The following is a 57,671-nucleotide window of genomic DNA, read 5'->3' as shown; positions in this document are numbered from 1 at the left end:
CCGACGACTACAAACCGGGCCTGCCGGTGGTGAAGGCAAACAAGTTCGCGAGCGAGAGCGTCTACCAGGGGGCACACCTCTACGCCCCCGGAGTCCTGCAGGCGGACAGGAACATAAAGCCCGGCGACGAGGTCGAGATACGCGACCCAAGGGGCCTGCTCGTCGGGATTGGAATAGCCAGAATGAGCGCAAAGGAGATGGTCGTCTCGACGAGGGGCCTGGCAGTCGAGGTCACCCTGCCCAAGTTCAAGCTCCCGAGCCTGAACGAGCTGGAGTCCTTCAAGGAGGGCCTCTTCTACGCCCAGAGCCTTCCCTCTATGGTGGTGGCCCACGTCCTTGAGCCGAGCGAGGAGGAGCTGATAATAGACATGGCCGCCGCCCCCGGCGGAAAGACGAGCCACATCGCCCAGCTCCTCCAGAACAGGGGGGAGATAATCGCCATAGACAAGTCGAGGAACCGGCTGAAGAAAATGGAGGAGGAGCTCAACAGGCTCGGTGTGAAGAACGTCAAGCTTATCCGAATGGACGCGAGGAAGTTACCGGAGCTCGGTCTCCAGGCAGATAAGATACTCCTCGACGCCCCGTGCACCGCCCTCGGCATAAGGCCAAAGCTCTGGGAGAGCAGGACGCCGAAGGACATCGAGGCGACGGCCCGTTACCAGAGGGCATTTATCTGGGCCGCCATAAAGTCTCTCCGCAGAGGGGGAGTCCTCGTATACTCCACCTGCACGCTGAGCTACGAGGAGAACGAGGCCAACGTGAAGTTCATGCTGGAGAAGGGACTCAAGCTTGAGGAGCAGGCGGTCTTCATAGGCTCTGAGGGAATTGAAATGGAGGAAGTCCAGCGCTTTTACCCAAACAGACACCTGACGCAGGGCTTCTTCATTGCAAGGCTCAGGAAGGTGTGACGGATGGACTGGAAGAAAGCCGGACTCATGGGCTTTGGAGTCCTCATCATTGGCCTCCTGCTGTGGTGGGCAGGAATACGGGACGTCATTGAGCTCCTGGGCCGGGTTAAGCCGGACTACTTCCTCCTGGCAGTTCTTATGTACATCATCGGGCTCCTCACGTGGGGCCTGCGCTGGAAGGTTCTCCTCGACGCCATCGGTGTGAGGACGGGCTTCAGGAAAGTGCTCCTCGCCCTGCTTTCCGGTATATTCGTCAACAACGTCACCCCTGGGGCGAGGGGCGGTGGCGAGCCCGTCAGGACTTATTTCCTCGCGAAAGAAATCCAGAAGCCCTACGGCCAGGTCTTCGCGACTGTTATGATGGACAGAATCCTCGACATTATTCCCGTTGTGGTGATGCTGGCCCTTTCAACCGCCTACGTCTACAGGCTCGGCTCCATCTCGCTCACCATTATACTCGTCCTCCTCGACATTGCCTTTGCGGGCCTTATACTCTTCACCCTTGGAATCCTGCTGAGCGAAAAGAAGACAAAGGGTGCCCTCTACTGGTTTTTCAGGCTCTTTGAGAGGCTCGCCCCCCAGAAGGCGGAAGACTACCGGGACAGGTTTAAGAAGACCGTTGAAGAAGACGTCCCGAGGTTTCAGAGCGACTTCCGCTTTTTGATGAGGCACAAGGGGGCCTTCCTGCTTGCCCTGGCTTACTCAACCGCCTCCTGGCTCACGGTCGTCCTCAGGACGTACTACGTTTTCAGGGCAATCAACTACCCTGTCTCACTGGTTGACGTCATGGTAGTCCAGATGGTGGGAATGGTCATAGGCATGGTGAGCGTGATTCCGGGGGGAGCCGGAATCATAGAGAGCGTAAACTCCGCGGTCTATATTCTTCTAGGGATAAGCAAGGAAGTCGCCGTCACGGCGACGCTTCTGGACAGGCTGATTTACTACTGGGTTCCAACCGCAGTGGGGGCTCTGGCGACTGCCCACCTCGGGACAAAGATAAAGAGAAAAGTTTAATTAAAACGGGCATAAACAAGAGGGATTGACATGAAGTTCGGAGTTGTTGCCCGCCGGGATAAGGCAGAGGCTTTGAAGCTGGCTTATAGAGTCTACGACTTCCTCAAGGTCAGCGGCTACGATGTGGTGGTTGATGAGGACACATACAGATACCTGAGGGAGTTCGACGAGTCGGACATTCTCCCCCTGGAGGACTTCGACGTGGACTTCATAATAGCCATAGGCGGCGACGGGACCATCTTGAGGGTGGAGCACAAGACCAAGAAGGAAATCCCAATCCTCGGGATTAACATGGGGACACTCGGGTTTCTCACGGAAGTCGAGCCCCACGAGACGTTCTTCGCCCTCAGCAAGCTCCTAGAGGGGGACTACTTCATAGACGAGCGCATAAAGCTGAGGACTTATATTGACGGGGAGGCCAGCGTGCCGGACGCCCTCAACGAGGCGGCTATTCTAACCGGAATCCCCGGAAAGATAATCCACCTCAAGTACTACATCGACGGCGGGCTTGCGGACGAAATCCGCGCGGACGGGCTCATAGTCTCGACGCCAACCGGGTCCACGGGCTACGCCATGAGCGCCGGCGGGCCGTTTATTGACCCCAGGCTCAGCGTCACGGTCATAGCCCCTCTCGCACCCCTGGCGCTCAGCTCAAGGCCGATGGTAATCCCGGCGGAGAGCAGGATAGACATCAGAAACATGACGATAACGAGGGAAATCCTGCTCGCCATAGACGGCCAGTTCTACACCTACCTGCCCCCCGAGACCGAGATAACGATAAAGCTCTCCCCCAGGAGGGCCAGGTTCGTGCGCTTCACTGAAGAGATATATCCCAAATACACGATGAGGCTCAAAAAGAGGTTTTAAAGGGGCTCAAACTCCTTGAGAAAGAGAGCCTTTTCCTGTTCACTCAGCACAGAGTCATCAACAAAGATTATTAGACCAGCCCCATGCTGAAAGACCACGTAGTCCTTGAGGTTTGTCAGGAACTTAAAGACCGCCTTGAAGTCGTTGTAGAGGAGTAGATACTCTACACAGTCAATCAAAACAACGGAACTGGGATTGTCCCTGACAAAGCGGATGATAACGTCCTGAAGTACGTGGAGTGCCGTCGGGTTGATGCCCTCCGAGATCTGAGTCACCCACACCGTCGAAACGTTCTCAAAGCCTTTGTACATGTTAGGCGACCGTGTAACGGCCAAGACTGGGAAGTCGGCACCCTTTAGGAGCTCCATAACGTCAAGAAAGCGGGTCTTGGAAAAGACCACGTGGGCCCCAAAGGAGGATTTTTTGTAGAGGGAAGGTGGACGGGGGATATAGCTGCTCTCCACGAGTTTGATGTAATGGACTATCGCGTAGATTACCCCAACTATCGAAATTGAGTACGCAAACAGCTCAAAATACCAAGCAGGCTCCACACAGCAGAAGTCATCAATCAAATCAGCAACGCGGCCGAGCTCAGCTATCCCGAGGAAAATAACCGAGTACCTCACAAGTGTGTCAATCTCAGACCTATATTTACCCAAACGCTTCACCATGAAGGCAAGCACGTATCCGATAGCCAGGAACAGAATTATATCAATTACCAGAACGTAGAAGGGAACTATCAGCTCCATATAACTTCCACCTCATCGGTTCTAAACTTCTGCTTCACGACGGTCTCTCCAAGGGAGAACCTGATTCCAGCCTTAAACATCCTCAGCCCGGTGTACGCTATCATCGCGCCGTTGTCCCTGCACAGGTCGTAGGGCGGGACGAAGAACTTAACCCCCCTGTCCTGGGCCATGATTTTGAGCATCTCCCTCAGCCTGTTGTTCGCCGCGACGCCGCCAACGAGGACGACTTCATCTTTTCCGGTGTGCGCAACGGCCCTCTCGGTGACCTCAACGAGCGCCGCAAAGGCAGTCTCCTGGAAGGAGTAGGCCAAATCCTCGACGCGGTACTTCCCGGTGCGGTACTTCCTAACTGCCTCGGTCAGAATCCCCGAAAAGCTCAAATCCATTCCCTTTACAGCATAGGGGAGCTCTACGTAGCGCCTGCCCTTGAGAGCAAGCTTCTCAATCTTAGGGCCACCGGGGAAGCCGATGCCGAGTTCACGCGCGAAGGTGTCTATCGCGTTGCCTATCCCAATGTCGAGGGTCTCGCCGAAGACGCGGTAGCGGCCGCCTTCTAAGGCTAAAACCTGCGTGTTTCCGCCGCTCACGTAGAGGCCAACGGGGTCTTTAACGCCGAACATCTTGGTTATCTCGACGTGGGCTATGCAGTGGTTCACACCAACAATCGGCTTGTTGTACTTTATCGCCAGGGCCCTGGCGGCTGTTGCAACAACGCGGAGAGCAGGCCCGAGGCCGGGCCCCTGGGAGAAGGCGATAACGTCAACGTCCTCCATCGTTATTCCAGCAGTCTTGAGGGCCTTCATGAGGAGGGGCTTCAAAAGCCTGGCGTGGTGCTCAGCGGCCTCCTTCGGGTGGATTCCGCCCTTCTCGGTCGTGAGGGTATCAAATACGTTGGCCAGAACTTCCTTCTCAGTGACAATGCCTATGCCGAGCGTGTGGGCGGTGCCCTCTATGCCGAGTGCAATCATGGTGCAGAATAGAGGAAAGCGGTATAAAAAAGTTATTGGGAGGCACAACCGCTACGGCTTGGAGTCTCTTCCAGGACGGTAAATCCTCTTCTCAAACGTTACAAAATCAGTCCAGGCGGCGTGGGCAAGGAAGCCTGCCTCAAGATCAGGCTTGCCGTCCTTAAACGCGTGCTCCTGGTAGGAGCTCCCGACAACCTCGCCAACGAACCACGTGTGGTCGCCGTAGTCCCTCTCGTCAACAACCCTGCACTCCAGGTTCGCGAGGGCCTCCTTTATGCTCGGCGTTTCAATGGCCTTGGACGGAACAAGGGTCACGTTCATCTCCTTAAGCTTCTCCGGGCCGTGCTTCGTGCCCGCTATCCAGACGTCATCGAGCATGTCAAGGCTGGGGACGCTTATCACGAACTCCCGGTACTTCTTGACGAGCTTCCAGGTGTACCTCCGGGGCGCTATGGCAACGCCGACCATCAACGGCTTGGCGGAGAGTATCGTGACCCAGTCAGCCGCCATAACGTTCGCTTCCTCACCCCTCCCAACCACGACGAGATAAGTCCTCATCGGGTAGAGGAGCCTGTACGGATTCATGATAACCACCACATATGAACCCGACGCCAAATTTAAAAAGTTAAAAGCCTCAGCGGAGAGAGAGCCACTTTAAGGCCCTCGCCGCGCGCTCCGGCGTGGGGAAGTTCTTGATTCCATGCTCTTCGAGCAGTTTTACCCCCCCGCGGACGAGCTCACCGGCCATGAAGTTGACGATGACCGGCTTGTCGCAGTCGGCCTCGATAACTGCCTTAGCTATCTCCTCGCTCGGAATGAAAATCGGAGGAACGCAGATTACGAGGATTGAGTCAACGTTCTCGTCCCTGCAAACTACCTCAATCGTCCTCTTGTAGCGTTCGTAGTCGGCATCGGCGATGAGGTCAATCGGGTTCCTGACCGAGCACTGGGGCGGGAGGAAGGAGCGGAGCTCCTCCACAGTCTTATCGCCCAGCTTTGCAATCTCAAGGCCCAGCCTTTCGAGCTTGTCAGTCGCGAGGACGCCCGGACCGCCGGAATTGGTGATGACCGCCACGCGCTTTCCGGCCCTGGGATACATCTCGAAGGCCTTCGCCGCGTCGAAGAGCTCCTCCATCTCCTCGACCTCTATCGCTCCGGCCTGCTTGAAGGCCGCGCGGTAGATTTCGTAGGAGCCTGCGAGCGAGCCGGTATGAGAGGCGGCAGCTTTAGCACCGCTGGCGCTCTTGCCGGCCTTGAGGACTATCACGGGCTTCCTCTCGCTCGCATAGCGAAGGGCTTTCAAAAAGCGTCTGCCGTCCCTAACGCCCTCTATGTAAAGCGCTATCGCCTTAGTGTTACCGTCATCGGCAAAGTACTTCAAAAAGTCGCTCTCGTTCAGGTCAGAGGCGTTTCCATAGGAAACGAAGGCCGAGAAGCCTATGCCCTCGTCGTTGCCCATCGCAAGGGCCGCGCCGCCGAAGGCACCGCTCTGGCTGATGAGGGCGAGCCCGCCGGGTTTAACACGAACCTCAAAGGAGCCGAAGAACCTCCCGTGGACGCCGAAGATGCCGGCGCAGTTGGGGCCGATGAGCCTAACGCCGTGCTTTTTTGCCCTCTCGACCAGCTCGCGCTCAAGCTCTTCTTCCCCCACCTCTGAGAAGCCGGCACTTATCACAACGGCTCCCTTGATTAGCGGGCCGATTTCATCGATGAGGGCTGGAACGAACTTCGCCGGTATGGCGATTATGGCGGTATCGACCGGCTCATCAAGTTTTTCCCGGACTTCAAAGGTCTTCCCCGCGACCTCAACGGTGCCGCCTTTGGGGTTGACCGGGATTATTTTGCCTTCAAAGCCTCCCTCGACAATGTTCCTGAGGATTTCGTAGGCTATGGCACCTTTCTTGAACGAACCGAACACAGAAACGCTTGAAGGGTAGAAGAAGTAGTCCACACCATCACCTCCAAAAGAATCTCCACAGGCCATAAAAAAGCTTATTGGTTCTCGTCCCAACTTTAACCTATGAAGAAAAAGTACCGCAAGGTTGTAGTCGGCGGAACCTTTGACAGGCTACACCTCGGCCACAAGGCACTGCTCAGGAAGGCCTTCGAGGTCGGAAGGGTGGTTTACGTCGGCTTAACTTCAGATGAGATGATAAGAAACAAGCCATACGCCGAGAAAATACTCCCCTACGAGCTCCGCTTAAGGGATTTGCTCAAGTTCTTCAACGTCAACGGCTACACGAACTACCGCGTCATTAAAATCCACACGGCAATAGGCTTTGCAGGAGAAATGAAAAGTCTTGAGGCAATAGTGGTCAGCGAGGAGACCTACAAGGGGGCACTGCTAGTAAACCAGGCGAGGGCCGAGCGCGGGCTCAGACCGCTTGAGATAGTTGTGATTCCGGTAATAAAGAGCTCCCTCGGGCCGAAGATAAGCTCCTCACTGATAAGGGCCGGGCTGATAGACCCGTTTGGGAGGCCGGTTTCCAGTGGAAACGGAACTCCCCGAAAGACGTTTAAGGGGAAAGGACTTAACACCAACGGTGATACCCATGGCGAAGCTGAAGGAGCCGATTATAGCGATCAACTTCAAGACATACATCGAGGCGACCGGAAAGAGGGCGCTTGAGATAGCGAAGGCCGCCGAGAAGGTCTGGAAGGAGACCGGAATAACCATAGTCGTCGCGCCCCAGCTGGCAGACCTCAGAATGATAGCCGAGAGCGTTGAAATCCCGGTCTTCGCCCAGCACATCGACCCGATAAAGCCTGGAAGCCACACCGGCCACGTCCTTCCAGAGGCCGTGAAGGAAGCTGGCGCGGTAGGAACGCTCCTCAACCACTCCGAGAACAGGATGATTCTGGCAGACCTTGAAGCGGCGATAAGAAGAGCAGAGGAAGTCGGGCTCATGACGATGGTCTGCTCCAACAACCCGGCCGTTTCCGCGGCGGTTGCAGCTCTCGGCCCGGACTACGTTGCCGTCGAGCCACCTGAACTAATAGGCACGGGAATCCCCGTGAGCAAGGCCAAGCCGGAAGTCATCACTAACACCGTTGAGCTGGTCAAGAAGGTCAATCCGGACGTCAAGGTTCTCACAGGCGCAGGAATCAGCACGGGCGAGGACGTCAAGAAGGCCCTTGAGCTGGGAAGCGTCGGGGTTCTCCTCGCGAGCGGGGTTACCAAGGCGAAAGACCCGGAGAAGGCGATAAGAGATTTGGTGTCGCTTATCGTCTGAGCCCCTTTTTCCCACTTTTAAACACTGGTTTGTAGGCTTAAGATTTATAAGCCTGGACTCTGCTTTTCTATCGGGCAGCCCCGTGGTGTAGCGGCCAAGCATGCGGGACTTTGGATCCCGCGACCCGGGTTCGAATCCCGGCGGGGCTACCAGACATCCCTGCAATCTCCCTAAACACAGCTCCCATTGCCCTGCTGAACAATTCCATGAACAATTCCATGTTTTCGGGCGAATAAGACCCTTCTGTCTCTTCTTCATAGGGGGTCGCGGGACCACCATATTGTCCCATGACCCAGTCGTTCTGTTCGAAATTCAAACCATTCCTACGCCTTCTCATGGCCGCCACCACAGGACGTTTTCAACCTGTAATTATGCACTGGGGCCCTAATAAGGCTTTTTGTGGTTTCTGTCTAGACATGAAGAAGTTCTGTAAAAAGTTCGAATTTCTGGTGGGTCACGAGACCTGCAGTCCAACCACCAAGTGACTTGAAAAAGATAGACAAATCCCCCCACGATTTTAAGAATAACTTTGTTGGTGTCAAGTCTTGGCCTCGTGAGAAGGGGTTTGTACTTCGAGTTGTACTAATTTTGAATTCACTTAGTTACTTTTTGGCAATCTTTTTAAGTAGTTCCTGTCTTAGATAACAACTACTAAAGTATGGAGGGGTCATTGTGCACGTGGCTGTTCGATTTGCATGGCATGACAACAAATGGAATGGGAAAATATGTGATAAACCTGAAGAAAACGTTTACTGTATTGATAGTTACTCTCTTTTGTCCTCTAGGATCCAGAGACGTAGGAATTTAGAACTAGAGCAAAAGGTTGCAGGGAAAGACATTTGTGAAGTTTGGAAGGATACTGGCTATGCCCCCCCGTGTTATTGGTGCATAAACTTAAATGGAAACGCTGACTGTAGTGTTAAAGATCCCCATCCGTTTTCTGACAATAATCCAAAATTTGGAGAAAAAGTCCCTCCGATAGATGCAATACTAAGACCCAACTCCATCTACACATGGAACTTTAAGCTATCTCTCGATGGAAAAGAAGGTCAATACAGGTATCCTCCCGACTTAGAAGACAGGGTAAGAGAGTACATCGGAAAAATCAAACCCGGAAGTTCTATTGTGTTCTTCTATGCCAACTATGGGAATCCAGTTAACGGTGACGAAAGAAGGTACTTACTGCTAGGCGCGGCACTGGTAAGAAATGTTGGATATCCTTCCGAGTATGAGATGCCTCCCGAACTCATCGAGGAGAAAAACAAAAATTGGCGAACTAGGTACTTCCCAAAAATTGCTTGGCAGTTTAGGATTGATGTCGATCCAGAGACAATAGTTTTGTTGCCTTATCATGAGTACTTGGCCCTTGAGATTCCAGAAGAAGAAAAAGAAAAGATTTTACAGGAGATTACTGTGAGCATTAGAGATCCCACATTAATTCCCCATTTTAAATATGTCTCTATGCATGTTCCCTCCGACAAGGCCATCTATCTTCTCTACAAGCTTAGACGTAAACTTGACATCGTTGAGCAACACGGTATTATTGACGCCAAGGAGGTACAACTGCTAAAAGAGAGAATAACACATCTCCTTAGAATCGCTTGGGGCACTCGCGGAAAATATCCAGGTTTTCGCAATCTAATGGAGGTTCTTGTTAGTGATGAGATAACTAAAAGCTCTGAGGTAGTTGGCGAGTTCTACTCTTTGATACTTCAGAAATTTGGTAACGTGGAGGAGTTCCTAAAAAGCCCTGACAACATAAGCTCTTTAGAGTCAGAGGATTTGGACCTGAAACTTGAAATAATAGTCAGGCATCTAAAGGACGAATACTCAACAATTGAATTTCTGTCTCAATTTGACTTTTCAAAACCCCAATTCACCAAGATCCTCGGGAGAGTCAACAAATATCGCGAAAATCCTTACAGGGTACTTGGGGAATATCTTTATGAGCCCCAAAACGACAACTGGCGCATTGAAGATAACGATTATGGCATTTCTCTTTATCAGATAGACATACCTATGTTTCCCGATCCAGAATTTGTTAGCTGGAAGCCACCTATGGTGATTCGTGCTACTTCAATAGAAAGAGTTTCAGCATTGATAACGATGATATTAAAGGAAAGCGCCTCAGTTGAAGGCAACTCTGCCCTTTCAAGAGAGGTAGTTATGGAGCGAATCAAGGCCTACCCTCTCTACTACATAGACAGAGAACTCAAAATCAACGAGGATCTCCTTGATGAATATGAGAACGAGTCTGAATTCAGGATGAGATTCTTGGTCTACACAATAAACGGTAAAAAATTGTACCAGTTGAGATCCTTAAGAAAAATTGAGGACCATATCGAGAAATTCGTGAACACGCTACTCTCAAAGGTGTATTCTATTCCTGACACTATTGTGGAAGAGTTACTTGGGTGGGACATTGAAAGGTTTGGGAATCAGCTAGATCCGCACTCTCAGATGATATTCACTCAAGAAAGACGGAAACTTTACAGCTCAGCTCTTGGGAATGGGTTTTCGGTGATTCTCGGTAGTGCAGGGAGTGGAAAAACCGCAGCTATCATCAACTTGGTAAAGCACTTCAATTATGAACGAAAACCAATACTCATAGTAACTCCTACTGGAAAAGCCAGCTTGGTAATTAGGGACAGGCTCAAGAAAGAGGGGATAAATCCCGAAAATTCCCGTATTCTAGTTTCAACGATACATAGATATCTTTATCAGTTCCCTCGTGACCTTTCGAACTACATCTCTAAGATTCTTGATGGAAACTACAATCTTTTCCAAGAATTCGTTAGAACTGCACAAGTTGTACGCTCTAAGACCATAACCCCCAAAGTTGTAATAGTCGATGAAGCATCAATGGTCGATGAAGTGCTTCTTGCACTGTTGTTTGCGACCATAGATCCAAGAGCAGTGGAACGTGTTATCCTTGTTGGAGATGATAGGCAGTTGCCCCCAATTGGAGTTGGCCGACCGTTAGTGGATATTGTAAACAACCTGAAAGCAAACAATCGGGAAGAAAATTACGTGGAACTTCAAACTAACCTGAGATTTTCAAGTGCCAACGCTGGTTCTTCGGGGATTGAAAAGTTAGCTGCACTGTTTAGAGAGGGCGAGATGATACCTCTCGAGGACTTAGACGATGTCTTTCAGACTCAAGACGGGACATTAGAGGTCGTCTACTTTGAGTCCTATGAAGATTTAACAGAAAAGCTGAAAGAAATATTGGCTAAGTTAACCTCAGCAAATGTTGAGGAAAACACACGGATCAGTGAACTGTTTATTGAACTATTTGAGCCAAATGGAACTTTTGACTATTCTCACTTGGACAGACTCCAGATACTAGCTCCCCGGCGAGTAGGCAGATTTGGAACATTGGGCATCAATTATCAAATTGTCGGAGATACCTTAAGGGCAGGGGCATTTAAACCCGGGACAAAAATAATATGTGAAGAGAACCAATACTGGAATATTGGAGATTTAAGAATCCTTGCACTAGCTAATGGTTCAATTGGGTACATTATTTCAAAGGATGGAACCAACAACTTCAAGTTCTATGACATAGATGAACTCCAAAAGCTTGTTGAAACAATTGCAGGCAAATCCTCCCCCAAAAAACGATCATGGTACTGGAAGAGTTACTGGCACCATGTAAAGTCTCTTAAGCGAACTCTAACAATCCCGGGAACAGAGACAAATGCAGAAGGCTTCTCACCTGCATATGCAATAACCGTACATAAAGCTCAGGGAAGCGATTTTGAAAACGTTATTTTGGTACTCTCAGAACGTTCAAAGTACATCACAAGGGAACTAATCTACACGGGAATTACAAGGGCAAAGAAAAAGCTCTACCTATTTATTCACGAGAACCTCCGGAACAGTTTCTATGAGTTTCTGGTATCAGTTCATGGAAATTCTGCCATAGATGGCATAACAACTCTCCTCTTTGAGTACAGACCCTCAGCATCAAAGCCTTACAAAGTGACACTCAGGAATGGCAAAACACTGTATGTTAGATCCAAGATTGAAATGATAATAGCAAAGACGCTAGATGACCTTGGTGTAGAATTTGAATATGAGCCCAAAGATTTCAGCAGGGAATACCTGCTACCTGACTTCAAGATAATTTACAACGGCTATGAATATTACTGGGAACACCTTGGAATGATGGACAACATGGAGTATCGGAGCAGATGGCTTAGAAAATTCAAAAAATACAAAGAGCTAGGTGTAGCTGATTACTTGATAACAACAGAGGAAGCAGAGCACGATATTGAGAACAACGTAAAAAAGATCATCAAAGACATAAAAACAGGCAAGCTTAGAGGTTATGAAAGATACTACTCTCGTCACCATTATTTCCTTTGATTTTTCCTTTATGAATAAGTATGGACTTCACAAGCTCACACGACAGAGGAGAAGTGGTCTCAAAATGGTGTAGTTTTATCAGTTTTATCCTTGATGTGTCTAAAAAAGCAAAAAGAAAGATAGAGCTTCACTCAATCCTTAGTAAGCAATCTGTAGTAACATATGTCTCAACCGCAACCATTACACTGGAGGTGTTGTAGTAGGCATTGGCAATTCTTGGTGTGTACTCCCCAGCAGTTGCACTCAGGAGACTGGCATCACCAACCCTTCCTCTCCGGAGCAATTCATTCTCCATGAATCGAATAATTGCATCCTTTGTGTAGTCATCGGAAACCACAATAAACCTCCTGCGCTTAACTAGCTTGGCCAGTTCCTTGTTGGTACAGATTCTTGTGCACAGCTGGCCCCTCCTAACGTTGTATTCAACACAGTTGAAGTACCGAACACAATTGTGGCCCATTTGTATCTCCCCCTATCTCTCTAGGACAACACCAATATTGAATTTAGCTGAAAAGAAAACTCCGAGGATAAGACGGAATTTGGACGTTACACCCAGTTCATTGCTAAATTGCCTCATAAGACTTTGATATTCTCCCCACAGTCTAGAAACCGGATTTGTGTCAGTTTTTTGAATTCGTGTTTCCCTGAATGACAGGTGAAATAGATCAAAATTTCTCTTTTGAACCGATTATTTATTTATGTAAATATTATTTCTTCAGCGAGTAAATAGCCACTAAGTGAGAATCCAAGCAGGCAAGAATCCATTGAAACTCAAAAAGTGAGGGCAACTATCAAAAGAAGTAAAAAATAAATAAAGAAATAACGAACTCAAGCATCTTCGAGTTTTTTGACAATCCATCCTGCCATACCTGTCGATGTTTTGATTATCACAAGCCCTAGATCCTTACTAGTCAGGGATTTGTTATCAGTTTCGATAAAATACTCGCTTAAGAACTCTTCAATTTTGTTGTGAAGTCTCTCACCTCGTGGAATTCCAAAGAGTTTCATAACAAGCTCAAATACTTTCATCTCCCCATATTCTCCCAGAATGCTTTGTGCTCTTTCGCGCAACTCTCTCACTTTTCTCGCATACAAACTCTCTGCACCACATCTCCCTTTTAACTTCTTAATTTCTGATTCCAACTCTGTTAAACGTTCTTTAAGCCTCTCATTCTCCTCCTTAATCTCTAATGGGTATGTGTTTCCCGTAGCTGAAAGCACAAGTGTCTCAATGACATGATTGATAGGCATCCTGTATTTTACTGACATTTCTCTAAGGAGAGCCATAACTTTTCTGTCTAAGTTTAATGTTGTAGTCTCCGTATCGCGGATTTTCGGCCGTCCCGGACCTCGTCTTGAGATTTTAACGGTTTGGGAGGCCACTGAAAATCCCCCCGTCATGCTATAATTCAATGTCAAAATTAAACATAGCTATGTCTCTGGTTCCATTCAATGTTAAGAAATATCCCAGAAAACAACAAAATCTACATGTACGACCTCTCTAGAAGCTCTAGGGCCCGCTCAAACTTTCCTCTCAGGACTCTTCCAAGCCTCCATTTGTTCCTCTCAAGGTAATCAGCAATCTGTTCACGTGATAAAGCTTCAACAAGTATGAACTCGTCAATTTCAGTCCTCACGTACTCCCAGAGCTTTGTGTACCCAACTCTTTTAGTTAAACCAGGAAAAATTTCATCAAGCTTCTCCAATCGCTCTTCTCTGTTCTGAGAAGCAAACCAAACCCTAGCAAAGGATGTTTTAAATTCATGTTCAATTTCAAGTCTTTTTAAATAAGAAACTGAATTTTGATTAGTTACCTCGAGATAGGCCCCGAAAACATCTATTCCTCTTGCCCGCTTTTTCTTTGAAACTTTTCTGGACTTTTTATGAAGGGGTCTCTCCGGTTTAAGTATCTCCTCTATTGCTTCTTTAACGGCAGGGATTAGTTTCCGTTCCCGTCTCCTGTAAGCGTCCAGAATCTCCTCTTTTGACAAGAGGTTGAGCTCAATGACTCTTTGAATATCATTCGGTTTTGTTCTCTTCAGGAGTGCCCAGAAAGCATACCTCGTTTTCGGAACTGGATTTCTACACCATCTTAACATTTCTTTGATGGAATACTGGCCGCGAACCAGTCTTAGAACATCCTCCACAGTGCCAACATCCAGATGCTTTTTTCGTTTACAAAAGTAGAAGTAAAACTCACGCAGGTCTCTCAAGAGATTCTCCACTATTTCCTCCCATGTTAGCCTCGTATCGAGGTAGTATTTGAGTACTAAAGGGATCAGCTCTCTTTCTGCATTTTCGATATCATTCCCAGTCAACTCTCTCAGTTTCTTACCCGTGCGGTACATCGCGTAGTACTCCGATAATGAGGGCTTTTTAGTCCTTATTTCCTTCAAATATCTCTTGGTGCGATATTTTGAAATCAAATCTGAGAGGCGAAACACCGCAAACCCCCACACAAATTCTGAGAAGCAGAACATTAATCCCAGCTATGAATGAGTATGGTGGATTGAAATGCCAAAATAGAGAAAAACAAAGATCCACAAATTTCTCAGTCATCTTTATTATCTAATACCAAAATACTAACTTTAAAGCCTTCCGGATCAATGACGCGAATTAGTCGCTCTTTTAACGCTTCAACTCCGTCTTCAAAGCCGTCTTTAGCTTTGAAATTGTTTATCTCTCCTTTTAATCGTTTCAAGTTATGTAGCTGTAGCACCTCAGTTGCGGTTCTCTCTATCAGGTTTTTGAGTTCGCTTATTCCGGTAGTACCATCCGTTAGAAGGTTGATGATTTCGGCATATGCCTCTGCCTTTCCAGTATGGTAAGCCATCTCTACCTCGTTCCTGTGCTTTTCTCGCAAATTTGTAGAGGTAGCAATGTTTGCGGCGTATTTATGGGCTTTTCTCCTTGCACTATCAAATCTAAGCTCCAAGATGGCCAAGATATCTTTATTATTACACATCTAAATCACCCATTTGTGTGAAAGGTAGATGAAACATTGAACTTGTCGAATTAACGCGAGATTTAATTGAAAAATTGGATTTAATTTCAGCGCATTCAATCTGAGACCGTGAAAGGATACTTGTGGCCTGTTTTGTCGTAGTGACTCGTGATATTGTGAATCAAAGGAACAAAAAGAAAAGTTAAGAAAAAGCTAAGTACCACGAGACTGAAGCTGGAAAACTCTGAGAATGCCTGTGTCCGTAAGATGTCCCTATTCTTACATGGACGTTTTTTGATTGATTCCATCTTTTTGCCCTTGCCAACTTCTTATCTTTTAATACTACCATCCTCTTCTGTTCCTCCGTAAGCACGCTGATATCATAGTAAAGCTTTTCATAATACTCCCAGAGCTCATGCATTGTTATTTTAGCGTAGTTTATCCTGTGAACATCAGTTAGCGGTCTGTGACCTGTGAGTTTTCGCACGGCTGCCAGCACCTTTTCATTCATTAAACGCAGTTCTGAAGCCCTCCTCTCCCAAAGCTGGATGAAGAGCTTTCTAAAATACTTTGGCTTAAACTCATGAAAGCCGTCACTTATGATGAAATCCAGATTTAACCCGATGTCTTCGAATTCTCCGCTCATCTTGATTATTTTATGGAGAAACGTGTCTTTTAAACTCTTTTTGCCGGGAGTCATAAATAGATAGCCGTTCTGGCGTTTTACATCCTCACCATATTTTTCAAGGTAGTATCTAAGTGCTGCCTCTGCCTCCCGGGTCATGAAGACTATCTTCTCTCCTGAGGTTACTTTCTGGAGCTTTCCCTCCTTTGTATGAGATGCAGGTATTCTGATTGTGTGTTTCTTAAAATCAATGTCCTGGACTCTCACTTGGATTATCTCACTAACTCTCCTTCCCGTCGCAAATAGCAGTAATGCGAATGTTAACGCTTTAATGTACCTTTTTTCAGGCAGCATTCCCATTTTAAATAGAAGCTCAAGCCTCTTGAAGAATTCCCTTGCATCATCAACCTCCAGTGAAGGGGTGTTTTCCTCCTGTTCTATCCTTCTTGCAACGTTGGCCTCCTTCATTGGATGCTTGAGCACGTCTATCACAGACTCAGGTATCCCCATTCTTCTCAACACCATAACAATAACCTGCAGTCTCTTTACGATAGAGGAGCTTGAATATTCCAGCTGAGCCAGCTTCACTACGTACTTCTCCAATATCTCTCTCGAAACTACATACTCCTCTCTCCGGGAGGGGGGTGATATTTTACTCCCTCTTTTTAGGTGACCTGTCTTTGTAAACTCAAAAAACTGCCAGACATACCTTTCAATTTCCTTCTGAAACTCTCTTGAGATTCTATGGGTGGATAAATAATCTGCGAGCAGTTCCTCAATGTCATCACTCCGGATTACATATCGAGCGCTGCTGGCCCGGTACCTGAGTACGACAACATTTTCATCACCCATCCATGGCTCCCACCGTCCTTCAATTTGAAAAATGACGTATTTAAACATGGTGGAGCCAAAATAGGGGTCTGTGGAGGTATGTTTAAATAGTAGAAAAGCAAACACTCTATTTTAAAGGGCAGGAGTATTTAAACGAACCCACATCAGCCAACACTTAAGATTTCCACATATGGCCACTGATTAAGCAAATGTTTGGATACAAAAACCCATTAGGTAAATAAAATCAAACTTGTTGAGGATTACCTTAATATTTTACTCTGGCTCTTGATGTTTTTCGGGAGGTTAATAACATACCGTGGTTTCCATTCAATCTCAATGAAATCCTTCAGATTGTTTACTGGGTCTGGAATTATTATCGGCTCCTCAGGTTCAAGTCCTTGGAGGATACGTTGGTAGTTCTCAGTTGCGTGGGGAACAATGTAGAGGAGGTACTTATCCTTGTAATATGATGCCGCATAATACTCGTTTTCCGTGAGTTCGACCTTGACAGGCTCTCCCTTAAACCCCTTGACCTCGACGTAAAAAGTCTCATGGTCCTCCCCCACACTTTCAATGTCATAACCCCTTCCATCTGCGGAGACATCTTTTGGGTTTCTTCCAAGCTTGTGCTCCTCCCACCATTCAACAACTGCCATAGCCGCAAGTTCAACCTCCTTTTTCCTCCTCCAGAGTTCGGGGTCAAACGGTTTAGACTCCCCACCGGGTTTTTTGATGGTGAACTTATTCGCGTCATTGACCCCAATTAGGAGAACTTTCCCAATGGGCTTCTCTGAGAAGGATACTTCCACTGCTCTTTTCCGGTTCATTTCCTGTTTAACCTTCTCTCTCAGTTCTTTGAGCTTCCTCTCCCTTATGTACTTGTCAAGCTTAGTATCGGAGCTAACCTTACGTATCTTGGAGTGGTACTTCCCTATCAGCAGGGTAGCGCGGTTTTTGACTGACTCATGAACTTCTCTGCGGAAGTACTTTATGAGCTCTGAATTAATGGCAACCCTTGTATCCAATTGTTTTTGGAGCAGTTCTTTGACTTTATCATGGTCGATTTCGTCGAAAACCTCGAGCTCTTTGAGCCAAGTTACAGGTTTCACATCCCCGTTCTCCAAAACAACTACCGGAATTTCCTCCACAACAGTTCCAAGGCTGTCAGTAAACGTGACTGTCCTAACTTCCCCGTAAAGGGTCTCTCCCTCCCACAGGAATGCCGCAACCCCCTCGCTCTCTAATCCTAAGAGTATGGCCTTCATAGCACCGGGGTCGTCCAGATTTGGCCTCACGATTTCAGATGCCCCCTGAACCCGCTTCCAAATGGCTTTGACCTGCTTCTTGTTTAGTTTTATGTTGTCGAAATTGGGTTCTTTATCATTAATCCACATGTGCCCAAACTGGCCCCCAATGGAACCATAAACGAGGCCTGTCTCCCTCAGGTATTGGAGGTAACGAATAACATGTTGCTCTGTTACCAATTCAAGCACGTTTTTGTCCTTCAGAAGGCGTTCAAGACGAACGTGTTTCTGGACTGCCTTCGCCTTGCTTAGAGCCTCCTTAATTTTATTGAGTAACCTCCTCTTTTCCTCAAAGTCCCTGCTAATCTTTTCTCTTGCCTCCTCCGTGTCCAAGAGGTTTGCGTAGGTCTCCATTATCACTTTCTCAATCTCCTTCTGCGAGATTATCTCACCTACAATCTCTGCACTTCCCAAGTCAAAGTCTGCCTTGATTTTGTTAATCTTATCAAGTACAACCTCCAAAACGCGCCTTTCCACTTTAAAGACAGGGAGAATTCCGTAAATAAAAATTACAGGCTTTTTCTGTCCATATCTGTAAACTCTACCAATTCTCTGGATGTACACGACTGGGTTCCAAGGTATTTCGTAGTTTATGACAACGTTAGCGGCCTGAAGGTTAAGGGATTCTCCAGCTGCATCGGTTGCAATCAAGATTGACGCCCCGTCCTCAGCCCAGAGCTTCCTAACGCTCTCGTCTTTTTCCTCAGGTTTCATGCTACCGTGGATTAGGGTTACCTTCTCTGGCCCATATCTCTCTCCAAGGATTTCATTGAGGTAAAACAGCGTGTCGAGGTACTCCGTGAATATGATAACCTTCTCTCCCTTTTCCACGTGCTCCTCAACAATTTTTAAGAGCTCTTTGGCCTTGGTGTCTATCCGCTCCCGCTGAATTATCGATTCACCCATCTCAATGAGCCTCTTTAGGCGTTCCTCCTCTACTTTGAGCTCATCACGTAGTTGGGGAGGGATAAAGTTGATTATCTCCTTCCTGAGCTTTTCAACCGTCTTATCATCAGCCTCTTCCATTGCCTCCTGGAGTTCCCTGAGAATTTTATCGGGGTCAATTTGTGACGTTTCAGTTGCAATGTCCGCCGCTTCCATTGTCAGCCTGTTAAGCCTCCTCTTTAAGGCAGCAACACCTGCACGGATGCTCGAGGACACAGTGCGACCGATTACAGTAGCTACAAGCCCTATGGCCCGGTTGTTCTCCTGACTGGCGAGCCTGTAGTAGTGCCTTATGTACTCCTCAACCGCTCGATAAAACTCGCGTTCTTCGGGTGTGGGTTCAATCTCCACCGTCCTTGTTATTGGGAGTTGTGGAAAGAGCCTTCTCCCGTTCAAGTCGGTTACTTCACGCTTTATCCTTCTTATCACGTACTGTCGAACGAAATCCTTGTAGTTGCTTTCGTCAACGCTGGGGTTAATGAGGCTCAGTCGGAATATGAAGTTCTCCTCCTTCCCATCATGGGGAGTCGCAGTCAGGGCAATGAAATGCTTTGTCCGCGCGCTTATCAGCTGGATTAACTGGGCGCGCTGATTGCCTTCCTTGGCCCTGTGGAGCTCGTCTACAATCACAATATCCCAGCGGTATTTGTATTCCTCAATCAATCTCTTCCAATGTTCGAGTTTTAGGGTGTCCATGGACGCTATCAGCCATCTCTCATCAAGCAGATTCAAGCTCTTATCAAGCTCAAAATCGACTTTGAATTCGAGGTTAAACTTCTCCTTTAACTCGCGCTTCCACTGCCGTCTAACATTAGGGGGCACAAGGATTAGAACGCGCTGGTTCTCGTCCCTTAGTAGCATTTCCTTTAAGAAGAGACCAGTGACTATCGTCTTACCGAGTCCCGTCTCATACGCGAGCAGGACCCTGACTTCTCCCGTTTCAGCCATGTCAAGGAGGGTGAGGAAGTCCTCAATCTGATAGGGCAAGAGGTCAATCTTTGACGTCGCGAGGACCGTAACGGGGTCGTAAAGATAGCGGGTAAAAATGAAGTTGGAATCCACGCCCACCCTAAAGCGGACGTAGTCAATCACTTCACCCACCTCTCGATACCCCGCTTCTCAGCGATTACTGAGTTACCAGTACACATGCCAAGGTTTTTCATGTGCTCCACAATCGTCTGTGCCAGCTTGACTTCTTCATTAACCTGCTTCTTGGAGCTGGATTTTACGGAGGACAACGCCTCAAGTACCTTACATATCGAACTCTGGGGATATGGTGCTTCACTGAGAACGTCTTTGAGTCCCTTGATGCCGTTTCTCACGAAAGCCCTTATGGCCTTGTGGACATAGTCTATTAACGTGGTCGCCTCAAGGGGGTCCTCTCCCTTAAATTCAAGGTCCGAGTCCCCACGGTAGAAGTTCTCAAGGACAACCTTTTTGCCCCCCTTCTCACCGCTCGAATAGCGTATCAGCTTCTTCTTTTCCAAGAGCTTCTCGTCAATGCCGAGGCTCTTCATGAGCTGGTTGGCTGTGCTGTAATCGACTTCATCCATACCGTTCAGGCGAAGGTAGAGGTAAAACGTCGTGATTTCGTCAACGTTGTCGAGGCCTGTAACCTTCTTGGCTATGTACCTGGCGAGGAACTTCATGGCGAGTTCAACCGCGTCGGCCGTTGAGGCCTTTCCTGAATAACTTTTCAGGTTGGAATACTGGGTCAGTACTTCAAGGACGGCACCAGTTGAAGCCACGAGAAGGTCAGAGCCTTTAAGGCCGTAACCTTCGAGTTTCCTGGCCTTCTCTTCAACCTTCCTTTCAATCTCGTCCATTAGCTCTTCGATGAACCCGGTTTTGTCTTCCTTTCTCTTCCTTGTAACTATGATGAGGGAGTGGTAGATGGAGCGCTTACCCCTTGCAACGGAACTCTCAGTGCTCTCCGTGTGTATCGGGTATGTGGCCGTAATTACAAAACCGGCCTTTCTGAGGGCCTCAAGAACGAAGTGCCAAGCCTTGGAGCTCTTGTGAGCAAAGAATAGGACAAGAACCCCGTCGTCATCGAGGAGCTCGTGGAGCTTTTTCAACGCCTCAGTAAAGAGCTTATTGAAATGTTCTTTGTCCCTGTTGCCACCGACGTCGATTTCCTCTTTGGTCTCCACCTTGCGGTTTTTGAAGAGTCTGCTCTCCTTCTCGAAGAGCCACCCAACTATCCGCCGGTGCCAGACATAGAAGACCTCGCTGACCTCTCCGTACGGGACGTCATCATAGTAGGGCGGGTCGGTTATTATGACCTTGAATTTCTTCCCCGGATTAAAGCGCAGGATTGACTCGTTGTGGATTTCGACTTTCCCTTCTGTTCCAGAGAGCTTCTCAATCGCGTACTTTAACCCGTTGAGCACGTTTCTAATCATTCCTTGAAGGGCACCCGATGATTTTACGAACGGGTTAACCTCAAGGTGGTTCCACATCATCGAAGGTCTACGTTGGGCGAACATGTGTGAAATTTTTTCATAACTCGAATTCCAACTGGTGGCTCTATTGTTGTAGTCAACATGCTTGGTAAGGATGAACGAAAGGTAAACGCCCACTGCCTTTGCGTACTCCTCGTCCTCCTTCGCTATCTCCTCCACTATTTTCTTGGCCTTCTCGGCGTACTTCAGCATGAGGAAGAGCTGGCGCGGATTGAAGAGCTGATAGTATTTGGGGGTGTACCTAGCCACACGGTAATCCTTAGGCATTTCCTCATCGGGAATGAGCCCTTCTCTGTAAAACCTCAGCCAGTTCCTCTTGAGCTCCTTCTTGGCCTCTTCAAAGGCTTTTAGGTCTTCTTCATTTGGGACGTCGTAGGACTTTCCCCGCTTTTCGAGTAGGACAACCGCCATCATGACCTCTTCCTCGTGCTTCCTGATGTATTCCGCAACGTACTCGTCGGAAATCTGGGCACCACACTTCAGGCAAGTGAAAACACCGTTCGAGACGTTTCCACTGTGAGGAGCTTTCCCTTTTTTGATTTCAAACTTAATCTCGTTCCCTTGGATTTTGTAGTCGATGTAGTGGGCCTCCCGCGTGACCTTACCTTCATCATTTTTTCTCTCAGTGGAGAGTTGCCAGCTTCCCACAAGCGGTGTTTTGAACCCGCAGTATGGACACTTGACGACCCAGGAGTAAACGTATGCCGCGACGTTCTTTCCGTCGTGCTTCGGGTAGAGGTGACCAAGTTCTTCTTTCAGCTCGTTGAGGATTTGATTGGCGTATTTTTTCACGTCCTCGTACAGCTTCCAGCCGTATTTCTTCGGGTACTCCAGAGTGGCCTTGAGGATTAAGTAAGCGACGGGGTTGTAATCGTTGGCAACGACACTTGCCCCAACCCTTAAGACCTCGAAGGGTATCGAACCTGCTCCAGCGAAGGGGTCGAGGACTTTTGGAACTTCTCCCCAAGTCTTCTCTATCGCCTTTAGGAGGAACTCCCTGTCCGGGTCATAGTTGTGGGCTCTTTTACTTTTGTTGAGCTTGAGGAGCTCCAAAAAGTTGGCGTGGCAGGCCTCATCAAGCTTATCATAAGCTTTAGGGTTAACTTTCCAGGGCATCTCATTAAGGCCGATTAAGGAACCTATGATAACCGCTCTCGCCGTTATCAGAGGTTTCCTTGTCCAGTAATAGTGCATCTCGAAGATCGCTGGCCTCCCAAGTTTTTCTTTTTTCGCCTCTTTGTTTATCTCCTCAACTGGGAGGAACTCCTCGATTATGAGCTTCTTCATGACCTTCACCTCATTGAATCTCGTACAGCACCTTGAAGGCGGTAACCCCTCTCCTGCTCGAGGAGACCTTCCATGCCCAGAAAAGGGCCTCCTCATCAGGTAAAGAGGAAACGGCATCGAGGACGGCATACTTCAACTCCGGCCTTTTGAGGGTGGCGAGGACCCTCATCGCGAGGTAAAGTCTCATCGCGAGCACTACGTCGTAAATCTCGGCATTCCCCTTGAATTCAATGCCAAATTTTTTCAGGAGTTCCTCGAGGATGTGGCCCTTGCCGAGGCCTATCCTTGCAAGCCTGTTGGTGTAGCTCTCCTGCTCACTCCTAAAGTGCTCGTAGAGCTCGTAATAGTGGCCCTTTCTCCGGAGTTCGTACCACGTGTTCTTTATCGCGACCATCAAGCTTCCCTCTCAACGGTGAACTCCTTCTTGGACTTCGTGTCCTTTAATGGTTCAATGTAATCAAGTATCTCATCATTTATCTCGATTCCACCTGAGAACTCAAGAATTATGGTGTAATCAATGTCCTCCTCAATCTCTGAAACGGCCCTTGCCGCCTCTTCCAGCTTCTGGGCGTCATCAGTCTTCACATCGCGTACCTTGAGGTCAACCCGCTCTCCTCTGGCCGTGAGGCTTACTTTGGCATCAACGTTAAGCAACGCAAGAATGCCGAGGACATTGCCCATGTCGTCCGTGAGCTCACCTTTGCCAGCAATCTTCAGTCCTTTCCAGAGGTCTCCTTTCTCAGGCCATTCAACGGTTAGTTCTCTAGGACCTTTGGGCTCATCGGGTCCTGTGGGTCCAGTAGGCACCACCGGACCCACATCTATTATTCTCATGTATCTTCGTTTAATGTCCTCTGCAAGCTCTGAGGTAAGGATGATTGTTGAGTCTTCTATCGGGCCTCCAAAGCCATTAAGCAATACCCTTCTTTCAAGCTCCTCAAGCTCTTCTCCATTAACTGCCCTTATGAACAGTCCTTCCTCCCCATTCCAGACCTCCAACTTGGGGGACGTTCTGATTGCCTCTTTCAAATCTTCGTCCCCATAGTTCGGAAGGCTCCGTGCGAGGTTCTGGAACTTGCGGTAGCCGTCTGATAGGTGCTTTAATATCTCCTCTGCTATCACGTCTGCCTTCTTCTGCTTGGCCTTTTCAATCAGCTCTTCGGCATACTCCTTCCTGAGGACGAAATCGCCCTCCCTGACCTCAGATATCTCCGTTCCCAGTTTCAAGTTTTCGAGAAGCTTTGCGGCGTTCGCTGCACTGATTTCCCCGACCTCAAGTGGAACTCCATCGGACCACTTTAGATAGGCGAGTTCTCCCTCTTTTACGAGGTTCTTTATCCCCTCCTTCAAAAACGTGGCCGGAACGTATGGGAATTTAGGTAGTCTAGCAGGCCTGTCAAGCAGTTCTTTGACTTTGATGTACACATTGCTCCCCATAAGATCCTCAATGTTGAGGTAATCAGCTCCTACGGTCTTCAGAACCTTGCCCTTGCTTACTAAGACCTCAAAGATTCTCTCAGAATACGGTTTTTTCTCGGCCTCTTCTGACACAATGGAGCTTATTGGAATTATGACGATTTCATTTCCTTTGTAGTACGCGGCGGAGGTGTACGTGGCAACCAACATCTGAAGGGTCTTGGCTTCGTACTCTTTGGCAATCTCAGATAGCTCGTCCTTTATGTCCTTGCGCTCTTTTTTCAGGTTCTCAGCTGCGATTCTTTCTTTGACGACCTCCGTGAGCTTTGGAACCATCTCAGGGTCGGGAAGCACTATCACAACGGCATTCCTGTTGGAGGTTGTTATCTCCATCATCCTGCTGATTATCCTGCTGAACGTCTCTTGGACTATGGTACTTTTCTCCTTGCCCGCGAATTCCTCTCTCTGGGAGACCCGCTTGTACTCCTCAAGGACTTTCTCGTAATCAGCGAGGAATAGATGGAGGCTCCTTGGTTCAACGTTCTCCACTTTGTCCTCGAATATGTGTATTTTCAGGTAGTTCGTGCTCTTGAAGACCTTGGGTATGGTCTTCAACAGGCTCTTACGAACCTCTGTGTCCTTTATGTCCTTTGCATGCCTGCGAACGAGTGCCCTCGGGTTAACCTCAGGTTTAAAGTAGTACTTCCCGGTCCCAGAGTGGCGCCAGAGGTGAACCAAAACCTCATTGTAGAGCTTTGTGAGGTACTCCTCCACAGTTCCGGGTTTATGGGAAGCGTCTGCGAGGACTCTAACGATGTCCTTGGGGGTTCCACCGGCCTTCTGGACTTCCGGGTAGAGGGAATACAGGTAAACGGCAGTCGCTATTCTCGTGTGGGTTCCAAAGCGAGTCCGACCCTCTTTCTTGCGGTCCTCTTCCTGTGCGTGTGCATCTCCCTTATCGTTGGCAATGTCAACCTCAACGATTTCCTTGAAGTTGTTTCCAAAGGGCCGTGTAAGCTCATCCCGTATTGCGGCCTCAGAGAGGTCTATCTCACCTGCGGATATCATCAGGCTGGTATCAGATAACTCGTCCAAGTGGGCGAGTATGTTGACTATCGTTTTTGCCATTATTCTCATTATCGCCCTGGTCTTCTGAAAGTTCTCAAAGAGGGCTGCCCTCCCGAAGAACACTTCCTCGACGAGTTCTGGGTTGAATGGATATGATTCTGCAAGTTTATCTATTTTAGTAGTGTCACTGTACGAACCATAGAGAACCGCCACTTCTTTGGCAACCCTATTTGCAAAGTTCCTATCCACGTGTTCGACGAGACGCTTTTTGAGAATCTTAATAATGTCGCCTTTTGATACCGGGGAGAGGCTCTTAGCACTCCTCTCAAGGATTTGAACGAGGCTGCTCAAGAGTTCGGATGCCCTCTTGTACGCCTGAGATTGGGGAATCGTTATGACGACCAGGGGCGTTTTAAGGCCCGCAACGGCCACCATAAGTGAATGAAGAAACGCTTTGTTTCTATCAGCCCTCTCACTGGAAGCGCCAATCTTCTCAAAGTACACAACCAACTCGTCCAAGAGGAAGAGAACCGGCTGTCCTACGCTCTTAATGACTTCCTTTATTGTCGGAACATCCTTGGGGCCTTCTTTTAGTTCTTCGCTACCCAAGGCCTCACCAAGTATTTCCCACAAATCCTTGGATGGGTCAATACTATGCCCGTCTACTGGAATTATCTTAGTTGTCGGAATCTCTGAAATCCCAACCTCTTGAAGGAGCTCTCTAATTTCCGGAACAGTCACAGCAACGTTCCTCTCATTAAAGAGGTGATAGAGTGCTATTAGCGTGTGTGTTTTACCGCCGCCAAACGTTGTGTCCAGAGCTAATATTGCAGGGGAGCCTTCTAGGCCACTAACGCGGGAGACCGCAAACTTGATGATGTCCTTCAGTTCTTGGGTGAAGTACGTCGCTCTAAAGAACTTTCTTGGGTCTGTGTACACGTCTGGAGCGTCTCCACTCAGGAAGTTTGAGAACTCGACTGCGAACAGGGATTCGTCAACAGCGCTTGGTCCCTTTTCTTTTAGCCTTTCGAGGTCGGGAGAGAAGCGGAGCTTTTCATTCTTTATTGCATATTTTAGTGAAAGTGAACTGACTCTCGTCATGGTCTAACCTCCATGTGAAATAAAACTATTAGCAAAATAAAGTTTTTGACTTGGTTTTTGTTATCTCCAAGACCATACTAGCTTAAAAACTAGCGTTAGGTCGTTCAAAGGGTGTTATTAAGCCTAAGCCCAACTCCAGTTATCCGTTGATAGCTTGGCCACTAAAAATGGTGTCTGCGAAAGATGTCGGTATTACAGAGTTTGGTTTACACCCATTCTGTAAGCGGTGGTCTTATTGTTATGAACCCATTTTCTTCAAGGGTTCTTAATAGTTCACTGAAGAGTGAGTCGAGGGACTTTTCAGTTGCATCCATAGGGAGCAAGAATGCCGGTAGAAATGACTTAGGTAATGTCCACACAGCTCCAATCAGTTTGAATTCAGGTTTTATTTGCACAAAGTATGCCCACCCTATTTTTGGCAAATCCTCGAGCGTAATTATCTGGTCCTTGAGATAGGCTGTTATGTATTCTTCTAAGTTTATTTCTCCTGTTTTCTTATTTTTTGGTTTTGCGAGTGCCCCCAATTCCCTCGGGAATAGAGACTTCAGTAAGAGGTATTTGTTTTCGATTTCCAAGATTTCAGATCCGTCGAGTGGTCTCGAATTCTCTATGAGGAAGGAAATAAGGATTGTAATTATCTTTTCCTCAAGCTCTTTTACTTCATCATCTTTACTCTTTTCAATCTTATCCAGATTGACAATTATCTGTAATTCTTTACCTATTTCTCGTCCTTCCTTGTTTGTAATTGGGATTTTAACGTTCCTACCTTCCCTTTCCTCCGATAAATGGGCACATATTGCAATATGTTTCTCATCGAGTATTCTTATGAAAGGTCCTGTTAAGTGAACACCTTTTTCTTTTCCTTCTTTTATCATAAAACCTGAAGAGGTCAATGCTATTAGAAGGTCTCCAAACCATATTTTTCTGAAGCCTTTGAAGTGTTCCTTCTTGATTTCTTCGAATTCTTGCCTGATTTCCTCATTAAGATCTTGTCGTGCCATTAGTAAACTCCCCCATTTGTTCTTGCTTTCTCTTAACGAATTATTGTGACCGAGTTTAGAACCTGTTTCCTTATCAAAGTATTTTTTCAACACACATCATACTAGTTTTTACCTTTCCTTTTAATCCCATCTGATAGGGTCTAGATTTACACCAAATTCTTCGGTGTTAATTAAAGTCAGTTCACACCCCACTATCTATGACACAATGTTTATTGCACTTAAGGACGCGATTATCTTTGGTGGTTTGCATGGATTGTGAAATTGACGAGAAGGAGGTTGAGTTATTAATTTCCACCGCTGTTGACAAATACGTTGAGTATTACAAGAAGTCCAATATTGTTGTGGCACCTGATTTAAAAGATATCCATATTGAAACCATGGTAACTCCCCTCGACGTTGAAGATTCAATTGTTGCAACTCTCAAAAGAGAGTTCTCATGTTCGGTTTACCACTTACCATTAAGGATCCAGAGACGGTTGCCCATCTACCTAACCAAAGAACTCGAGATTCAGATAGGCATTGATCATTATGAGTATTGGGCTTGGAGCGCCGAAGTGTTCATCCATTTTGGGAGAGAACTAAGCATCCCTCACTCGGTTGCTGGCAACTTTTTCACGCCGTTTCATGGGGCATTAATGAGGCTGATACACACCCCAACGACTCGTGAGAAAGCTTTGCTTAATAGGATTATTCAAACCGTCGTTGATCACCATGTGCAGGAGTTTTTGATGGATAAACCATTCATAGTTGCTTCCGTGTCGTTTCTGGTTCTTGAGGCCATTCTCCGCGAGCTCTGCGTTAAATATGGGGCTTCAAGAGACTGGGCAGAAGACCAAAATCTGATAGCATTAGTTCAAAAGCTGAATAAATTCCTAAGGGAGAACTCAAACATCCCTGGCGAGTTTAAACGAGATTTACAAAACTTTATGAATCTTGTTGATGAGATCTGGGGTCCTAAAGTCAAGGAAGAGCTTGCGACTTACCCAAAGGCATTAGGACGGTTTGAGAGGAAGGAAAAGGATGGTTTATTAGGTTGGAGGGTTCTCGCGTATTGGAGAAACAATCTGTACCATGGAAAAGAAACATGGCTTCCAAAAGTGTATGGGGTTGTCTTGAACCTTATTTGTCTCCTTATGTGGCATCAGGTTCCATATGAACAGTACGAAGAGTTAGTTAAAGATTTAACTGAGAGAATACAGCATAATGAGTGGCTTAGAAGTATTGGCGATGAAACTGTGATGTTTGGTCATTTTTATCCTCCTGCTCATTTTCTGTGATGACTGTTTTTGTATTTTTGTTACATTGGTAAACTCTTAGCTACTGAATTCCCACTTCTCCTATTTCCGCTTAACAAAGCCATTCTTCCACAATAAACACCGACACGCAACATAAAATGAGTAGATCAGAGTTGATGAAGGTTCCGGTTTCCGTTAAACAGGGGTAGTTTCCGGTGAAGAGTTCGTCAGCTTTCAGCTTCATGATCAGAAAGAGGACATATTCTCATGTGTTTGGCTTTAGTTTCTGGTTCTCAGGAGCTTTCTTTAGGCCTACTACGTTTGATACCAAAAACTTAAATTCAAAATTTCTCAGATAATACCAAGAATACTTAACATAAGGCGAGAAGAAATGAACAAGATGGAAGTGCTTAGGAAGCTCACGGAATTGGGAGAGGCATTTACCGTCAAGGAAGCAAGGAACAAGCTAAAGATAGATGATAGGCTCCTGAACTACTATCTGCGAGAACTTACCAAGGAGGGGTTTCTGAGAAGACTCGCGAGGGGCATCTATGCAGTAACCCCTAACCCCAACCAGCCACCTGCCGTGGACGACTTCCTACTGGCATCGTTAATCGTGAAGCCATCTGCGATAGCTTACTGGAGCGCCCTCAACTACTACGGACTCACCGAGCAGATTCCAAGAACAACGTTCATCCAGACTCCTAAGAAGAGTGGGCGCTCCGGAGAGATAAGCATCGGCGGACGAAGATTCAGGGTCATAACGGTTAGGCCTCACAAGTTTTTTGGGCTGAACACCGTCAGAATAGGCGGGAGAGACGTCAGCATTACTAGCCCTGAAAAGACGTTAATTGACTGCCTTGACAAGCCCCAGCACTGCGGAGGCATCATAGAGGTCATGAAGGCACTGAGAAATGGCACTTTTGATAGAGAAACTCTTTTGGCGTATGCGGGGCAAATGAGAAATGCGGCAGTTCTGAAGAGGCTCGGTTTCCTCAGCGAGAAGCTTGGGCTTGGTCTTGAGAGGGGGATAAGAATACCCAAGAAGAGTCTCAGGAGCTTTCCCCTACTGGACCCGACAATGCCTCCAGAAGGCCGTTTTGACCGCAGATGGGGCCTTAGAGTGAACGTTCCTGAGGACTACTGGGGTGAGCTGGAGTAGTAGGAATTAAACAATGAAGGCCCCTTCACTAGTGATGGGGCTTCACATAGTAAATGGAGTATCCAAGGACATATGTTGTCTCAAAAATTCAAAGGTTTTTATTAAGTTGTTTGTGGTTTTGAAACATAATATGTATGAACAAATCAGCGACTAAGGAGCCCATGTTACATCCTCCTTCCCTGTTGTCAATTAACCATTAACTTTTTTAAGGGTTAGTTGATAACTCTGAACATGAAGCTCATAACTCAGTTCATTCTTTCGAGATATGAGGGGAGGGTAATCACAAGGGAAGAGCTGAGAGAAGTTTGCGAAAGATTTGGGGAGGACTTTGAATACATTGTGAACTACTACATAAGCAGAGGTTACCTCGTTAGGATCCTGCGCGGGGTTTATTACGTGAAAACCCTTGAAGAATACAAGTTCGGGAAGACTCCAGATCCAATGACTTTAATCGCAAAGGCCATGAATAAGTTAAAGCTGAAGTGGTACTTCGGCCTGTACACGGCTCTGAGGTTGAACGGGGCAACTTACGAGTACTACTCCCGGATTTTTCTGGTAACGCCGGTGATAACAAGGCCAAGACCTGTTACAATTCTCGGCGAGAGGATCCAGTTCGTCAAGCTGAAGGAATCTCTCCTGGGCTTTGGGATGGTCAAACGCGGAGAAATTCAGTATTCAGACCCGGAAAAAACCCTGCTGGACTTCATTTATTTAAAACGATACAACAAACGCCTTAATGCAGATGCCGTCGTAAGGGAATACATTGCAAAGGTCAGAAAAGAAAAGCTGATAGAATACTCTAAAGCATATCCAAAGTCGGTTCAAAAGGAGGTTGAAGCCATTGTTTCCAAGCGATGAGTTCACGGGCTTCATAATCCGGAAGACCGGTATCGAAAAACCGCTACTCGTGAAAAGAGATGTCCTCCTGCACGCAATCCTGCGAGAACTCTATGGGGAAGAGAGGTTCTACGGACGGTATCTCTTCAAGGGCGGAACTTGCTTGGTTAAGTGTTACCTGGGCTATTACCGCTTCAGCGTTGACCTCGACTTCACGTTTCCGCTGAGGAGCAGGCTCTCCCGCTCGGGGAGGAGGAAGCTGATAAGCTCCGAGGTGAGGTGGCTCTCGGAAAAGCTCGCTTACACCGCCGAAGAGCTTGGCCTGAACTTCAGGCCTTTTGAAGGAAACTCTTACAACAGGAACTTCGTTCACTTTGAGGGAAACGAGAACAGGAAGATAGTCTTTTTTCACCTGTTCATGCCAACGGGTGAAGTCGTGAAGATTGAGGTTAACTTTTTCGAGCCAGTGCTGTTTGAGGAAAGGGAGGTAAGTGCCAAGACGCTTCTTGAGGGGGTTAAACTTGAAAATGAAGAGAGGGCATACTTCTTCGAGGAGCTTGAACGGTACTCAACGCTTCCCGTCACTGCTTATTCTCCTGAGGAAATTCTGGCCGAAAAGATTAGGGCCATTTTAACCCGGAGAATTCAAAAGCTGAGGGATTTCTACGACGTTTTCATGCTCTACAGAGCGGGTCATGATTACTCGGACGTTATTGATGAGGCCCTCGAGAAGATACGGTTTAGTATGAGGTTCAGTCCGGAAAGGACCGCTGAAAACCTCCGGATGAATTTGAAGTCAATTCAGGAGGGCAGGTTCAACGTTGTCCCTGAGCTCATGGAAAATGAGCTTGAGCTGGTTCTCACAAGGCCACCTGAATCCGAGTTTCGGGCGTTCATGAAGGACTTTCTCGAGGTTCTAGGTGATATGGATCTTGATAAAATGCTGAGAAAATAAAAAGAGCTAAATAGACTCATTTCAGAAATCTGAGATTACCGAAAACTTGCTCATACGCATCCTGTAGCTCATCTACGGTATGGTGGGAGTAATGCAGTGCATTGATGTCGTATCTGATGGAATGTCCCATTAGAAGCTTTTTAATGGTTGCATTGCCGTTTCGTCTGTCCCATTCCTGAGCAAAGAACTTTCTCATGTGCTTTGGTCGGAGTTTCTGACCCCTTAATGGACTTTTTCTCCTGAAGGGTCTTTGCATTTGCGGGACTGTCGCCAGAGGCTCTTGTAAAGTTGGTTTGTAGGTTTGAATGTATTCCTGCAGGAGTTCTTGGATTTCTTCTGTGAAAAATACTACTCGGCTTTGCTTTGTTTTTGTTTGAGAAGTGTTGAGATAAATTCTCCGGTTTTCTAAATCTATGTCTTTCAGGGGCACTCTTGCCAGTTCGCTGACCCTCATGCCCGTAACAGCCATTAAGAGCATTGCAGTAATGAACTGATCTTTCTTCCAGTCTTCAAAGCGCCAGCTGAGGTGGAGGGAGTCAACCAGCTGTATTAAGTTTTTGATGTCGTCAACGGTTACGATGGTCAGGTCTATGTCTATCTCCTGCGGCGCTTTTAAGGATTCTGCAAGGTCAATTCCCGCAATTCTGAAGAGCTTTTTAAGGTATGTGACGTTTTTGCGATAGTAGGATACTGAGTACTCCCGCCTAATGGTCGCAAGGTACTCCTTCAGATCTCTCATCGTAAAGATGTATTTTCCCTGCTGTTCTTTTGCCGCTTCCTTAAGGAACATGTTGATTAGATACTCAATGCTCCTTTTGTGTGCGTGGCTAACGCCCTTGGCTTCGAACTCAAGGAACAGCCTGTCAATGTCCTCCTCGGTGATTACGTAGTACTGGTTTGGATTCTGAACCTGGAGGAGCCTTCTGTAGTATTCTTGCTTACCACTACTGTGGAAAACGTGTCCAATTGCTGGAAATGCTGATTGGGGCATTTCTATGTCTTCTTCCAAAATAGGCTCTGTAAGGGCTTCATTTGGCAAATAAAGGTTTTTCCGCCTAGCTTTGGATCCCGCGACCCGGGTTCGAATCCCGGCGGGGCTACCACACAAACTTCGCCTGCGCGAAGTTTGACCAAGGTTTATGATTCTTTTTTGGAATGCTGTTCTTTGGATGGATTTCTTCTTGAGTTACTCCTTTTGAAGGGGTGAATTCCCTTGAAAGCGCCTTTTATAAGAGGTTCAAGCCTTTTAGCGCTCCGATGGAGCGCGGTTTAAGTAGAACCTCTCCAAGAAGAAGCATTGGTAGTGAATTCTTCCTCGAAGGGCTAAAATGAAGAGGCAAATCCCTTCTTAAGAAGAGTCTTGTACAATGAATCACAAACTTTTGGTCAAGCTTTGCTAAAGCTTGCTCTGTACTCTCAAACCCCCGAGTGGGGCTTCGCCCCACAACCCCGTTCTTTTTAAAACTCTGGGGGGCTAACGCCCCCACACCCCCAGAATTTTGCCTGCGCGAAGTTTAGTGAAGCTTTTTGTAGAACAGCCGTTGAAAGCGACCACAAACTGTGGCCATTACTCCTCAAGTGATGCCCCGTCACCAGTGATCGGGTGTTCATTTTACCAATTTGAGAAGTTTAACTAACAACCCCGAACTTTTTACGGGTTGTTACTCGAAAATAAAAATCAGAGAAGGCTTTCAATGAGCTTGTAGTCTTCTTCTGGGATTTCTCTCATCGCCTTGCCCATCAGGTGACCGCTCCAGCGCTTCTTGTTGGTGATGAACTTCAGCTTTGGAACCAGCGGCTTGAACTCAACCTCGCCAAGCTTTACGGGCCTAATCTTCACCCTCAGCGGGTAAGTCTCGTTGAGGTGCGGCGGGCTCTTGAAGATTCTGCTTGAGTCCGTGTAGGGCTCGCTAACGACCTCGAAGATGCCAACGATCTTGGGTTCGAGAATCTCTTTGTTTTTCCTCTCCTGCTTGACGTAGAAGACGAGCTTATCACCGGGATTGACTTTGGCAATGGTGTTCCTGTGCCTTCTCGGCACGCCCCAGACGTTCTTCTCCTTGACAACCTCCCAGTTCTCGCGGTTCGTAATGCAGAGCCAGTAAGTCATTGTACTCACCGGATATTCAATAAGAAGAGGATGATAAATACTTTGCCTTAGTTCACTTCATTACTTTTGAGATTCTAGCCAGATTCAAGTCCTAGCCCTGTCTAAGAGCAACGCTCATGAGTTCGGAGACTAGACCATAAGTAATATTTTAGGCCTGTTAAATAAAGAAGTTTAAAAAGATACATGTTCTCGATTCTTTTCTGGAACATATTTTAGAACAAACTCTGGAGGCTCTTGGTTACGGTTAGGAATTAACACTCCCATCTGGCCCACGCCAGAGTTCCCTTTCTTTGAGAGAACAAAAATGAAATCCAACATTTTTACTTTATCTTCAATATCCTTGTCTCCCCTGAGTTTCTCTGCTACCCATTTGAGTGTTTCTGAGACGCTATGCGTGGGATCAAAGAGAGCCATCCCAAATCTTATCTCATAATCACAGTAAGTTCCAGCAGTTTTTAGTTTGGGCTCTATAAACTTCTCCTGAGTCTTATCTGAGAATAGCTGCTTAATACCATTTATCAAGTTGTTTTTACCACTGTTGGCGCTAGACTTTCCTTCTATTAACCACAAAATCCTCCTGTCATGGTTAGCAACTATTAAATCAGGAATTCCTTTCTTTTTGTCTACTGGCACGCGTCTGCCATCTGACCCAATTAGATATCCCAACTCACTTCCACCATGATTATGAAAGATTACCTGAAAACCCGGTGTAAGGTCAGCAAGAACATGGAGCAGTATGGTAGCGTTCTTTTCAGATGTCTCATTGTATCTCCAATATGTGGCATTGGAGAGAATATTTTTGGCGTTTTCTTTTTGTTGTTCGAACTTTTCCATCACTACTCCTTTTAGGCATGCTCCCCAGTTAATCTCACCGTTATTACAGGAGTTGCAGGCTTGTGTGATATCCTCCGCAAGAACTTCAACCACGGCCTCCCTAGCAGCCCCAATGAGTAGCTTCCAGTTGGTCTTATCAAAACGAGTAGTATTTAATTTATGTTTCATTTTTTCGATAACCCTATCCCTAATGTTTTCATCTAGATTTTCCCTGAGAACAGCAATGAGGGCATTAGCTGGGTCCTTATTGTTGCTTGTGATTAACTCTTTAATTTTCTCTTTTTGTACAAAGCTGTACTTTGTGTCTGTTAAGTATATGTTATACCTAGAAGCCAATAAAACGAGTTTGTTCGATTGTATTATACTCTCGTCGAGTTCATGGAATACAACTATCACAGGGACTTTTCCCTGTGATAGATCGTGAACTACTTTGCCAATAAGTGAAACAAGTCCTATATTAGGGTCATGGGCAAACTTGCCTTGTTTTTCAAGCTTTGCAGAGAGAATAACTAGCTCCCCACAGCGAGTCTTTATAAACTTTATTGCGACAGGAACATCGGTAGCATTTCTAATTTTTGAGATGACAGTGGAAAAGCTTTTTGCATTTTCTAACTCCTCCAAAGAGTGAAATCTCTCAATGTTCAGACACTGAATGAACTTCCTGATATTTTCTGGTTCAATCTCAACACCGATTGTTTTATAAAGCCTCATCCCGAACTTATATGTTTCAGGAATCTTTCCTTTTAAGTTTTGGTCATGGTAATACATTATTTTCAGAGGTCTTGAATGCTTGTAAATTATGTCGAGGAATGCGAATTTTGTCCCACGTTGATAAACTGAAGTGTTTCTCGACTCTTTAAAATCGGTTTTTGTTGTCTCTATTGCGTATATTGGGACGGCATCGGGGGTGGGTTCTTTTTCCGAGACATAAACTAAGTAATCTACAAAACTCCCAGTATTTCCTGTCAAGTTTGCACTTCCTTGTCCTAACATGATGTAGACAGGTAAAGGTACCCAGTTAGAACCGATGTTAATCTCCACCGTGTATCTAAACTCGAATTCTCCATTGTTTTTTATTTTTGGCAATATCCTAACGTTATCACATGTCTCCCCCGAACAGTTCTCAGGCAATTCATAAGGGAAATGTATGCGCCTTTCAGATTCTAATCTTTTTAGTATGTATAAAACAACATCTGTCCTAGGCTTTTCCTCACTAATAATCCAGACTTTATTTTGAGTCGCAATGTGCTTTTTCATGGTATACACCTCAAAACAAACTGGAAAAAGATAATAATAAGCTTTACTAACACTAATAGTAATAAAAATTTTTAGTTCAACAAGGATTATCCCAATTAATAGCTTTAAGTAGTAGTACCACAATAAAAAAATAAGGCAAATGCAAAATCACTAATCATTTCCTGAAAAATATCGTCTGAATGGATCTTCTCTTTTTCCTCTCTTCCTGAAAATCAATATATATTGATGGAAAATATTTCCGACATATTCAAAAGGATACCCATAAGGATACAAGTTCTGAGTCTTATCAAACCAAATCTTATATCCCTTAAATTCTAACTTTGGCACTTTAGACAGTTCCCTAACTATATCTGCATGTATAAGGTAAGTGTCCTCTTCTGTAGGTTGCATATCTTTAATAAACATTACGAGGTATCTTCCTTTCTTTAGGTATGGAACTAAGCTCCCAATAATTCTGCGGAGCTCATAAAGAAATTTAGAATAGTTCTCTAGATTACCCAGATCTCTTTTATCCTCTGTGAAAGGCGTTGAATATTTTCTCCCAGCTTTCTTCGCCTTTTCACCAGTTTTGGGTCGAGATTGCATGTTAAAATAAGGAGGATCCGTCAAAATAAGGTCAAAGAACTCTCCAATGTCTCCTAAAACATCAGGAAGATTTCTAGCATCTTCTACAAGGGTGAGTTGTTCTTTTAATCTAAGTTTTTTTGTGACTTCTTTATAAATTGAAATGTACTCTTCAGAAATGTCCACCCCAAATGCGTTTCTTCTCGATAATGATGCTCCCAATAGTGTGCCCCCAACCCCCATAAACGGATCAAGCACCCATTGGCCTTCTTTTGTGAAAAATTCTATAATCCTTTTCATGAGTTGAGGGGGTTTAGGGGAAGGATGTTTCTTTCTTAGTTCGTGGGCATAGGACTCAGGGCCTGAAACAGGATAAGCAGTTACTTCAACACTTGACAAAAAATGAGTCCATTGACGCCCACTTAAATTGTTCAATGAATTTCTAACGTCATATTTTTCACTATCAGGCCCGATATAAGAGTATTTCCCGTGTTTTTTGTATTTTCCTTTAAGGATGTCCTCTCTGAAATCCCTATAAGGATAGGGGTCAAAATTTTTTAGTAATTCTCTAAAGGTTACAGAGCTCATAATACTTCCCTCCTATACACGAATATATACTCCTTCACATTATTTCGCTTGACATTATTATGGCTTTTGAACCTCCTATATTCAACTTCCCTAAAGTACTTAAATTCAAATTTCCCAACTTTATCAAATATGCTAAATATGTCGTCTTTAGATAATAATCCTTCGCTGTTGTAACTTAGAATGACATACTTGGTTTTAAGGAGGCTAAGTAATTTGAAAAATGCACCACGCACTTTGGTCTTCATGCTAAACAAAGACTTATCTTTTTCAGAATAAACCCGAATACCACTAACCCCTTTTATGTCAGGATTATCATATCTAGCTATAGTCTCCAAAAGATGATAATTGGCAATGTATTGCCTACTATTATATGGGGGGTCTAGGTAAGTTATGTCAGTTTCAGGAAAATCACTTCTAGATATCAATTCAATTACGTCCCCCCAATAAGCCCTATGTATGAACTTACTGGGAATAATCTCAATAAATTCTGGGCGAAATGGCTTAAATGCCCGCCGGTCCCATTTCTTATTAAATGCCCCATACGTCCCTGAGATATTAGCTATCCTCTGGACACCCAAAATGATAGATGCCAGAAGGTAATAATATTCATCTTCAGAGAGATATCCTGCCAATTTCCACTCTTCTAGGGTTATTCGGGCACCATCTATCTTTTTACCATTTTCAATAGTGAAATACATTCTTTCAATACCATCCACATTTAAGCTGTAGGGAGTATAATGGCTAAAAATAAACCCTTCCTCCTCAGTTGAGGATAAGTAAGTCAATATACTCATGATTCTCTTTTCAAGACTTAAACCTTGTAACGAAGGCAAGGGAACATTTTCAAACGTTGGATATTCATTCAAAGTTATTAAAGCCCTCTGGAGAGCATAAGAAAAATACAAGTTATCCGATGAGATTATAGAAAAGGACTTTTTAAAAAATCTACCTACAGCCCCACTACCGCTAAATGCATCAAAAAAAGATGTACCAGTAATATTGTTATTTTGAATGACCTGCTTCAATTCAAGGAGCAAATTTAACTTGCTACCAATCATCCGAAGAGGGGGAATCTTAGATGGATCTACTATTTGAAGTTCCATTTAGTCCACCGCGGCATATTTGTAATACGCACTATTTAAATGTTCTGGTCATACACAAAGTTCTCTTGAGTGTGGAATACACTCAATGCATACACTAGCTTATGTCTGAGTCAGTATAAAATATATCCCTAAGACACAGAATTAAAAATTATAAATGCCAAAGAACAATAAAAATTCAAGATTTCCTACATTCAAACAAATGAAGCAAAATTGAACAATGCTTTAGTAGGGCAAACATACAAGTACCCGGTGAAAAAAAATGTTTGAACAAATAATAAAACGACTACATGAGATAGGGGCACCTGCAGACTCTCAGAACAAAATACCCTTAGCAGGTATTAAAGCATTTGAGGTTATTGTAAAGACTAAAGGGATTAAAAAAGGGGAAGAAGCTATTGAAATTGCCGTCCAAGAGTTTGCTAGATATAACAATGGAGATTATGAAAGCCTCCAAGACTTTAGAGCACTCATTGAAAAGGAGCTCCAAGAACTAAAGGGAGCCCGCATTATAAAAGCAAAGACTAGAGCACTCAAAAAAATTTGGGAAATTGAAGGACGTGCTTTACTTGGGCCCCAGAAAAGAAATCGAATTGTACTTTTACGTGTGACAGACAAAGAATACGAAAAGCTAATAACTAAAGCCCAAGAAGAGGGGCTCAACATATCAAACTACATACGAAAAAGACTTGGACTTCATTATAAAAGTTAGCATCTCAGATGTCATTGGATGTAGAATTTTTTGGATTTTTTACTCATGCAAGGGAGCATTAAAACAATAATTACAAACTACAATGATGGTATAACTAAGATACTGACTACCTATATAACACTAAATCTACACATGGAAAGAAGTGCAGACGAAGAAGGTCGTCTCAGGTGATAAGATAAAGTAATACCCAATTCCATCAGAAGCAAGAACCCCAACATAGAGGTCGCCCCGGGAGGTACTGCCCGGAAAAGCCGTTCTTCAAGCAAATACGATTTATGTAAAAAATTTCTCCACCAAAACCCCGTTAAAACGCAAACTCCTCGACGCTGAACTGCTCGACGACTCTCTCGAAGTCAGTCTCAGGAGTGTAAACGAAGCCACAGCGGGTGCACTTCAAAACGCCGTTCTCCTCGGCAAGCGGGGAGAAGCAGACCGGACAGCGGTACTCCTCTCGCCTCAAAGAGTCATAAACCTCGTCCCTCATGACGAGCAGGTTGAGCTCACTCTCCCAGTCCTCGTGGAGCATTCCCCAGTAGGGGGTCTCGACCGGATAGAAGTCCTCAAGGATTAGAGCCTTAATCCCTATCCCCCTAACCCCCGGTGGAAGCCTCTCGGCCGGCTCGATGGAAACGACGAACTGGCCGTAGAACTCTATGTTCTCGGCCCTAACGGTTAAACCCCTCGACAGCCTTGAGCGGAGCGGAATCAGCTGGAGGAACAGGCTTTCCCTCTCCACGTCCCAGCTCGCGCTTATTGAGACGCTCCCCTTCACGAAGAACTGGGTTATCGAGCGCTCGTCCTTCTCTTCGCCAGCAAAGGAAAAGCCCAGCTTTCTCATCGCCCTTCCGAGGAAGTTCGGCCTGGGGAGCTTTTGGTAGTTAATCAGGTACTCCCCTATCCACCCCGCCAGGGGCATGGAGTAGCCTATGAACGCCTGCCTCTCGACGCGCAGGTAGGCAACGCTGGGGAGGAGCTTGAACTGGTCGAGCATCGGAAGAAATAGGCAGAGGGACTATAAATAGCTAACTCCCGAAGAACTCATCGAGGCTTATGCGCTTCTTCCGCTTTGCCTTCGCCTTCTCCCTCTTGACTTCCTTCTTGAGGTCTCTCGACTTTTCGGCCTTGGGCTTCCTCTCCCTCTTGACCTCATTTTCTGCCTTCGTTTTCCTCGCCTTCCCGTCCTTCCCGTTGAATCCATCGAGGTAGCCGTTCTTTCCGTTGGAAGAACCCGTCCGCTCCCTAATCATCTTCTCGCACACGTCCGCCGAGAAGCCGAGCAGAGTCCTCTGCTTTTCGGGCAAAACCGTCTCGAAGAGCGTCTTTATGTCCTTTTCGGTCAGGCAAATCCTCTGCCTCGTGTAGTCCTTGACTTTATAGCGGGTAACCAGCATCTTTGCAGTGGGCAGGTACTTTTCCACCGCGCCTTTGCTCACAGTCAGGACGATTTTTCCACCGCACTTCGGACAGCGCCCGATGAGCGGAGGCCTCCGATATTTCGTGTTGCACTTCACACAGCGGAACTCCTGCCTCGTGAAGCTCCTCAGGTTGCCCCTTAGGTCGGGAATCAGGTGGGAGTTGAGTATCGTCTCAGCCACGTGGTGTTCATCGACCGCCCGAATCCGCTCCGCCAAAGCGAGCTGTCTCTCGACCTTCTCGACCATGTCGCCGAGCTGTTTGTACAGGCTCATCTTCGGGCCCAGACCTATATCGTCCGTATCGTGGGTGAACTTTATCCCCTCGTACATCTCGGGCTTTCCAAGGCGGTCTTCAACGCGCTCGATGAACTTAACCTCCTTGGGCGACTTCATCTCGTAGGTGGCCTCGTAGAACTCGAGGGGGTAATAGCGGACTACGTCCATATTGTGTACCTCGCTGTCGACCTCACGCGGGTCAAGGCGCGTGGTGACGACCAGCGGGGCGTCCATTTTGCCACCGCGCTTCTCTGGGAGATAGTACTTGCTGAAGTTTAGTAGTGCATCGAGGAGAAGCATTACGGCGTCCTCGTCGCCATCACAATTTGCTGTAGTAATATTATTACTAATTATTATAGTATGATATTTGGAGGCGCTTAGCGAGTATACAACATCGTCGGGAGACTGAATGAACTCAACAGACCTAACTTTAAGGAGAACACCCATATCAGTAGCACGCCGATAGGGTTGGAAGTTATAGCCCCTCCACTGCTTGGCAACACTGTTCTTTCTTTTGCTAATGAATCCGATTGAATTCATGAAATTCAACGCCTGAATACCGTAGAGGTTCAAACGGTAGATTTTAGACACGGGGACGGTACCACCCTTGACCTGATGGTATTTTTGAACAACGTTGCCAGGACGGGAATTCGCATCCCTGTCCACACCCCAGCTTGAGTAAAGGCCAAATTTAGAGATTAGCAATGTATCAATGTCCTCTAACAGGGACCGGTTAACACTGTACACAACGACCATTGGCTTCGTTCCGATAATAGTTCCATCGCCCTCAAAGTACGCTCTAAGCATCTCCGCAACAGCGTCTTTCGGCAGTGTGTAAACCAGAGAGGGAACGCGCTTTGTGTGGGCGTTGTTCCCTGCACTGAGAACTTCTGTGAAGAGCAGGTACAGAATACGCGAGCCGACTGTAACCTTTTCCCTCCGCTCGTATATCTTGAAGCCATTGCCAAAGGCATCTCTCAGTGCCCTCTTGAGGTCCTCGCGAACTTCATCGTCCACTATCGAGAAGCTTATCTGGTAAACGCTGTTGCTTTCCCTCGCGTAGCCCTCGGCGAGGTAATAGCCAAGGACCCGCATCAGAGGCCTTATTGGGACAAAGCGCTTGACCGTCACTTTGTCCCTCTTGAAAGCGAGCCGGCAGTCGGGAACGTCTTTGATTGATAGGCCTTTCTCTTTGAGAACGTTGAGCAGTACTGAAAGCGGTAGGGAGTCCCTGCGGAGGTAATCATATTTGACTTCAGCCCCAATCGATGAAAGCCAGTTCGAAAGTCCGCGAACCATTATGGAGTCCCAGAGGGATTTGAACTTCTCGTCAGCGAAGGCCTCCAACAGGTCAAGGTTTTCAAGGGAAACTTCTCCGAATTCAAGTCTCGGGACGAGTATTCTATCGCCCTCCTTCACCTCAAAGGCCCTCTTTTCCACGAACTTCCCGTTTTCGTAGACGAGAACCGGGTGGTCGACGGTCGTTTCGAAGCTCCTCCCGAGTTCGAGCTCGAAGCGAATCAGGTGGTCGGTGCTCGGCGCTTTTATAACGTCCTCGATGTCAGTGAGAACAACCTTCCCGCTCTCGGGGTCGAAGGAGTAGACCTTAACGTCCCTCTTCGACTTCCTTCTCACGTAGACCATGTTCTCGTAGCTTTCCCCTTCAAACAGCTCGTAGAGCTCGCGGAGAGGTATCCTCGCAGGTTTTCCATCAATCTGGACTAAGATTCTCGTATCGCCAGGGAAGCAGTTCCTCCTCTTCGCCGCATGATAATACGGGTGCGCGTAGCCGACCAGAACGTCGGAGAAGCCGATAATCCTGCCGATGATTCCGGCCGAGGTGTGGGGTGCCAAACCGATGACGAGGTGGCCTATCAGGTCTTCCATCTTCTCGGCGTTGTAGAACCTCGGCAGGCCGTAGAACTTCTCAAGCAGGTCATCGACGAAGCGCGCGACCTTGAGGAGGTATTTACCCGCCTCGTAGGAGAGGATTATGTCCTGAACCTTCAGCTCGACTATCTGGTCGTCCCGCTCAAGGGGCTTGCCCTCGAAGTCGTGGGTGTAGCCAAGTTCGCGAAGCTTTTCAACGCTGACCCCTATCTCCTTCGGCTTGAAGTGGGTTATCGGCGCATCGGTGGCGTCGAAGCGGATTGTGCCGTCCTTGAAAACGTAGACGTCGTTCTTGACCCTCAGAAGGCCCTTTTCGATGGGCTCGGCCATCTTGTAGCCCGAGGTCATACCCTTGACGCCCTTGAGCCTGTCGATGCCGTAGACCTTGACGTTGTCCATGGCCCGCCTCAGAAGTTCGGAGGGCTTTATTTCCCTCTCGGCGTAGGGCCTCAGCTCGACGTCACAGCGCGGACAGCGGAAGCCGAACTCCTTAGCCTCGCTTTCAGGATAATCAACGTTGCACTTGGGGCAGTGCCAGAGGAGCTCCTTCCTCGTCCCGCAGACGGGGCAGAGGTGCTCGGGGCCAATGTGTCCACACTTCGGGCACTTGAAGAATGCTATCTCAACCTTAGCAGTCTTGCCCTCCTCAGCGGCCTTCTTAATGTCCCTGCTCTGCCCGCCAGCGAGGCCAATCGGGAAGAGCACCTGAACAGGGGGCTTCATCTTCCTCTCCTTGGCCTTCTCGGGTCTGCCCATCCTCGCGCCAATCCAGCTTATTCCCCTGTCGCGGAGCTTTATCGGGTTGTTCTCGTTGATTATATCAATGACCGTGTGGAACGGCTTAGCCTTGAACTCCCATTCGAGGTTGCCGAGGGGAGTCAAGAGTGCAGAGCTCCAGGGGTAGTCAACGACGATGACCTTTCTCCTGTCCTCTGTCCTCTCGAGCCTGTGGGGCAGGCCGAGGAGCTCAAGGTAGCGCTTGATTCTGGGGTCGTTGTCAAGGATTACCTTCCTCGCGAACTTCAGCTTCCTGAACTCGTCCCACTCGATTTGGGCGTTTAGCAAAGCCTTCTGGAGTTCCTCCACTTCCTCAGGCTTCAGCGTGTTCCAGTAGAGGGTGTAGTAGGGGTGGAAGGGTATGTCCAGAACCTTTGAGAGGTGTATCGCCAGCTCGACGCTCGGCCTGACCCTGAGCGGGTCCCTCAAAAGGCTTTCCAGGAAATCAGGGTCTATTTCGAGGTACTCGGCGGCCTCTTCTATTGCCTCGCGCGGGTTGTCGGAGAAGGGCTTGAGCTCGACCTCGTAGAGCTCCTCGATTGCCTTCACCAGCTCCTGAACCCACCATTCCTCGACGTAGTTGGCTGGCAGAAGGGTCTGATTGTTCTCAACGAAGTCGCCGAAGTTCACGAGGGCATCTCCGACGTATAGAATCTCCTCAATCTCGTTTTTAACCCTGAGAGCCGTCTCGTAGTCGTCAACCCGTACGACGCTCCCGTCCTTGAGCTTGACTATCGGGCCCTCAACAGTCGTTGCGGGGGTAACGATACAGCCCTTTCCGGGCCTCTCGGTTTTCATCTGCGTTCCTATCGCTATGAACTCGTCGAGGATTATCATTGTGGCCGGGTTAACGCTCCACGTCGCAAAACCGCTGACCCTGCTCCTTCCGTAGCGCAGGCGGAAGCCACCGTTCTCTGAAGGCTCGGCAAAGAGGGGCCTGCCACCTATTATCTCCTTCGTGTACTTCTTGTTGGGGGCGATGTTGGCTCTAAACCTCTCGTAGAGCTCGTAGTAGAAGCCCTTCTCTATCTTCTCGGTGATTTCCTCTTTAGTTGAATCCTCAGCCTTGGATTCGTCGGCCTTGGGTTCCTCGGAGCTCTTGCCCTTCTCCTTGGCCTCCACGAACTCCTTTATCCAGTCCCAGCCTTCCACACCCATCTTGTCTATGTACTTGACGAGCTTTTTCGCTTTCTGGAGGACGCCTTCCGCCAAAACGAGAATCGCTCCACCGCGCAGGTGGTTGGTCTCGACGCCGGGAACGTTCCTGTGGCTCACTTCCACCTTATCGGTCTCTTCACCGGTTATCTCGATGGGGATGTTCCTCATCGCGAGCCTTACCTCATCGGCCTCGGGGTGATACTGCAGTCTCGTAACGGCTCTATGGTAGAGGTCTATCTCCTCGACCATCCTCTCTATATGCTCCTCGCTCGGCTTGAAGCGGTCGAGGCCGAGCTTTTTCCTCACGTAGTCGCCTACGAGGACGCTCAGCGCCTGGGCCGTTCCACCAGAACTCCTGATGGGTCCAGCGTAGTAGAGCGCCAAGTACTCGCTGTTATCGGCCCATGTGTTGCGCTTTATTTTAACGTCAGCGATTCCCTCAAGCGGGGCTGAGACGATACCCTCTGTGAGTATCGCGAGGGCAGTTCTGACCGCCTGCTCCGCGTACTTCTCCTTGCTCCCCAGGTCGCCGAACTTGCCCTCGATGATTTCATCAACGACCTTAAGAGCCGCCAGTTCCTTACCGTACTCCTTGACGAGCTCTCTAATCCTTTCGGCGACTCCAGGGGGGCCAACGAGGCTCTCAACACGGCCGGCCATGTCGGTTGCCTGTGGAACCTCAACGTCGAGGCTTGGGTCCTTTCCCTGGGCCCGGGCCTTTCTCGCAATCTCGTAGGCCCTGTCAATCTCCCTCTGGAGTGATTCAAAGTAAGCCTTCATCTCAGGCGAGTAGAGCTCTTCCCCCATTCAAACCCCCTCACAGAACTGGTCAAAGCTCACAACGGCCCTCAAGCGGGCAGTTTCAACGTCTATTATCGGCACGCGCGCTGGAGTCGGGACTATGTTCACCATCTTCTGGAACTCCGTCTGCGCCTGCCAGGTGCCCGTGTTTATGACGAAGACGCCGCTGTAAATCTGGTATTCCATAACGTGGACGTGGCCGGCCTGGAAGAGGTCTGGAACGCTCTCGATGACAAGGGTATCCTCTGGGTCAGGGGCTATTGGGACTTTGTTCCCGAAGGTCGGCGCGATGTGGCGGAGCTTGAGGAGGTCAACCATCGCCTGTGCCGGGTGGTGGTGGCTTCTCCCCGGAATAAAGTCAACGACGTCCTCTATTCCCCTTCCGTGGGCCACGAGGAACTCCCTGCCATGGAGGTTTATCACGGCAGGGTTGCTTATGATGACGGCGTTCTTGAGCTTGTAGAGCGGCTTGGCATACTCCTCGTAAAAGCCGGGCTGGGGAAGGGCAGTCCTCGCGGCGTCGTGGTTGCCGGGGCCGATGAACATCGTTATATGATCCGGAACGTTGCGGAGGAGGTTTGCCAGAGCTTCGTACTGGTCAAAGATATCGGGGATTTCCAGCTCGTTGTACTGGCCGGGATAGATACCGACGCCATCAACCACGTCGCCCCCGATTATCATGTACTTAATCCTGCTCACGAGTTCTTCCTCGGCCCTGCTGTTGACCTCGCCGTTGAGCCATTCGAGGAACTTCTCAAAGGCCTTCTCGCAGAACTTGTTCGAGCCGACGTGGATGTCGCTCAGCAGAATCGCGTAGACCTTCTCTTCCAGTGGAGGCTTCTCGCGCCTGAACTTCGGCACATCCGGGAGGAAGACGCGGTTGGCGAAGAAGATTCCCCTGCCCGGCTGACCGCGGAAGGCAACGACCGAATCGGGCATTATTGCGTTGTAGGCCTGGGAAGCGTTCTCCTTGTCCCTGCCGAGGAAGACCTTAATGCGCCCGGTTGCATCTTCCACCTCGAACATATAGCCCTTAGCCGTTTCGCGCTTGTCGTTCACTAGGCCGACTATCGTGACCTCGTCGTCCCGGACGTAGCTCAGCTTCGCGATGTCTATGACCGTCCCGATTTCAGGGTTCTCTCGGAAGATTCTGCGCATCTTCTTGAGGCGCGATTTGACGTAGTTCGAGTACGCCTGGATTATTATCTCGCCCTCCTTGCTCGCGGCGTTCTTCACCTTGGGGGCCTCGAACTTCACGTTCTTGACGTCAAAGGTCACTTCCCAATCGTCGGGGATTTCCTTCGCGCGGTAGTGGAAGCCCTCTTTGGGCCGTATCACGACGTCTCGGTACGTTGAGTAGCTCTTTTCACCCTCGACGTCCTCGCCAACGTACGCTATGGGAATCCCGTAGTCGCCGTAGACGATTTTGGGCTTCACTCCGTTTCCGTTCTCGCCGTTCTCATAGTACTCCTCACTGTCGGCGTAGTTTCCGTAGCCGTTGCCGTTCAGGGGCTCGGCTTCCACTGGAAGTGAGTCCTCGACGACCTCGGTTAGTGACGAATCCAATGAACCAGAGGCTTCATCCACGAGTTCTTCAGGTTCAGGCGTTCCAGTGGAAATAAAACTCTCCCCCTCTGAAATCTCGCTGGAAATCGGTTCTTCAACAGGATTAGATGCAGGAAATTGCTCCGATTCAGCGGTTGCTCCAGTGGAAATTGAAGTCTCGCCAACAATTTTGGCGGGTTCAACGCTCTCTTCCCCAGAAGAAGCCGTAACAACCCCGCTTTCCACGACATCTCCAGTGGAAATAGAACCCGCATCCTCCGCGAGAACTGCTTCATCAGAAGGAGCGATATCCTCGGGAGAATCCCCTTCAACGGACTCAGAAACGGAGGTCTCGCCAGTTTCAACGACATCTTCAGAGTACCCAACGTCAGCAGGACTTACAGGAGTCTCTTCTGTGGCCTCTTCCGGGGCACTATCATCGGGGCTTCCAGTGGAAACTACGCCCTTCTCCACTAGAAAGTCCATGGCCAGGGCGGAGTCTATGACGAACGTCCCCCTCGCCTTTGCGAACTTTATGAGCTCGGCAAGCGTGAAGTCCCTCTTGTAGTGGGGTTCTAGAAGATAATAGGCTGATGGAGTTATCAGGTAGTTGTTCTTGATTAAATCCTCGACCAGCATCAGAACAACCTCCTCTGCTTGGAAAGGGTAAGGGTGAGGAGGCCTCTAACCTGTTCATCGTGGCGGTAGATGTTCTTAACCATATATGGAGTCACGTTGAGGCGGATTTCCTTCGTCCTGCCGTAGCGGCCCTTGCTGACGACCTTGGCGTTGATGATGCCGAGCATATCGAGCTCGTTGATTAGGTCGCTCACGCGCCTCTGGGTGAGGGGCTCAACATCGAGGTGGTCGCAGAGGGACTTGTAGACGGAGTAAACGTCGCCTGTGTTGGCCGGCAGTTCGCCGTTCTCGTCGAGCATGACTATGGCGTAGAGGAGCACCTTCGAGTGGAGCGGGAGCGTCTTTATGACCTCTTCCATCGTGTCCTGCTCGATCTTCTCCTGCGCCTTCCAGACGTGCCTCTCGGTTACCTTGCTCGCCCCCTCGCGCTCCGCTATCTCTCCGGCCACACGGAGCAGGTCAAGGGCCCTTCTCGCGTCGCCGTGCTCCCTCGCGGCGAGGGCAGCACAGAGCGGGACAACGGCATCGTCAAGAACACCCTCGTAAAAGGCCTCCTCCGCACGCTGCATGAGAATGTCCCTCAGCTGGTTGGCGTCATAAGGCGGGAAAACAACTTCCTCCTCGCTCAGACTCGACAGGACGCGCGCATCGAGGTATTCCTTGAACTTGAGGTCGTTGGAGATTCCGATTATGCTGACCTTCGCCCTTGAGAGCTCGGTGTTGATCCTCGTGAGGGAGTAGAGTATGTCGTCACCGCTCTTCTTGATGAGCTTGTCTATCTCGTCAAGGACTATAATCACGAAGCGCTCCCTCGCGTCTATAACCTCCTTTAGCTTGGCGTAGACCTCATCGGTTGGCCAGCCGACGAGGGGAACCTCCACACCGCTCTCAGCTTTGAAGTGGTTGACTATCCTGGCGAGAACGCGGTAGTGAGTGTCAACAATCTCACAGTTTATGTATATGACCTCAACCGGGATGTTGTACTTCTCGGAGATCTTCTTGAGCTCCTCGGTGACGAACTTCACTGTAACAGTCTTACCGGTTCCAGTCTTGCCGTAAACGAAGACATTAGAAGGAGTCTCACCGCGGAGAACAGGAACAAGGATGTGGGCGAGCTCGTCTATCTGCTCGTGCCTGTGAGGGAGTTCCTTTGGTGTGTAACTATGCCTCAGAACTTCCTTGTTCTTGAAAATCTTCTTGGCGTGGAGGTACTTCTCGAATATTGAAGTCAGGTAGTCGTCCCTGTCTCCCATGGTTCCCATCTCCACCGGAAATTATACTCTCCCATTATAGCACCGCCATAATCGGGCGGACAAGGAAGACATTTCGTCAAAGATACGGGATATTTTTGGATTGTATCTAAGTATTGACCGGGATTTTGAACATACTACCAAATCTCCACCGGAAGCACAGGATACACTGGAAAGCATTGCAGGTGTGGGTGCTGGGGTTTATATACCTTGTTGAGCAGGAAGATGTAAAACAGATATAGGGAAGGATAGGAATTGGCCTCACATATAACTCCTGTCAGACTCCTCGGGAAGCACCTCCGAGAGGAGTGCCAGGGCTTCATTCTTGGACATCCCTACCCTGGAAACCAGGAAGTCAAGGAGCTCTTCCCTGCTCGCGCCGTTGCGAAGCCTCTCGTATACCATAGCAAGCACGCGCTCCCTAAGGAGCTCCTCAAACTCCTCTTCGAGGCCGAGGGCCGAGACCGCAGAGAGGAGGCCAACCAGTAGGGCAGACAGGGCGTCGTTAAACTCATCCTTTTCAAGGCTCGACGTGTCAAGGTCAACCGCGAGGTAAACATCGTCGTTCATCCCCATGAGGAGGAACTTCATGAGGTTGACTTCCGCGTTGAGCTTGAGGAGCGCGTGGTAGACCTTGAGCTTCTCGTCTTTGGTCATGGAGAAAGTCTCAAGGCCCATTGGAACGAGGAGCCTAACAAAGCCGTCTCCAAAGGAGACCATCAACGTAAACGGCATCTTTGGGTGTTCAGCAATGTAGAGTCCCGGTTCAAGCTGCCTGGCCTCCCAGGGCAGGTCAACGATATCGTTTGCATCGTCGCTCCCCGAGCGCAGCCATTCGATTATGGTCTTCTCAATCTCCACAGGAACCACCCTAAGAAATACGATGTGGGGACATTAATGGTTTGCCCTTCCACGAGAAACGGGAAAGTTTAGTGCACAGGTATGTGCACGAAAATTTGCATTTGGAAACACTAAAAAAGATAGGGCCACTTATTTCCACTGAAAGAGAAATGAACATAAATGAACAGCCACAAAAGAGCATTAGTGAACTTTACAATACAAACCAGTTAAATAGAAATCGTTACTATTTTGCAGAAGTTAAACAGCACATATCCCCCCCAGAGTTTCATTTCCACTGGAACCGACTTTTGGAAGCTTCCAATAGAAGACCGTTTGTTTGTTGGTAAAAGCTCCCGTTCTTTTTTTCTGCGCTGGTTTTTATATTTTTCTATGAACATTCGACGAATTTGTCTGGAATTTCAACCAGAATTTCTGAACGACATCATAAACCATGGGAAAACTCACTGAACAACATGATGGCTACATACCTCAAAAATCCATCATCTTGGTGTTTGCATTTAGCCACCCATCTAAACCCGTCCTTTTTCCGAAAGTGGGCTCCAGTGGAAATGAAACTCTGGGGGGTCTTTTCGATGGCCATCGAAAAAGACCTTTATTTCCACTGGAAAAACTGGTCTTTGTAGTATTTTTCTGAACATTTCTGGATAGTTTTGTGGTGGGGGTATATTTTTAAGTTTTGAGTGGAAACCATCATACATGATACCGGTCACCGTCGTGAGGCGGCTTCTCCGCGTGAGGGTCAAAATCAGCCGAAACCGGTTGCTGCAGATAGCCCTCGCCGTGCTGCTGCTTGCCGTGGTGTTTGCCGTTGCATTCGCTTATTTCGAGGGTGTTGACTTCTTCACGGCCTTCTACTGGGCGATTATCACGATGGCCACAATAGGCTACGGCGATGTAACTCCTTCAAGTGCAGGAGGGCGGGTAGTTGCAATGATTGCGTCCGTCGCCGGTATCTCCACTTTCACGGCCCTCGTTTCTCTCCTGGCTGAGAACTTCATCTCTTCGTCCCTGAGGAGGATGATGGGCATGCACCGGGTTAAATACTCCAACCACTACCTCATAATTGGCCAGGGCAGCAGCGTCCCCACCTGTGTTAGCGAGCTTCTGGGTGCGATTGAGCGCGGTGAGCTGAAGCTTGCCCCTATAGTCGTGGTCTTCCCCAGTGAAGAGGAGCGCAGGAAGGTGGAGCTTCCAGAGGAAATAGAAGTTCTCATAGGGGACCCCACCAACAGGGAGACCCTTGAGAGGGCCAGTGTTGAAAAGGCTTCTCACGTAATCTTAGCCCTCGAAGACGACTCAAAGGCCGTCTTTGTTACCCTCATGGTGAAAAGGATGTCAAATGCAAGGGTTCTCGTCGAGGTCCTGAGTGAGGAGAGCGTTGGGCTCCTGAAGGGGGCCGGTGCGGATAGGGTCATCGTGAGCAGGAGCCTGGCAGGAAGGCTTCTCGCGAGTTCTGTCTTCGAGCCTGAGGTTGTTGACGTTATAGACGACATAACGAGCTCGGTTAAGGGCTACGACGTCACCGTGATAGACGGACGGGACTTCTGGGGCAGGCCGTACATAGAAGCCCTCCGCGAGCTCAAGGAGACAAAGGACCTGTTTCTTCTGGGCTACTACCTGGATGGCCCGGTTCTCAATCCCCCGCTCGACGAGCCGATTCCTGAGGGTGCCAGACTGATAGTTCTGAGGAGTTCCATTTCCACTGGAAAATCCTGAGCTCGTGGTCTATCTTTTGTAGTTCTCTTCTTTCTTGGCTTTTCAGTAAAATTCGGGCGTTTATAAAGTTCGTTTTTCGAAACGGGCGAAAATCTTAAAAGATTGCCTCCCCGATTTTTCCGGGAAAAGTTATTTAACCACCGAACTTTACCCCCATTAAGGGTATTCCCGGGTGAGTCTCATGGCGAAGAAGAAGGTTGAAGAGGTTAAAGAGCTTGAGGAGTTCGAGGAGCTTGAAATAGCCGAAAGCTCACCGTCATCGTCCTCAAAGAAGAAGGAAAAAGAAATCAAGACCCTTGAGGATTTGCCTGGCGTTGGTCCTGCCACAGCTGAGAAGCTTCGCGAGGCCGGTTACGACACGATAGAGGCCATAGCCGTCGCCTCACCGCTCGAGCTCAAGGAGATAGCGGGAATAAGCGAAGGTGCCGCGCTCAAGATAATCCAGGCCGCCAGAGAAGCCGCTAACATCGGAACCTTCATGCGCGCCGACGAGTACATGGAGAAGAGGAAGACCATTGGCAGGATTTCCACTGGAAGCAAAGCCCTCGACAAGCTCCTCGGCGGAGGAATAGAGACACAGGCCATAACCGAGGTCTTCGGTGAGTTCGGAAGCGGCAAGTGCTTCGCCAAGGACACTCCAGTCTACTACGAGAACGACACCCTCGTTCACTTCGAGACCATCGGGGAGATGTACGAGAAATACCGGGCTTTGAACGGCGAAGTTCCCTTCGACACTGGCTTTGCGGTTCCACTGGAAACGGTGAGCGTCTACACCTTCGACCCCTCAACTGGGGAAATAAGGCGAACTAAGGCGTCCTACCTGTACCGCGAGAAGGTCAGGAAGATACTTCAGCTCAACCTGTCCCGCGGAAGGACGCTCAAGATAACCGCAGTTCACCCGGTTCTCGTCTTTAGAAACGGCCTTGAGTGGGTTCGTGCCGGGGAGCTCAGGGAGGGCGACGTTATAGTTGGCGTTCGCAAGGTTCCAGCGAATTCAAAGAAGGTGCCCGATGAGAGGGCCTATTTCCTCGGCCTCTTCGTTGCGGAGGGGACGTCGAACCCGCTCTCAATAACGACGGCCTCTGAAGGACTCAGGGATTTCGTAGTTGAATTCATCAAGCGCCATGACGGTTACGAACCCAGGGTTGAAGTTAGGCGCGGCCTCTACAGGATACTCCTCCGCAAGAAAACAGCCGAGTGGCTCGGGGAACTCTCCACTTCGAACGCTCAAAGCAAAGCAGTTCCGGAAGAAATACTCAACGGTGACGAAGACGCGATAGTGAGCTTCCTTGCGGGCTATCTCGACGGGGACAGCCACGTTGCAAAATCCCACGTTGAATTCTTAACGAAGAGCAGAAACCTTGCAGATGGCCTGGTTTTCCTGCTGAAGCGCCTTGGCATCTCGCCTGCGGTCTCTGAGAAGGAAATCAACGGTGAAGTCTATCACCGGATTTTTATAACCGGCGAGGACAGGGCTTCATTCAGCCCGGTCCTTAAGGTTTCTCTGCTCAAGAACTCGGAGCTTCCGGACGGTGGCGTTGGAAGGTATCCACCTGTCGTTGCCCGGTACCTGGCCGCTCTTTACGGGCACTTCAGACTGCCTAAGAGGGACAACGAAACCTCCTACCACATACTAACTCGCAGTAAGAACGTCTGGTTCACAGAGGCAACCCTAGAAAGGGTCGCCGACTACTTCAGGGACGCTCTCAATAGACTGGAACTCGCAAAGAACGCGATTGAAAATGGGGAGAAACCGGAACTTCCGTTCCCGTGGACAGCCCTTAGAAAGCACGGTTTCACCGAGAGACAGATTGCCAACTATCGCACCAGAGGGCTTCCGAAGCGCGAGCCGCTGAGGGGCAAAGTAGTCTCCGCCCTCCTGCGTGAGATTGAGGAGCACGAGAAGATAGCCAGGAAGGCCCTTGAGTTCATTGAACTCGTCAAAAAGCTTGAGTTCTACGAGGTTAAGTCCGTTGAGCTCATCGACTACAACGACTGGGTTTACGACCTTGTCGTTCCGGAGACCCACAACTTCATAGCACCAAACGGCCTCGTTCTTCACAACACTCAGCTCGCGCACACCCTCGCCGTCATGGTCCAGAAGCCGCCTGAGGAGGGCGGGCTCGGCGGCTCCGTAATCTGGATTGACACCGAGAACACCTTCAGGCCCGAGAGGATAAGGCAGATAGCCGAGGCCCGCGGTTTGGACCCCGACGAGACGCTCAAGAACATCTACGTTGCGCGCGCTTTCAACAGCAACCACCAGATGCTCCTCGTCGAGAGGGCCGAGGAGATAATCAAGGAGAAGGCAGCCACCGACAGGCCGGTTAAGTTACTCGTCGTTGACTCTCTCATGGCCCACTTCAGGAGCGAGTACGTGGGCAGGGGAACCCTCGCCGAGAGACAGCAGAAGCTGGCGAAGCACCTCTCCGACCTGCACCGCCTGGCGGACCTCTACGACATAGCGGTCTTCGTGACCAACCAGGTGCAGGCGAAGCCTGATGCCTTCTTCGGCGACCCGACGAGGCCCGTCGGTGGCCACATCTTGGCCCACAGCGCGACGCTCAGAATCTACCTAAGGAAGGGCAAGGCAGGAAAGCGCGTCGCCAGGCTCATAGACAGCCCGCACCTGCCGGAGGGTGAGGCCGTCTTCAGGATTACAGAGAAGGGAGTTGAGGATTAATCTTTTTAATCCCCTCCCCAACTCTCCTCATGCCCAAGGTTGAGCTCAGGGAGAACCCATCTCCAGAGGAAATAAAACTCCTCGTCGATTCGGCCGTTTCCTCCGAGGGAGTGCTTACAATCTTCGCCCGCTGTCGGGTTCACTACGACGGCAGGGCCAAAAGCGAACTCGGCCCTGGCGACAGGGTTATAATCGTCAAGCCCGACGGCTCTTTCTTGATACACCAGAAGGAGAAGCGCGAGCCGGTCAACTGGCAACCTCCTGGGAGCGTTGTCAGGCTGGAGCTCCGCGAAAAGCCCGTCCTCGTCTCGGTCAGGAGGAAGCCGAGGGAAACGCTGGAGGTTGAGCTTGAGGAAGTTTACCTAATCACCGTCTTCCATGCAGAGGACTACGAGGAGCTCGCTTTGACGGGTAGCGAGGCCGAGATGGCCGAGCTCATCTTTGAGAACCCCGAAGTTATAGAGCCCGGCTTTAAGCCCCTCTACCGCGAGAAACCGATTAAGCACGGCATCGTTGATGTCCTCGGCGTTGACAGGGACGGGAACCTCGTCGTCCTTGAGCTCAAGCGCAGGAGGGCAGACCTCCATGCTGTCAGTCAGCTCAAGCGCTACGTTGAGACGCTCCGCGAGGAGCACGAGAACGTCAGGGGAATCCTCGTTGCCCCGTCACTCACCTCCGGGGCCAAGAAACTCCTTGAAAAAGAGGGCCTCGAGTTCAGGAAGCTCGAACCCCCGAAAAGGGACAGGAAATCGAGGGGGAAACAGCTGAAGCTGTTTTAACCCATGTTCATCTCGTGCGGGAACAGTTCTCTCACCTTCGCGACCAGGATTCTTTCCCTTCTCTCGACTTCAACGACCCTTCCGAGCCCAAAGAGCTTTACCTTTGCCCTGCAGACCGTTATCTCGCGCTCGTCGCTTTCCTCCCATGGAACCCTCATTTCGAGCTGCTTTGCCTCAATGAGGTCTGCGAGCAGGCCTTCCGTCCCGGTGGAGACGTCCTCAATGGGGTCGTAGGTCAGGAACAGTTTGAGGGCCTCGTCCATTGCCTTTTCCACTGCTAAAACGTTCCTGGCGCTCCTGAGCTCTATCGTTCTGTAGGGGTTCCTTAGGAGTTCGTCCAGCACTCGTCTCGCAATGCCGCCGAGGATTACCGCTCTCATCTGCACCACCTCACAGGTAGAGGCTCTCGTACTGCTTCATCTCCTTCTTCCTTGCCTCCTCCATCTGCTCGTGCATCTTTCTGAGCTGCTCCTCTATCATCTCCGCCTCCTTGATGAGAGGTTCGGTTGAGACGTCAATCGGCGTGAGCTTCTTGAGTACCTCGATGACGTTGGCCGCTGCCCTCGGGTCTGGCCTGTCGCCGAAGGTCTCGCCCAGGAGCGCATATGCGTCGAGGCCCCTTCTGCTCGCCTCCCAGAGGAGCTTTCCGCTCATGCCCATTATCGAGCCGTACTGGAGTATCTTCACGCCGAGGTTTTCAAGCTCTTTGTTGAGCTCCTCGCGCGCCCCGACGCCCCACACTTCCATCTTCTCCTTGAAGAAGCCTATCCCTATTCCGCCGATTGAGATTACCTTTTGGGCGTTCATCTCCTTGAGGTAGCTCGCGAGCTCTTTGGCTATCTCGTTGACGAGGGTCGGCGGGATGTATATGTCGGCCACTGCGAGGATTATGTTGTCCTTCCCGTAGAACCTGAGCGGTGGGTTGGGCTTCCCTTCGAGGATGAGCGCCATTGGTGGAAGGAACGGGCTCTCAACGTAGCCTATCATATCCATTCCAAGCTCCTTCGCCAGGAAGTTGCCCGCTATGTGGCCGACGAGGCCTATCCCTGGGTATCCTTCGATGAGAATGGGGTTCCTTATCTCCGGCAGAACGATCTTTACCGGCTTCTCGTTCTCCATGCTCTCACCCCCACAACTGATTTAGTTCCCAAAGGTTATTAAATTTTCGTTCATTCGGTGCGGGCTTCATTTCCACTGGAAAAGCAACCCTTATATGTAAGGGGCGCGCAGTTTACACGGTGATGACCATGCCGAAGATAGGCATCATAGGCGGTTCGGGCGTTTACGGCGTCTTTGAGCCGAAAGAAACTGTAAAAGTTCACACCCCCTACGGGAGGCCCTCCGCTCCGGTGGAAATCGGCGAAATCGAGAGCGTTGAGGTGGCATTCATACCGAGGCACGGCAAGCACCACGAGTTCCCGCCGCACGAGGTTCCCTACAGGGCGAACATCTGGGCCCTCAAGGAGCTCGGCGTCGAGAGGGTTATTGGCGTCACCGCCGTCGGCTCGCTCCGCGAGGAGTACAAGCCCGGCGACATCGTCATAACCGACCAGTTCATCGACTTCACCAAAAAGCGGGACTACACCTTCTACAACGGGCCGAGGGTTGCCCACGTTTCCATGGCCGACCCCTTCTGCCCTGAGATGAGGAAGATATTCTACGAGACTGCAAAAGAACTCGGCTTCCCCGTCCACGAGAAGGGCACCTACGTCTGCATCGAGGGGCCGAGGTTCTCAACCCGCGCCGAGAGCTTCATGTTCAGGCAGTACGCCCACATCATTGGCATGACGCTCGTCCCGGAGATAAACCTCGCCCGCGAGCTCGGAATGTGCTACGTGAACATCGCAACAGTTACGGACTACGACGTCTGGGCCGAGAAGCCAGTTGATGCACAGGAAGTCCTCAAGGTCATGGCCGAGAACAACTACAAGGTTCAGGAGCTCCTCAAGAAGGGCATCCCGAAGATTCCGGAGGAGAGGAAGTGCGGCTGCGCCGACGTGCTTAAGAGTATGTTCGTGTGATGTGTGGCACGGTCTCTTCATCATATCTCTTTTACCGTTCTTTTTACTACTGCCTGTTGGTGCGCTTTTAAACTTGGATAATCTCTCCTAATGGTCGTCGAACAAACTGCGAGTAAAGTCTTTTACCCAACTCTTGAAAAAAACAGACACACCATGGTAAAGAGTAAAGCTTAAATATGAGTTTGTCTTCATTAATATTGGTGATGGCCGTGAAGCGGCTTGTGGGCATCTTGCTCGTCTTCCTCGTGCTTGGTCTGACGACCAGCTCAGCTATGGCTGCGTCAAACGTTGCGCCAGAGTCAACTCCGAGTGTTCCTCAAACCTCTAAATGCCCCTGTTGCTCCGGGAACGTGAGCCTGCCGAGGAATCTTAGAGTGCAGGAACTTAGGGGGCCAACAGCGTATCTAATGGTCTTAAGGGTTTTCAATGCTAAAGATTCAACAATGCTGAGAGAGCACTTGCAGGATCAAAACCTTGTGCCGATGTATGAAAAAGCTACCGTTTTGGTAGTGAAGTACAATGGAACAACGACAGAAATAGTTAAGGTGCCGCTGATTGGATCCACCAGTGTAGGGCAACTGGTGTATGTCCAGAACAAATATGGCTCTGCGTTAGCGCTGGGCAGATATGTATTAGGATCCCATGAAATAGAGGTTTATACTGTGAATACCAACGGGGATATTCATAGGGAGGTTCGTCCGCTGGGATTTTGGGGATCTTTGAAATGTTTCATCTGTGAATATGTGGCTGATGCTGTGATAAAGTTGGGAGGAGCTGCTGCATGTACTGGAGTATGTGGGACGGCGTGTCTAATGTCCACTCCAATTCCGGGTGCAGTGGCAGCATGCCTTTCCACGTGCTTTCCGATTTGTAGTGTTGTAAGTGGGATTGTAGTTGAGTATCTAAAATACAAGAAGTACATAAGCCCTCATGAAGTATGTAAAAAAGCAGGATATTGTTGAGGGAGGAGTTACGATGGCTCCATCTAAAATTCTTCAATCGAAACTTTTTATATATCTTTCTGAGATTATTTTAGATGAATTTTGTATATCTCTTATCATGACCATGGCCATATTTTCCGCTTTAAAAGGAAGTCCTTTAATAGCAGCTGTGATATCTGCCCTTGTCTTAATGGTTTACCTATTGTTGATTCGGAGGAGTATTCATTATAAAAAACGGAAGTTATGGCTCTTGTGGGGTCTCTACAGAAACATGACCCGGAATATTGACAAAGAAGAGGGCAAAAGGATCGTGGCTCTTTTTATTTCTCGTGAAAAGAATCTTGAGCATAGGCGAGTTTTAGAGAAATATTCTCAGATTCTCATTGATGGTGAAGTGTAATGAGTGCATGTGGAATAACTCTAGTGTAGAATAAGTGTTGTGTATAAGTGTCATCAACTGAGAAGCAT

General features: G+C 48.5%; 42 protein-coding genes, 1 tRNA gene and 1 pseudogene (1 of these 44 cut by a window edge). 18 read left to right on the top strand and 26 right to left on the bottom strand.

Annotation, left to right across the window (positions count from 1 at the left end):
• The 3 genes in view from ACZ5ER_RS02270 to ACZ5ER_RS02260 are tightly spaced (at most 30 nt apart) and all read left to right on the top strand, a layout consistent with a single transcriptional unit that may run on beyond the window.
• Positions 1-908, top strand: the 3' portion of a protein-coding gene (locus ACZ5ER_RS02270) for an RsmB/NOP family class I SAM-dependent RNA methyltransferase (RefSeq protein WP_050002224.1). 244 nt of this gene lie to the left of the window's left edge; the window shows 908 of its 1,152 coding nt (coding positions 245-1,152); its start codon lies beyond the left edge, outside the window; its stop codon occupies positions 906-908.
• A 3-nt stretch (positions 909-911) separates the two neighbouring features.
• Positions 912-1,922 carry a lysylphosphatidylglycerol synthase transmembrane domain-containing protein gene (locus ACZ5ER_RS02265; RefSeq protein WP_050002225.1) on the top strand — a complete coding sequence of 337 codons (1,011 nt, stop codon included), beginning with the start codon at positions 912-914 and terminating at the stop codon, positions 1,920-1,922.
• A gap of 30 nt (positions 1,923-1,952) precedes the next feature.
• The gene (locus ACZ5ER_RS02260; RefSeq protein WP_050002226.1) at positions 1,953-2,789 is read left to right on the top strand and encodes an NAD(+) kinase; all 837 of its coding nucleotides are present in this window, start codon (positions 1,953-1,955) and stop codon (positions 2,787-2,789) included.
• Here ACZ5ER_RS02260 and ACZ5ER_RS02255 read toward each other — a convergent pair.
• From ACZ5ER_RS02255 to ACZ5ER_RS02240, 4 genes are read right to left on the bottom strand one after another with little or no spacing between them, the layout of a single operon-like run.
• The gene (locus tag ACZ5ER_RS02255) at positions 2,786-3,538 is read right to left on the bottom strand and encodes a DUF835 domain-containing protein (protein ID WP_050002227.1); all 753 of its coding nucleotides are present in this window, start codon (positions 3,536-3,538) and stop codon (positions 2,786-2,788) included. The two genes, ACZ5ER_RS02260 and ACZ5ER_RS02255, sit on opposite strands and share 4 nt — an antisense overlap.
• On the bottom strand, positions 3,529-4,506 hold the full coding sequence (locus ACZ5ER_RS02250) for a bifunctional N(6)-L-threonylcarbamoyladenine synthase/serine/threonine protein kinase (protein ID WP_050002228.1): 978 nt from the start codon (positions 4,504-4,506) through the stop codon (positions 3,529-3,531). Before ACZ5ER_RS02250 ends, ACZ5ER_RS02255 begins: the two co-directional genes overlap by 10 nt.
• A 51-nt stretch (positions 4,507-4,557) precedes the next feature.
• A complete protein-coding gene (locus tag ACZ5ER_RS02245; protein ID WP_050002229.1) occupies positions 4,558-5,091 on the bottom strand; it encodes a flavin reductase family protein in 534 nt (177 codons plus the stop codon).
• A gap of 49 nt (positions 5,092-5,140) precedes the next feature.
• Entirely contained in the window at positions 5,141-6,457 is a 1,317-nt protein-coding gene (locus ACZ5ER_RS02240) for an acetate--CoA ligase family protein (protein ID WP_464934713.1), read from the bottom strand.
• Positions 6,458-6,526: 69 nt separating this feature from the next.
• On the opposite strand from ACZ5ER_RS02240, the pseudogene coaD reads away from it, so the two are divergent.
• From coaD to ACZ5ER_RS02220, 4 genes and pseudogenes are all read left to right on the top strand, one after another.
• Positions 6,527-6,991, top strand: a pseudogene (coaD, locus tag ACZ5ER_RS02235) (phosphopantetheine adenylyltransferase); the annotation flags it as partial.
• A gap of 67 nt (positions 6,992-7,058) precedes the next feature.
• Positions 7,059-7,739: a triose-phosphate isomerase gene (gene tpiA / locus ACZ5ER_RS02230; protein ID WP_464934712.1), complete on the top strand. Its 681-nt coding sequence runs from the start codon at positions 7,059-7,061 to the stop codon at positions 7,737-7,739.
• A gap of 76 nt (positions 7,740-7,815) precedes the next feature.
• Positions 7,816-7,891: transfer RNA gene (locus ACZ5ER_RS02225), tRNA-Gln, on the top strand.
• A 520-nt stretch (positions 7,892-8,411) separates the two neighbouring features.
• Positions 8,412-12,110, top strand: coding sequence for an AAA family ATPase (locus ACZ5ER_RS02220; RefSeq protein WP_464934711.1), 3,699 nt, complete (start codon positions 8,412-8,414; stop codon positions 12,108-12,110).
• 127 nt (positions 12,111-12,237) lie between these two features.
• On the opposite strand, the gene ACZ5ER_RS02215 is transcribed toward ACZ5ER_RS02220, so the two are convergent.
• From ACZ5ER_RS02215 to ACZ5ER_RS02170, 10 genes are all read right to left on the bottom strand, one after another.
• Positions 12,238-12,570 carry a hypothetical protein gene (locus ACZ5ER_RS02215; protein WP_464934710.1) on the bottom strand — a complete coding sequence of 111 codons (333 nt, stop codon included), beginning with the start codon at positions 12,568-12,570 and terminating at the stop codon, positions 12,238-12,240.
• A gap of 368 nt (positions 12,571-12,938) precedes the next feature.
• The gene (locus ACZ5ER_RS02210) at positions 12,939-13,493 is read right to left on the bottom strand and encodes a hypothetical protein (RefSeq protein WP_464934709.1); all 555 of its coding nucleotides are present in this window, start codon (positions 13,491-13,493) and stop codon (positions 12,939-12,941) included.
• Between the two features lie 101 nt (positions 13,494-13,594).
• Entirely contained in the window at positions 13,595-14,554 is a 960-nt protein-coding gene (locus ACZ5ER_RS02205; RefSeq protein ID WP_464934708.1) for a hypothetical protein, read from the bottom strand.
• Positions 14,555-14,661: 107 nt separating this feature from the next.
• Positions 14,662-15,054, bottom strand: coding sequence for a hypothetical protein (locus ACZ5ER_RS02200; protein ID WP_464934707.1), 393 nt, complete (start codon positions 15,052-15,054; stop codon positions 14,662-14,664).
• A 202-nt stretch (positions 15,055-15,256) separates the two neighbouring features.
• Positions 15,257-16,531: a tyrosine-type recombinase/integrase gene (locus ACZ5ER_RS02195; RefSeq protein ID WP_464934706.1), complete on the bottom strand. Its 1,275-nt coding sequence runs from the start codon at positions 16,529-16,531 to the stop codon at positions 15,257-15,259.
• Positions 16,532-16,770: 239 nt separating this feature from the next.
• On the bottom strand, positions 16,771-19,851 hold the full coding sequence (locus tag ACZ5ER_RS02190; RefSeq protein WP_464934705.1) for a helicase-related protein: 3,081 nt from the start codon (positions 19,849-19,851) through the stop codon (positions 16,771-16,773).
• On the bottom strand, positions 19,848-22,511 hold the full coding sequence (locus tag ACZ5ER_RS02185; RefSeq protein WP_464934704.1) for a DUF1156 domain-containing protein: 2,664 nt from the start codon (positions 22,509-22,511) through the stop codon (positions 19,848-19,850). Before ACZ5ER_RS02185 ends, ACZ5ER_RS02190 begins: the two co-directional genes overlap by 4 nt.
• Positions 22,512-22,521: 10 nt before the next feature.
• A complete protein-coding gene (locus tag ACZ5ER_RS02180; protein WP_464934703.1) occupies positions 22,522-22,905 on the bottom strand; it encodes a hypothetical protein in 384 nt (127 codons plus the stop codon).
• Positions 22,905-26,096 (bottom strand): hypothetical protein, encoded by a 3,192-nt coding sequence (locus ACZ5ER_RS02175; RefSeq protein WP_464934702.1) that lies wholly within the window; start codon positions 26,094-26,096, stop codon positions 22,905-22,907. The genes ACZ5ER_RS02180 and ACZ5ER_RS02175 overlap by 1 nt, the downstream gene beginning before the upstream one ends.
• Positions 26,097-26,302: 206 nt before the next feature.
• Positions 26,303-27,187: a hypothetical protein gene (locus ACZ5ER_RS02170; protein ID WP_464934701.1), complete on the bottom strand. Its 885-nt coding sequence runs from the start codon at positions 27,185-27,187 to the stop codon at positions 26,303-26,305.
• A gap of 158 nt (positions 27,188-27,345) precedes the next feature.
• On the opposite strand from ACZ5ER_RS02170, the gene ACZ5ER_RS02165 reads away from it, so the two are divergent.
• The 4 genes from ACZ5ER_RS02165 (at position 27,346) to ACZ5ER_RS02150 (ending at position 31,286) form a co-directional block, all read left to right on the top strand.
• Complete coding sequence (locus ACZ5ER_RS02165; RefSeq protein WP_464934700.1) at positions 27,346-28,374, top strand: hypothetical protein; 1,029 nt, start codon at positions 27,346-27,348, stop codon at positions 28,372-28,374.
• Positions 28,375-28,723: 349 nt separating this feature from the next.
• Complete coding sequence (locus ACZ5ER_RS02160; protein WP_464934698.1) at positions 28,724-29,494, top strand: type IV toxin-antitoxin system AbiEi family antitoxin domain-containing protein; 771 nt, start codon at positions 28,724-28,726, stop codon at positions 29,492-29,494.
• Positions 29,495-29,725: 231 nt separating this feature from the next.
• On the top strand, positions 29,726-30,352 hold the full coding sequence (locus tag ACZ5ER_RS02155) for a type IV toxin-antitoxin system AbiEi family antitoxin domain-containing protein (protein WP_464934697.1): 627 nt from the start codon (positions 29,726-29,728) through the stop codon (positions 30,350-30,352).
• The gene (locus ACZ5ER_RS02150) at positions 30,336-31,286 is read left to right on the top strand and encodes a nucleotidyl transferase AbiEii/AbiGii toxin family protein (RefSeq protein ID WP_464934696.1); all 951 of its coding nucleotides are present in this window, start codon (positions 30,336-30,338) and stop codon (positions 31,284-31,286) included. The genes ACZ5ER_RS02155 and ACZ5ER_RS02150 overlap by 17 nt, the downstream gene beginning before the upstream one ends.
• A 16-nt stretch (positions 31,287-31,302) precedes the next feature.
• Here the strand turns inward: ACZ5ER_RS02150 and ACZ5ER_RS02145 are convergent, their stop codons facing one another.
• From ACZ5ER_RS02145 to ACZ5ER_RS02125, 5 genes are all read right to left on the bottom strand, one after another.
• Positions 31,303-32,295, bottom strand: a complete 993-nt coding sequence (locus ACZ5ER_RS02145) for a tyrosine-type recombinase/integrase (protein ID WP_464934695.1) — start codon at positions 32,293-32,295, stop codon at positions 31,303-31,305.
• A gap of 669 nt (positions 32,296-32,964) precedes the next feature.
• Positions 32,965-33,396 (bottom strand): EVE domain-containing protein, encoded by a 432-nt coding sequence (locus ACZ5ER_RS02140; RefSeq protein ID WP_464935057.1) that lies wholly within the window; start codon positions 33,394-33,396, stop codon positions 32,965-32,967.
• Positions 33,397-33,567: 171 nt separating this feature from the next.
• A complete protein-coding gene (locus ACZ5ER_RS02135; protein WP_464934694.1) occupies positions 33,568-35,487 on the bottom strand; it encodes a hypothetical protein in 1,920 nt (639 codons plus the stop codon).
• A 150-nt stretch (positions 35,488-35,637) separates the two neighbouring features.
• Entirely contained in the window at positions 35,638-36,639 is a 1,002-nt protein-coding gene (locus ACZ5ER_RS02130) for a TRM11 family SAM-dependent methyltransferase (protein ID WP_464934693.1), read from the bottom strand.
• The gene (locus ACZ5ER_RS02125) at positions 36,636-37,742 is read right to left on the bottom strand and encodes a DNA adenine methylase (protein WP_464934692.1); all 1,107 of its coding nucleotides are present in this window, start codon (positions 37,740-37,742) and stop codon (positions 36,636-36,638) included. Before ACZ5ER_RS02125 ends, ACZ5ER_RS02130 begins: the two co-directional genes overlap by 4 nt.
• Positions 37,743-38,001: 259 nt before the next feature.
• Here ACZ5ER_RS02125 and ACZ5ER_RS02120 point away from each other — a divergent pair, with 259 nt between their 5' ends.
• The gene (locus ACZ5ER_RS02120; protein ID WP_464934691.1) at positions 38,002-38,451 is read left to right on the top strand and encodes a plasmid mobilization protein; all 450 of its coding nucleotides are present in this window, start codon (positions 38,002-38,004) and stop codon (positions 38,449-38,451) included.
• A 304-nt stretch (positions 38,452-38,755) separates the two neighbouring features.
• On the opposite strand, the gene ACZ5ER_RS02115 is transcribed toward ACZ5ER_RS02120, so the two are convergent.
• The 5 genes from ACZ5ER_RS02115 to ACZ5ER_RS02095 form a co-directional block, all read right to left on the bottom strand.
• Positions 38,756-39,442 (bottom strand): eL43 family ribosomal protein, encoded by a 687-nt coding sequence (locus ACZ5ER_RS02115; protein ID WP_464934690.1) that lies wholly within the window; start codon positions 39,440-39,442, stop codon positions 38,756-38,758.
• A 31-nt stretch (positions 39,443-39,473) separates the two neighbouring features.
• Positions 39,474-44,774, bottom strand: coding sequence for a DNA-directed DNA polymerase II large subunit (locus ACZ5ER_RS02110; protein ID WP_464934689.1), 5,301 nt, complete (start codon positions 44,772-44,774; stop codon positions 39,474-39,476).
• Positions 44,775-46,952 (bottom strand): DNA-directed DNA polymerase II small subunit, encoded by a 2,178-nt coding sequence (locus ACZ5ER_RS02105; protein WP_464934688.1) that lies wholly within the window; start codon positions 46,950-46,952, stop codon positions 44,775-44,777.
• The gene (locus tag ACZ5ER_RS02100) at positions 46,952-48,205 is read right to left on the bottom strand and encodes an ORC1-type DNA replication protein (RefSeq protein ID WP_050002250.1); all 1,254 of its coding nucleotides are present in this window, start codon (positions 48,203-48,205) and stop codon (positions 46,952-46,954) included. The genes ACZ5ER_RS02105 and ACZ5ER_RS02100 overlap by 1 nt, the downstream gene beginning before the upstream one ends.
• Positions 48,206-48,463: 258 nt before the next feature.
• Positions 48,464-49,072, bottom strand: coding sequence for a DUF8183 domain-containing protein (locus ACZ5ER_RS02095; protein WP_227738753.1), 609 nt, complete (start codon positions 49,070-49,072; stop codon positions 48,464-48,466).
• 687 nt (positions 49,073-49,759) lie between these two features.
• Between ACZ5ER_RS02095 and ACZ5ER_RS02090 the strand changes: the two genes are divergently transcribed.
• The 3 genes from ACZ5ER_RS02090 to nucS all read left to right on the top strand — a co-directional run bounded on the left by ACZ5ER_RS02090 (position 49,760) and on the right by nucS (position 54,241).
• The gene (locus tag ACZ5ER_RS02090; protein WP_464934687.1) at positions 49,760-50,779 is read left to right on the top strand and encodes a potassium channel family protein; all 1,020 of its coding nucleotides are present in this window, start codon (positions 49,760-49,762) and stop codon (positions 50,777-50,779) included.
• A gap of 181 nt (positions 50,780-50,960) precedes the next feature.
• Positions 50,961-53,462 carry a DNA repair and recombination protein RadA gene (gene radA, locus ACZ5ER_RS02085; RefSeq protein ID WP_464934686.1) on the top strand — a complete coding sequence of 834 codons (2,502 nt, stop codon included), beginning with the start codon at positions 50,961-50,963 and terminating at the stop codon, positions 53,460-53,462.
• A gap of 29 nt (positions 53,463-53,491) precedes the next feature.
• Positions 53,492-54,241: an endonuclease NucS gene (gene nucS, locus ACZ5ER_RS02080; RefSeq protein WP_050002253.1), complete on the top strand. Its 750-nt coding sequence runs from the start codon at positions 53,492-53,494 to the stop codon at positions 54,239-54,241.
• Here the strand turns inward: nucS and ACZ5ER_RS02075 are convergent.
• A complete protein-coding gene (locus tag ACZ5ER_RS02075) occupies positions 54,238-54,621 on the bottom strand; it encodes a DUF473 family protein (RefSeq protein WP_050002254.1) in 384 nt (127 codons plus the stop codon). The two genes, nucS and ACZ5ER_RS02075, sit on opposite strands and share 4 nt — an antisense overlap.
• 10 nt (positions 54,622-54,631) lie before the next feature.
• Positions 54,632-55,360: a proteasome assembly chaperone family protein gene (locus tag ACZ5ER_RS02070; protein WP_050002255.1), complete on the bottom strand. Its 729-nt coding sequence runs from the start codon at positions 55,358-55,360 to the stop codon at positions 54,632-54,634.
• Between the two features lie 128 nt (positions 55,361-55,488).
• Here ACZ5ER_RS02070 and ACZ5ER_RS02065 point away from each other — a divergent pair, with 128 nt between their 5' ends.
• The 3 genes from ACZ5ER_RS02065 (at position 55,489) to ACZ5ER_RS02055 (ending at position 57,603) form a co-directional block, all read left to right on the top strand.
• Entirely contained in the window at positions 55,489-56,262 is a 774-nt protein-coding gene (locus ACZ5ER_RS02065) for an S-methyl-5'-thioadenosine phosphorylase (protein WP_050002256.1), read from the top strand.
• Between the two features lie 200 nt (positions 56,263-56,462).
• Positions 56,463-57,224, top strand: coding sequence for a hypothetical protein (locus ACZ5ER_RS02060; protein WP_464934685.1), 762 nt, complete (start codon positions 56,463-56,465; stop codon positions 57,222-57,224).
• Positions 57,193-57,603: a hypothetical protein gene (locus tag ACZ5ER_RS02055; RefSeq protein WP_144244796.1), complete on the top strand. Its 411-nt coding sequence runs from the start codon at positions 57,193-57,195 to the stop codon at positions 57,601-57,603. Before ACZ5ER_RS02060 ends, ACZ5ER_RS02055 begins: the two co-directional genes overlap by 32 nt.
• Positions 57,604-57,671: the final 68 nt, after the last annotated feature.

It is taken from the genome of Thermococcus marinus (genome assembly GCF_055389025.1).
This window is presented reverse-complemented; position numbering and strand designations above follow the sequence as displayed.

Bases quoted from the DNA above. Each gene is read 5' to 3' on its own strand.
- ACZ5ER_RS02260 (WP_050002226.1), top strand. From the start codon at position 1,953: ATGAAGTTCGGAGTTGTTGCCCGCCGGGATAAGGCAGAGGCTTTGAAG.
- ACZ5ER_RS02155 (WP_464934697.1), top strand. From the start codon at position 29,726: ATGAAGCTCATAACTCAGTTCATTCTTTCGAGATATGAGGGGAGGGTA.
- ACZ5ER_RS02115 (WP_464934690.1), bottom strand. From the start codon at position 39,442: ATGCTCGACCAGTTCAAGCTCCTCCCCAGCGTTGCCTACCTGCGCGTC.
- ACZ5ER_RS02110 (WP_464934689.1), bottom strand. From the start codon at position 44,774: ATGGGGGAAGAGCTCTACTCGCCTGAGATGAAGGCTTACTTTGAATCA.
- ACZ5ER_RS02055 (WP_144244796.1), top strand. From the start codon at position 57,193: ATGAAGTATGTAAAAAAGCAGGATATTGTTGAGGGAGGAGTTACGATG.
- ACZ5ER_RS02265 (WP_050002225.1), top strand. From the start codon at position 912: ATGGACTGGAAGAAAGCCGGACTCATGGGCTTTGGAGTCCTCATCATT.
- tpiA (WP_464934712.1), top strand. From the start codon at position 7,059: ATGGCGAAGCTGAAGGAGCCGATTATAGCGATCAACTTCAAGACATAC.
- ACZ5ER_RS02195 (WP_464934706.1), bottom strand. From the start codon at position 16,531: ATGGGTGATGAAAATGTTGTCGTACTCAGGTACCGGGCCAGCAGCGCT.
- ACZ5ER_RS02065 (WP_050002256.1), top strand. From the start codon at position 55,489: ATGCCGAAGATAGGCATCATAGGCGGTTCGGGCGTTTACGGCGTCTTT.
- ACZ5ER_RS02185 (WP_464934704.1), bottom strand. From the start codon at position 22,511: ATGAAGAAGCTCATAATCGAGGAGTTCCTCCCAGTTGAGGAGATAAAC.
- ACZ5ER_RS02135 (WP_464934694.1), bottom strand. From the start codon at position 35,487: ATGAAAAAGCACATTGCGACTCAAAATAAAGTCTGGATTATTAGTGAG.
- ACZ5ER_RS02175 (WP_464934702.1), bottom strand. From the start codon at position 26,096: ATGACGAGAGTCAGTTCACTTTCACTAAAATATGCAATAAAGAATGAA.
- ACZ5ER_RS02250 (WP_050002228.1), bottom strand. From the start codon at position 4,506: ATGATTGCACTCGGCATAGAGGGCACCGCCCACACGCTCGGCATAGGC.
- nucS (WP_050002253.1), top strand. From the start codon at position 53,492: ATGCCCAAGGTTGAGCTCAGGGAGAACCCATCTCCAGAGGAAATAAAA.
- ACZ5ER_RS02215 (WP_464934710.1), bottom strand. From the start codon at position 12,570: ATGGGCCACAATTGTGTTCGGTACTTCAACTGTGTTGAATACAACGTT.
- ACZ5ER_RS02140 (WP_464935057.1), bottom strand. From the start codon at position 33,396: ATGACTTACTGGCTCTGCATTACGAACCGCGAGAACTGGGAGGTTGTC.
- ACZ5ER_RS02090 (WP_464934687.1), top strand. From the start codon at position 49,760: ATGATACCGGTCACCGTCGTGAGGCGGCTTCTCCGCGTGAGGGTCAAA.
- ACZ5ER_RS02125 (WP_464934692.1), bottom strand. From the start codon at position 37,742: ATGGAACTTCAAATAGTAGATCCATCTAAGATTCCCCCTCTTCGGATG.
- ACZ5ER_RS02075 (WP_050002254.1), bottom strand. From the start codon at position 54,621: ATGAGAGCGGTAATCCTCGGCGGCATTGCGAGACGAGTGCTGGACGAA.
- ACZ5ER_RS02255 (WP_050002227.1), bottom strand. From the start codon at position 3,538: ATGGAGCTGATAGTTCCCTTCTACGTTCTGGTAATTGATATAATTCTG.
- ACZ5ER_RS02070 (WP_050002255.1), bottom strand. From the start codon at position 55,360: ATGGAGAACGAGAAGCCGGTAAAGATCGTTCTGCCGGAGATAAGGAAC.
- ACZ5ER_RS02165 (WP_464934700.1), top strand. From the start codon at position 27,346: ATGGATTGTGAAATTGACGAGAAGGAGGTTGAGTTATTAATTTCCACC.
- ACZ5ER_RS02245 (WP_050002229.1), bottom strand. From the start codon at position 5,091: ATGAATCCGTACAGGCTCCTCTACCCGATGAGGACTTATCTCGTCGTG.
- ACZ5ER_RS02100 (WP_050002250.1), bottom strand. From the start codon at position 48,205: ATGGGAGACAGGGACGACTACCTGACTTCAATATTCGAGAAGTACCTC.
- ACZ5ER_RS02160 (WP_464934698.1), top strand. From the start codon at position 28,724: ATGAACAAGATGGAAGTGCTTAGGAAGCTCACGGAATTGGGAGAGGCA.
- ACZ5ER_RS02130 (WP_464934693.1), bottom strand. From the start codon at position 36,639: ATGAGCTCTGTAACCTTTAGAGAATTACTAAAAAATTTTGACCCCTAT.
- radA (WP_464934686.1), top strand. From the start codon at position 50,961: ATGGCGAAGAAGAAGGTTGAAGAGGTTAAAGAGCTTGAGGAGTTCGAG.
- ACZ5ER_RS02105 (WP_464934688.1), bottom strand. From the start codon at position 46,952: ATGCTGGTCGAGGATTTAATCAAGAACAACTACCTGATAACTCCATCA.
- ACZ5ER_RS02120 (WP_464934691.1), top strand. From the start codon at position 38,002: ATGTTTGAACAAATAATAAAACGACTACATGAGATAGGGGCACCTGCA.
- ACZ5ER_RS02180 (WP_464934703.1), bottom strand. From the start codon at position 22,905: ATGGTCGCGATAAAGAACACGTGGTACGAACTCCGGAGAAAGGGCCAC.